This window comes from Citrobacter braakii (assembly GCF_002075345.1).
GTDB classification, from domain to species: domain Bacteria; phylum Pseudomonadota; class Gammaproteobacteria; order Enterobacterales; family Enterobacteriaceae; genus Citrobacter; species Citrobacter braakii.
In genome coordinates this window covers 345,538-403,208 of record NZ_NAEW01000003.1, presented here as the reverse complement: position 1 = coordinate 403,208, position 57,671 = coordinate 345,538, and the positions used below count along the sequence as shown (strand labels likewise).

At 52.4% G+C, this 57,671-nt stretch carries 53 protein-coding genes, 5 tRNA genes and 1 pseudogene (2 of these 59 only partly in view); 28 read left to right on the top strand and 31 right to left on the bottom strand.

Annotated elements, in window-relative coordinates; all coding sequences use genetic code 11:
- The 6 genes from modF to gpmA all read left to right on the top strand — a co-directional run.
- Positions 1-13 carry the 3' portion of a molybdate ABC transporter ATP-binding protein ModF gene (modF, locus tag BZK42_RS09125; RefSeq protein WP_080859025.1) on the top strand. Its footprint begins 1,460 nt before the window's first position, so only the last 13 of its 1,473 coding nucleotides appear in the window; its start codon lies beyond the left edge, outside the window; its stop codon occupies positions 11-13.
- Positions 14-230: 217 nt separating this feature from the next.
- Entirely contained in the window at positions 231-1,247 is a 1,017-nt protein-coding gene (gene galE, locus BZK42_RS09120) for a UDP-glucose 4-epimerase GalE (protein WP_016152323.1), read from the top strand.
- A 9-nt stretch (positions 1,248-1,256) separates the two neighbouring features.
- A complete protein-coding gene (gene galT / locus BZK42_RS09115) occupies positions 1,257-2,303 on the top strand; it encodes a galactose-1-phosphate uridylyltransferase (protein WP_080859024.1) in 1,047 nt (348 codons plus the stop codon).
- A gap of 3 nt (positions 2,304-2,306) precedes the next feature.
- Entirely contained in the window at positions 2,307-3,455 is a 1,149-nt protein-coding gene (gene galK / locus BZK42_RS09110; RefSeq protein WP_080859023.1) for a galactokinase, read from the top strand.
- Entirely contained in the window at positions 3,449-4,489 is a 1,041-nt protein-coding gene (galM, locus tag BZK42_RS09105; RefSeq protein WP_080859022.1) for a galactose-1-epimerase, read from the top strand. Before galK ends, galM begins: the two co-directional genes overlap by 7 nt.
- A 232-nt stretch (positions 4,490-4,721) precedes the next feature.
- Complete coding sequence (gpmA, locus tag BZK42_RS09095; protein WP_003022999.1) at positions 4,722-5,474, top strand: 2,3-diphosphoglycerate-dependent phosphoglycerate mutase; 753 nt, start codon at positions 4,722-4,724, stop codon at positions 5,472-5,474.
- A 154-nt stretch (positions 5,475-5,628) separates the two neighbouring features.
- On the opposite strand, the gene aroG is transcribed toward gpmA, so the two are convergent.
- Positions 5,629-6,681 carry a 3-deoxy-7-phosphoheptulonate synthase AroG gene (aroG, locus tag BZK42_RS09090; RefSeq protein WP_016152319.1) on the bottom strand — a complete coding sequence of 351 codons (1,053 nt, stop codon included), beginning with the start codon at positions 6,679-6,681 and terminating at the stop codon, positions 5,629-5,631.
- A 317-nt stretch (positions 6,682-6,998) separates the two neighbouring features.
- Here aroG and BZK42_RS09085 point away from each other — a divergent pair, with 317 nt between their 5' ends.
- Positions 6,999-7,373: a YbgS-like family protein gene (locus BZK42_RS09085; RefSeq protein WP_080859021.1), complete on the top strand. Its 375-nt coding sequence runs from the start codon at positions 6,999-7,001 to the stop codon at positions 7,371-7,373.
- Between the two features lie 113 nt (positions 7,374-7,486).
- The gene (zitB, locus tag BZK42_RS09080) at positions 7,487-8,428 is read left to right on the top strand and encodes a CDF family zinc transporter ZitB (protein WP_019076308.1); all 942 of its coding nucleotides are present in this window, start codon (positions 7,487-7,489) and stop codon (positions 8,426-8,428) included.
- Here the strand turns inward: zitB and pnuC are convergent.
- The 18 genes from pnuC to cydA all read right to left on the bottom strand — a co-directional run bounded on the left by pnuC (position 8,425) and on the right by cydA (position 20,230).
- Entirely contained in the window at positions 8,425-9,144 is a 720-nt protein-coding gene (gene pnuC / locus BZK42_RS09075) for a nicotinamide riboside transporter PnuC (RefSeq protein ID WP_016152316.1), read from the bottom strand. The two genes, zitB and pnuC, sit on opposite strands and share 4 nt — an antisense overlap.
- Before the next feature lie 27 nt (positions 9,145-9,171).
- Entirely contained in the window at positions 9,172-10,215 is a 1,044-nt protein-coding gene (nadA, locus tag BZK42_RS09070) for a quinolinate synthase NadA (RefSeq protein ID WP_080859020.1), read from the bottom strand.
- Positions 10,216-10,484: 269 nt separating this feature from the next.
- Positions 10,485-10,560, bottom strand: a tRNA-Lys gene (locus tag BZK42_RS09065).
- 32 nt (positions 10,561-10,592) lie between these two features.
- Positions 10,593-10,668 (bottom strand) — tRNA-Lys (locus BZK42_RS09060).
- Positions 10,669-10,715: 47 nt separating this feature from the next.
- Positions 10,716-10,791, bottom strand: a tRNA-Lys gene (locus BZK42_RS09055).
- 3 nt (positions 10,792-10,794) lie between these two features.
- Positions 10,795-10,870, bottom strand: a tRNA-Val gene (locus BZK42_RS09050).
- A 26-nt stretch (positions 10,871-10,896) separates the two neighbouring features.
- Positions 10,897-10,972 (bottom strand) — tRNA-Lys (locus tag BZK42_RS09045).
- A gap of 165 nt (positions 10,973-11,137) precedes the next feature.
- Positions 11,138-11,926, bottom strand: a complete 789-nt coding sequence (gene cpoB / locus BZK42_RS09040; protein WP_080859019.1) for a cell division protein CpoB — start codon at positions 11,924-11,926, stop codon at positions 11,138-11,140.
- A 9-nt stretch (positions 11,927-11,935) separates the two neighbouring features.
- Positions 11,936-12,454 carry a peptidoglycan-associated lipoprotein Pal gene (gene pal / locus BZK42_RS09035; protein ID WP_003022983.1) on the bottom strand — a complete coding sequence of 173 codons (519 nt, stop codon included), beginning with the start codon at positions 12,452-12,454 and terminating at the stop codon, positions 11,936-11,938.
- A 34-nt stretch (positions 12,455-12,488) separates the two neighbouring features.
- On the bottom strand, positions 12,489-13,781 hold the full coding sequence (tolB, locus tag BZK42_RS09030) for a Tol-Pal system beta propeller repeat protein TolB (protein WP_003022981.1): 1,293 nt from the start codon (positions 13,779-13,781) through the stop codon (positions 12,489-12,491).
- A 127-nt stretch (positions 13,782-13,908) separates the two neighbouring features.
- Complete coding sequence (tolA, locus tag BZK42_RS09025) at positions 13,909-15,165, bottom strand: cell envelope integrity protein TolA (protein WP_016152313.1); 1,257 nt, start codon at positions 15,163-15,165, stop codon at positions 13,909-13,911.
- A gap of 64 nt (positions 15,166-15,229) precedes the next feature.
- Positions 15,230-15,658: a colicin uptake protein TolR gene (gene tolR / locus BZK42_RS09020; protein WP_003022978.1), complete on the bottom strand. Its 429-nt coding sequence runs from the start codon at positions 15,656-15,658 to the stop codon at positions 15,230-15,232.
- 3 nt (positions 15,659-15,661) lie between these two features.
- Positions 15,662-16,354 (bottom strand): Tol-Pal system protein TolQ, encoded by a 693-nt coding sequence (gene tolQ, locus BZK42_RS09015; protein WP_016152312.1) that lies wholly within the window; start codon positions 16,352-16,354, stop codon positions 15,662-15,664.
- Positions 16,351-16,755, bottom strand: coding sequence for a tol-pal system-associated acyl-CoA thioesterase (ybgC, locus tag BZK42_RS09010; RefSeq protein WP_003831439.1), 405 nt, complete (start codon positions 16,753-16,755; stop codon positions 16,351-16,353). Before ybgC ends, tolQ begins: the two co-directional genes overlap by 4 nt.
- Before the next feature lie 330 nt (positions 16,756-17,085).
- Positions 17,086-17,379 carry a cyd operon protein YbgE gene (ybgE, locus tag BZK42_RS09005; protein ID WP_016152311.1) on the bottom strand — a complete coding sequence of 98 codons (294 nt, stop codon included), beginning with the start codon at positions 17,377-17,379 and terminating at the stop codon, positions 17,086-17,088.
- Positions 17,379-17,492 carry a cytochrome bd-I oxidase subunit CydX gene (gene cydX, locus BZK42_RS09000; protein ID WP_003022970.1) on the bottom strand — a complete coding sequence of 38 codons (114 nt, stop codon included), beginning with the start codon at positions 17,490-17,492 and terminating at the stop codon, positions 17,379-17,381. Before cydX ends, ybgE begins: the two co-directional genes overlap by 1 nt.
- A gap of 14 nt (positions 17,493-17,506) precedes the next feature.
- Positions 17,507-18,646 (bottom strand): cytochrome d ubiquinol oxidase subunit II, encoded by a 1,140-nt coding sequence (gene cydB / locus BZK42_RS08995; RefSeq protein ID WP_047359469.1) that lies wholly within the window; start codon positions 18,644-18,646, stop codon positions 17,507-17,509.
- Positions 18,647-18,661: 15 nt separating this feature from the next.
- A complete protein-coding gene (gene cydA / locus BZK42_RS08990) occupies positions 18,662-20,230 on the bottom strand; it encodes a cytochrome ubiquinol oxidase subunit I (protein ID WP_016152309.1) in 1,569 nt (522 codons plus the stop codon).
- 1,218 nt (positions 20,231-21,448) lie between these two features.
- Between cydA and glmS the strand changes: the two genes are divergently transcribed.
- The 10 genes and pseudogenes from glmS to cobO all read left to right on the top strand — a co-directional run bounded on the left by glmS (position 21,449) and on the right by cobO (position 32,602).
- Entirely contained in the window at positions 21,449-21,898 is a 450-nt protein-coding gene (gene glmS / locus BZK42_RS08985; protein WP_016152308.1) for a methylaspartate mutase subunit S, read from the top strand.
- Positions 21,898-23,286 (top strand): methylaspartate mutase accessory protein GlmL, encoded by a 1,389-nt coding sequence (gene glmL / locus BZK42_RS08980; protein ID WP_047497777.1) that lies wholly within the window; start codon positions 21,898-21,900, stop codon positions 23,284-23,286. Before glmS ends, glmL begins: the two co-directional genes overlap by 1 nt.
- A gap of 18 nt (positions 23,287-23,304) precedes the next feature.
- A complete protein-coding gene (locus BZK42_RS08975; protein WP_016156014.1) occupies positions 23,305-24,750 on the top strand; it encodes a methylaspartate mutase subunit E in 1,446 nt (481 codons plus the stop codon).
- Positions 24,750-25,991: a methylaspartate ammonia-lyase gene (locus BZK42_RS08970; protein WP_016152305.1), complete on the top strand. Its 1,242-nt coding sequence runs from the start codon at positions 24,750-24,752 to the stop codon at positions 25,989-25,991. Before BZK42_RS08975 ends, BZK42_RS08970 begins: the two co-directional genes overlap by 1 nt.
- Before the next feature lie 3 nt (positions 25,992-25,994).
- A complete protein-coding gene (locus BZK42_RS08965) occupies positions 25,995-27,365 on the top strand; it encodes an acyclic terpene utilization AtuA family protein (protein ID WP_016156013.1) in 1,371 nt (456 codons plus the stop codon).
- Positions 27,362-27,679, top strand: a complete 318-nt coding sequence (locus BZK42_RS08960) for a DUF4387 domain-containing protein (protein ID WP_016152303.1) — start codon at positions 27,362-27,364, stop codon at positions 27,677-27,679. Before BZK42_RS08965 ends, BZK42_RS08960 begins: the two co-directional genes overlap by 4 nt.
- A gap of 168 nt (positions 27,680-27,847) precedes the next feature.
- Positions 27,848-29,129, top strand: a pseudogene (locus BZK42_RS08955) (dicarboxylate/amino acid:cation symporter); the annotation flags it as partial.
- 148 nt (positions 29,130-29,277) lie between these two features.
- Positions 29,278-30,279 (top strand): glutaminase A, encoded by a 1,002-nt coding sequence (gene glsA / locus BZK42_RS08950; protein ID WP_016152301.1) that lies wholly within the window; start codon positions 29,278-29,280, stop codon positions 30,277-30,279.
- A gap of 58 nt (positions 30,280-30,337) precedes the next feature.
- Positions 30,338-31,990, top strand: coding sequence for a class I fumarate hydratase (locus tag BZK42_RS08945; RefSeq protein WP_080859018.1), 1,653 nt, complete (start codon positions 30,338-30,340; stop codon positions 31,988-31,990).
- 9 nt (positions 31,991-31,999) lie between these two features.
- Positions 32,000-32,602 (top strand): cob(I)yrinic acid a,c-diamide adenosyltransferase, encoded by a 603-nt coding sequence (gene cobO, locus BZK42_RS08940; protein WP_016156012.1) that lies wholly within the window; start codon positions 32,000-32,002, stop codon positions 32,600-32,602.
- A gap of 82 nt (positions 32,603-32,684) precedes the next feature.
- On the opposite strand, the gene BZK42_RS08935 is transcribed toward cobO, so the two are convergent.
- Positions 32,685-33,587, bottom strand: a complete 903-nt coding sequence (locus BZK42_RS08935; RefSeq protein ID WP_016152298.1) for a LysR substrate-binding domain-containing protein — start codon at positions 33,585-33,587, stop codon at positions 32,685-32,687.
- A gap of 405 nt (positions 33,588-33,992) precedes the next feature.
- Between BZK42_RS08935 and cobA the strand changes: the two genes are divergently transcribed.
- On the top strand, positions 33,993-34,781 hold the full coding sequence (gene cobA, locus BZK42_RS08930) for a uroporphyrinogen-III C-methyltransferase (protein ID WP_080859064.1): 789 nt from the start codon (positions 33,993-33,995) through the stop codon (positions 34,779-34,781).
- On the opposite strand, the gene BZK42_RS08925 is transcribed toward cobA, so the two are convergent.
- Positions 34,760-35,653, bottom strand: coding sequence for a PocR ligand-binding domain-containing protein (locus BZK42_RS08925; protein WP_080859065.1), 894 nt, complete (start codon positions 35,651-35,653; stop codon positions 34,760-34,762). The genes cobA and BZK42_RS08925 overlap by 22 nt on opposite strands.
- 372 nt (positions 35,654-36,025) lie before the next feature.
- On the opposite strand from BZK42_RS08925, the gene otnK reads away from it, so the two are divergent.
- From otnK to BZK42_RS08885, 8 genes are read left to right on the top strand one after another with little or no spacing between them, the layout of a single operon-like run.
- Complete coding sequence (gene otnK, locus BZK42_RS08920; protein WP_080859017.1) at positions 36,026-37,282, top strand: 3-oxo-tetronate kinase; 1,257 nt, start codon at positions 36,026-36,028, stop codon at positions 37,280-37,282.
- Positions 37,279-37,923 (top strand): 3-oxo-tetronate 4-phosphate decarboxylase, encoded by a 645-nt coding sequence (gene otnC / locus BZK42_RS08915; RefSeq protein ID WP_016152294.1) that lies wholly within the window; start codon positions 37,279-37,281, stop codon positions 37,921-37,923. The genes otnK and otnC overlap by 4 nt, the downstream gene beginning before the upstream one ends.
- A gap of 9 nt (positions 37,924-37,932) precedes the next feature.
- Complete coding sequence (locus tag BZK42_RS08910) at positions 37,933-38,739, top strand: DeoR/GlpR family DNA-binding transcription regulator (protein ID WP_046274719.1); 807 nt, start codon at positions 37,933-37,935, stop codon at positions 38,737-38,739.
- Positions 38,720-39,496 (top strand): hydroxypyruvate isomerase family protein, encoded by a 777-nt coding sequence (locus BZK42_RS08905; RefSeq protein ID WP_080859016.1) that lies wholly within the window; start codon positions 38,720-38,722, stop codon positions 39,494-39,496. Before BZK42_RS08910 ends, BZK42_RS08905 begins: the two co-directional genes overlap by 20 nt.
- 28 nt (positions 39,497-39,524) lie before the next feature.
- On the top strand, positions 39,525-40,337 hold the full coding sequence (locus BZK42_RS08900) for a beta-keto acid cleavage family enzyme (protein WP_080859015.1): 813 nt from the start codon (positions 39,525-39,527) through the stop codon (positions 40,335-40,337).
- 21 nt (positions 40,338-40,358) lie between these two features.
- Complete coding sequence (locus tag BZK42_RS08895; RefSeq protein ID WP_016156006.1) at positions 40,359-41,705, top strand: bile acid:sodium symporter family protein; 1,347 nt, start codon at positions 40,359-40,361, stop codon at positions 41,703-41,705.
- A 5-nt stretch (positions 41,706-41,710) separates the two neighbouring features.
- Positions 41,711-42,130, top strand: a complete 420-nt coding sequence (locus tag BZK42_RS08890) for a GlcG/HbpS family heme-binding protein (RefSeq protein WP_080859014.1) — start codon at positions 41,711-41,713, stop codon at positions 42,128-42,130.
- Entirely contained in the window at positions 42,127-42,780 is a 654-nt protein-coding gene (locus BZK42_RS08885) for an aspartate/glutamate racemase family protein (RefSeq protein WP_016152288.1), read from the top strand. The genes BZK42_RS08890 and BZK42_RS08885 overlap by 4 nt, the downstream gene beginning before the upstream one ends.
- Before the next feature lie 53 nt (positions 42,781-42,833).
- Here BZK42_RS08885 and mngB read toward each other — a convergent pair whose 3' ends face one another.
- Both mngB and mngA read right to left on the bottom strand, forming a co-directional pair.
- On the bottom strand, positions 42,834-45,467 hold the full coding sequence (gene mngB / locus BZK42_RS08880; protein ID WP_080859013.1) for a mannosylglycerate hydrolase: 2,634 nt from the start codon (positions 45,465-45,467) through the stop codon (positions 42,834-42,836).
- Positions 45,468-45,491: 24 nt separating this feature from the next.
- A complete protein-coding gene (gene mngA, locus BZK42_RS08875) occupies positions 45,492-47,408 on the bottom strand; it encodes a PTS 2-O-a-mannosyl-D-glycerate transporter subunit IIABC (protein WP_080859012.1) in 1,917 nt (638 codons plus the stop codon).
- Between the two features lie 184 nt (positions 47,409-47,592).
- Between mngA and BZK42_RS08870 the strand changes: the two genes are divergently transcribed.
- The gene (locus BZK42_RS08870) at positions 47,593-48,309 is read left to right on the top strand and encodes a GntR family transcriptional regulator (protein WP_019076293.1); all 717 of its coding nucleotides are present in this window, start codon (positions 47,593-47,595) and stop codon (positions 48,307-48,309) included.
- 80 nt (positions 48,310-48,389) lie between these two features.
- On the opposite strand, the gene sucD is transcribed toward BZK42_RS08870, so the two are convergent.
- The 8 genes from sucD to sdhC all read right to left on the bottom strand — a co-directional run.
- Entirely contained in the window at positions 48,390-49,259 is an 870-nt protein-coding gene (gene sucD, locus BZK42_RS08865) for a succinate--CoA ligase subunit alpha (RefSeq protein ID WP_003022929.1), read from the bottom strand.
- Positions 49,259-50,425, bottom strand: coding sequence for an ADP-forming succinate--CoA ligase subunit beta (gene sucC, locus BZK42_RS08860; RefSeq protein WP_003022927.1), 1,167 nt, complete (start codon positions 50,423-50,425; stop codon positions 49,259-49,261). The genes sucD and sucC overlap by 1 nt, the downstream gene beginning before the upstream one ends.
- Before the next feature lie 90 nt (positions 50,426-50,515).
- Entirely contained in the window at positions 50,516-51,739 is a 1,224-nt protein-coding gene (odhB, locus tag BZK42_RS08855) for a 2-oxoglutarate dehydrogenase complex dihydrolipoyllysine-residue succinyltransferase (RefSeq protein WP_080859011.1), read from the bottom strand.
- 14 nt (positions 51,740-51,753) lie between these two features.
- Complete coding sequence (sucA, locus tag BZK42_RS08850) at positions 51,754-54,555, bottom strand: 2-oxoglutarate dehydrogenase E1 component (protein WP_016152283.1); 2,802 nt, start codon at positions 54,553-54,555, stop codon at positions 51,754-51,756.
- Positions 54,556-54,790: 235 nt separating this feature from the next.
- Positions 54,791-55,507: a succinate dehydrogenase iron-sulfur subunit SdhB gene (sdhB, locus tag BZK42_RS08845; RefSeq protein WP_003022921.1), complete on the bottom strand. Its 717-nt coding sequence runs from the start codon at positions 55,505-55,507 to the stop codon at positions 54,791-54,793.
- A 15-nt stretch (positions 55,508-55,522) separates the two neighbouring features.
- Positions 55,523-57,289, bottom strand: a complete 1,767-nt coding sequence (gene sdhA, locus BZK42_RS08840) for a succinate dehydrogenase flavoprotein subunit (RefSeq protein ID WP_003022919.1) — start codon at positions 57,287-57,289, stop codon at positions 55,523-55,525.
- Entirely contained in the window at positions 57,289-57,636 is a 348-nt protein-coding gene (sdhD, locus tag BZK42_RS08835; protein WP_005122550.1) for a succinate dehydrogenase membrane anchor subunit, read from the bottom strand. The genes sdhA and sdhD overlap by 1 nt, the downstream gene beginning before the upstream one ends.
- Positions 57,630-57,671: the final stretch of a succinate dehydrogenase cytochrome b556 subunit gene (sdhC, locus tag BZK42_RS08830; protein ID WP_016152282.1), read on the bottom strand. 363 nt of this gene lie beyond the right edge of the window; only the last 42 of its 405 coding nucleotides appear in the window; its start codon lies off the right edge, out of view; its stop codon occupies positions 57,630-57,632. The genes sdhD and sdhC overlap by 7 nt, the downstream gene beginning before the upstream one ends.

Here is a 57,671-nt window from a genome sequence, read left to right as displayed (position 1 = left end):
GTCTCTGCGTTAGTTTTCATTGCAGGGCGTTTATCACGCCCTTTTTTTCTGCTTTTTTTCAGACAAACGCTGAAATAGCAACCTAACATAATGATTTAAAATAAAATAACCATTAAAAATGCGTGAAACTTATGGAGTGTAAACGATTCCACTAATTTATTCCATGTCACACTTTTCGTATCTTTGTTATGCTATGGTTATTGCATACCATAGGCTTAACGGAGCGAATTATGAGAGTATTGGTTACAGGTGGTAGCGGTTACATTGGAAGCCACACTTGCGTGCAGTTGTTGAAAAACGGTCACGAGGTGGTGATCCTGGACAATCTCTGCAACAGCAAACGCAGCGTTTTGCCCGTCATTGAGCGTTTAGGTGGCAAGCAGCCGACCTTCGTGGAAGGGGATATCCGTAACGAAGCGCTGATAACCGAAATTCTACACGATCATGCCATTGACACGGTCATTCATTTTGCGGGTTTAAAAGCCGTTGGAGAATCCGTTGCCAAGCCGTTGGAGTACTATGACAACAACGTCAATGGCACCCTGCGTCTGGTGAATGCAATGCGCGCCGCCAACGTGAAAAACTTCATTTTTAGTTCCTCCGCGACCGTCTATGGCGATCAGCCACAAATTCCTTACGTTGAAAGCTTCCCCACCGGCACGCCGCAAAGTCCGTACGGCAAAAGCAAGCTGATGGTAGAACAAATCCTGACCGACCTGCAAAAAGCACACCCCGACTGGAGTATCGCCTTACTGCGCTACTTTAACCCGGTTGGTGCTCATCCGTCGGGCGATATGGGGGAAGATCCGCAAGGTATTCCCAACAACCTGATGCCTTACATCGCACAAGTTGCCGTAGGCCGCCGCGAGTCCCTTGCCATATTTGGCAACGACTACCCAACTGAAGATGGCACCGGCGTTCGCGACTACATCCACGTGATGGATCTCGCCGACGGCCACGTCGTCGCAATGGAAAAACTGGCGGGCAAACAGGGTGTGCATATTTACAACCTCGGAGCAGGCATCGGCAGCAGCGTACTGGACGTGGTCAACGCCTTCAGCAAAGCCTGCGGTAAACCCATTAATTACCATTTCGCCCCGCGCCGTGATGGTGATCTTCCAGCTTACTGGGCAGATGCCAGCAAAGCCGATCGCGAGCTTAACTGGCGCGTGACCCGCACACTGGATGAAATGGCACAAGACACCTGGCACTGGCAGTCACGCCACCCGCAAGGATATTCGGATTAAGGACCAATCATGACGCAATTCAATCCTGTCGATCATCCACATCGCCGTTTTAACCCGCTCACCGGGCAGTGGATCCTCGTATCACCGCATCGCGCCAAACGCCCTTGGCAAGGCGCACAGGAAACCCCGTCTAAGCAGGTACTGCCTGCACATGACCCGGACTGTTTCCTGTGTGCTGGCAATACGCGCGTTACCGGTGATGTAAATCCGGATTACACCGGGACCTATGTTTTTACCAATGATTTTGCGGCGCTGATGTCCGATACCCCGGACGCGCCGGACAGTCACGATCCGTTGATGCGTTGCCAGAGCGCGCGCGGTACCAGCCGCGTAATTTGCTTCTCGCCCGATCACAGCAAAACGCTGCCAGAACTCAGCGTCCCTGCGCTGACAGAAATCGTAAAAACGTGGCAGGAGCAGACCGAAGACTTAGGGAAAACCTATCCCTGGGTGCAGGTATTTGAGAATAAAGGCGCGGCGATGGGGTGCTCGAACCCGCACCCGCACGGTCAAATTTGGGCCAACAGCTTTTTGCCCAACGAAGCTGAACGTGAAAATCGCCTACAGAAAGCATACTTCGCCGAACAGGGCGCGCCGATGCTCGTTGATTACGTCCAACGTGAACTGGCAGACGGCAGCCGTACGGTCGTTGAAACTGAGCACTGGCTGGCGGTTGTCCCTTACTGGGCCGCGTGGCCGTTCGAAACGCTGCTGCTGCCGAAAGCGCATGTGCTGCGTATTACCGATTTGACCAACGAGCAGCGTGCTGACCTGGCGCTGGCGTTGAAAAAACTGACCAGTCGTTACGACAACCTGTTCCAGCGCTCATTCCCCTACTCCATGGGCTGGCACGGCGCGCCGTTTAACGGTGAAGAAAACGAACACTGGCAGTTGCACGCGCACTTTTACCCGCCGCTGCTGCGTTCCGCGACCGTGCGTAAATTTATGGTCGGTTATGAAATGCTGGCAGAAACCCAGCGAGATCTGACTGCAGAACAAGCGGCTGAGCGACTGCGTGCGGTCAGCGACATCCATTTTCGCGAATCCGGAGTGTAAATAATGAGTCTGAAAGAAAAAACACAATCTCTGTTTACAGAAACGTTTGGCTACCCTGCCACCCATACTATTCAGGCACCGGGTCGTGTAAACCTGATCGGCGAACATACCGATTATAACGACGGCTTCGTTCTGCCCTGCGCCATCGACTATCAAACCGTCATCAGCTGCGCGGCACGCGACGATCGAAAAGTACGCGTCATCGCCGCTGATTACGACAATCAGGTTGATGAGTTCTCTCTCGATGCGCCGATTATCGCCCACGACAGCCAGCAGTGGTCAAACTACGTGCGTGGCGTGGTAAAGCATCTGCAAAAGCGCAATAACGCCTTTGGCGGCGCGGATCTGGTGATCAGCGGTAACGTCCCGCAGGGTGCGGGCTTAAGCTCTTCTGCCTCACTGGAAGTCGCTGTTGGTACGGTATTCCAGCAGCTCTATCATCTGCCGCTCGACGGCGCGCAGATTGCCCTGAATGGCCAGGAAGCTGAAAACCAGTTTGTCGGTTGTAACTGCGGCATCATGGATCAGCTGATCTCCGCTCTTGGCAAGAAAGATCATGCGCTGCTGATCGACTGCCGTACGCTGGGCACCAAAGCCGTTTCTATGCCTGAGGGCGTAGCGGTGGTGATCATCAACAGCAACTTTAAACGCACGCTGGTCGGCAGCGAATACAACACCCGTCGCGAACAGTGTGAAACTGGCGCGCGTTTCTTCCAGCAGCCAGCGCTGCGTGATGTCAGCCTCGAAGCGTTTAACGCTGTCGCCCACGAGCTGGATCCGATTGTTGCCAAACGCGTGCGCCACGTCATCACGGAAAATGCGCGTACCGTTGAAGCCGCGCAGGCACTGGAAAAAGGCGACCTGCTGCGCATGGGCCAGCTGATGGCGGAATCTCACGCCTCAATGCGCGATGACTTTGAAATCACGGTGCCGCAAATTGATACGCTGGTAGAGATTGTCAAAGCGACCATCGGTGATAAAGGCGGTGTGCGGATGACCGGCGGCGGCTTCGGCGGCTGCATCGTGGCGCTGATCCCGCAAGATTTGGTTCCTGCCGTACAGCAGGCTGTCGCCACACAGTACGAGGCAAAAACCGGTATTAAAGAAACATTCTACGTCTGCAAACCTTCACAAGGAGCCGGACAATGTTAAACGAAATCCCCGTGCAGGCTCCGGACGGTCAACCGTTTCGCCTGCTCACCCTGCGCAATGACGCAGGGATGGTAGTCACGCTCATGGACTGGGGCGCGACCCTGCTCTCTGCGCGTATTCCGCTTAGCGATGGTAGCGTGCGCGAAGCATTACTCGGCTGCGCCAGTCCGGAACAATACCCGGAACAGGCTGCATTTCTGGGGGCTTCGATTGGCCGCTACGCGAACCGTATCGCCAACAGCCGCTATACCTTTGCTGGCGAAACCGTTGAATTACTGCCGAGTCAGGGCAATAACCAACTGCACGGCGGGCCGGACGGTTTCGACAAACGTCGCTGGCAGATAGTCAATCAGAATGACCGTCAGGTGCTGTTCGCCTTAACGTCTGACGATGGCGATCAGGGCTTCCCAGGCCATCTTTGCGCCACCGCGCAGTATCGCCTGACTGATGATAATCGTATTTCGATAACTTATCGTGCCACGGTCGATAAACCCTGCCCGGTGAATCTGACAAATCACGTCTATTTTAACCTCGACGGCGATAAAACGGATGTGCGCCAGCATAAGCTGCAAATTCTGGCGGACGAGTACTTACCGGTTGACGAAATGGGTATCCCGCATGATGGACTGAAAACAGTCGCCGGTAGCACGTTCGATTTCCGCACCCCTAAAATCATCAGTAGTGAATTTCTGGCCGATGACGATCAGCGCAAGGTGAAAGGTTACGATCACGCCTTCCTGCTTCAGGCACAGGGCAATGCGCGTACGCCGGTCGCTCAGTTGTGGTCACAGGATGAAAAACTGCAGATGGTGGTCTACACCTCGGCCCCGGCATTGCAGTTTTACTCCGGTAATTTCCTCGGTGGTACGCCTTCCCGCGGGCCAGAGGCCTACGAAGACTGGCAAGGACTGGCGCTGGAAAGTGAATTTCTGCCGGACAGCCCGAACCACCCTGAGTGGCCACAGGCGGATTGCTTCCTGCGTCCGGGTGAAGAGTATGCCAGCGTGACGGAATATCAGTTTATTCCAGCTTGATCGTTTCCCCTCCCAGGCCCGATGACGTATCTTTTCGGGCCTGGTGCTTGTTAATCACAGTAGAACCGCTCAAATCCCCACCACTCAAAGACAAAATCGCAACCTTGAGTTCACAAGAACCTTACACTGTAGCGCTATTTTCGCTATGGTTATGCGTAAGCATTGCCGCTTACACATTACGGCAATATAATGAGAATTATTATCATTCGATATGATTTATAGGAGTGAATGTATGGCTGTAACTAAGCTGGTTCTGGTACGTCACGGTGAAAGTCAGTGGAACAACGAAAACCGTTTTACCGGTTGGTATGATGTTGATCTGTCCGAGAAAGGCGTGGGCGAAGCAAAAGCGGCAGGAAAACTGCTGAAAGAGGAAGGCTACAGCTTTGATTTTGCTTATACCTCCGTGCTGAAACGTGCTATCCACACCCTGTGGAACGTACTGGACGAACTGGATCAGGCCTGGCTGCCGGTTGAGAAATCCTGGAAACTGAACGAACGCCATTACGGTGCGCTGCAGGGTTTGAACAAAGCGGAAACCGCTGAAAAATACGGTGATGAGCAGGTTAAGCAGTGGCGTCGCGGCTTTGCGGTTACCCCGCCGGAACTGACCAAAGACGACGAGCGTTACCCGGGTCACGATCCGCGTTATGCGAAGCTGACCGACAAAGAGTTACCGGTTACCGAAAGTCTGGCGCTGACTATCGATCGCGTTATCCCGTACTGGAATGAAACCATTCTGCCGCGCATGAAAAGCGGTGAGCGCGTAATTATCGCCGCTCACGGTAACTCTCTGCGTGCGCTGGTTAAATACCTGGATAACATGGGCGAAGATGAGATCCTTGAACTGAACATCCCGACCGGCGTACCGCTGGTGTATGAGTTCGACGAAAACTTCAAGCCGATCAAACACTACTATCTGGGTAACGCTGACGAGATCGCAGCAAAAGCGGCGGCCGTTGCGAACCAGGGTAAAGCGAAGTAATTTTCGCGGTAAGTTAAAGAAAAAGCGTGGATTCCTCCACGCTTTTTTATTTCGGCACGACCAGAAAATGTAGGCCGGATAAGACATCGCCCCATCCGGCAGTCTGCAACGGAATGCCTGATGGCGCTACGCTTCTCAGGCCCAGGGGACTTGGTTAACCGCGACGCGCTTTTACCGCATCCGCCAGTTGACGCAACACCGCATCGGTATCTTCCCAACCAATGCAGGCGTCGGTGATGCTCTTACCGTAGGTCAGCGGCTCACCGCTATCCGGATTCTGATTACCTTCCACCAAATGGCTTTCGATCATCACGCCAATAATTGCTTTTTCGCCACCGGCGACTTGTCCGCAAACATCCTTAGCAACATCCATCTGCTTTTTGAACTGCTTGCTGGAGTTGGCATGGCTGAAGTCGATCATCACTTGCGCAGAGAGTCCTGCTTTGACCAAGCCTTCTTTCACGTCCGCAACGTGCTGAGCGCTGTAGTTCGGCTCTTTGCCACCGCGCAGAATGATATGGCAATCGCCATTACCACTGGTATTCACGATCGCTGAATGCCCCCATTTGGTGACAGACAGGAAGCAGTGCGGTGCCCCTGCAGCGTTGATTGCATCAATCGCCACTTTGATGGTGCCATCGGTACCGTTTTTAAAACCAACCGGGCAGGACAGACCCGATGCCAGCTCGCGGTGCACCTGAGATTCTGTTGTACGTGCCCCAATCGCGCCCCAGCTCATCAGATCGGCGAGATATTGTGGGGTGATCATATCGAGGAATTCCCCCGCAGTCGGCAATCCGCTGTCGTTGATATCCAGCAGCAGTTTACGCGCAATACGCAGCCCATCATTGATCTGGAAGCTGTTGTCCATGTGCGGGTCGTTGATAAGCCCTTTCCAGCCAACGGTGGTACGCGGTTTTTCAAAATAGACGCGCATGACGATTTCAAGCTCACCTTTTAACGCTTCGCGCAGCGCCAGCAGACGAGTGGCATACTCTTTGGCTGCTGCCGGATCATGAATAGAGCACGGCCCAATCACCACCAGAAGGCGATCGTCGCTCCCTTTCAGAATTTTATGAATCGCCTTACGGGCATGAGCCACCGTATTGGCGGCATTTTCAGTAGCGGGGAATTTTTCCAGCAGTGCGACTGGTGGTAATAACTCGTTGATCTCTTTAATGCGTAAATCGTCGTTCTGATAATTCATGATTATTCCAGCGTTGCCATACTTATATAAATGAATGCAATCCCTCCAATCTATATCTTCAGTCATAAAGTGTAAACGGGGTTTTACACTTTGGACGGATTAATCCTGGAATTGGCCAAAAAAACGCAATAAAGTAGCGAAAAACGAGATCCAAACTACAATTTCTAACTGTAACAGCTTTAATTTTCATAGATTTCAAGATTCTATGCTGGTTTTAATTTCCATAGCAAAACGATTAACCACATATTAATGATGTAATTGGCACATGCACTGTTGGAAGACGTTATCCGACATATCGACCTTAACAGGAGCATAATATGCATATGACAAAGCTGGCTTCACTCTTCCTTACCGCTACACTCAGCCTCGCCAGTGGCGCGGCACTAGCTGCTGAAAGCAACGCGCAGTCCAATAACGGTCAGGCAAATTCCTCGGCTGATGCAGGACAAGTCGCCCCAGACGCCCGCGAAAACGTGGCACCAAATAATGTCGACAACAGTAACGTGAATTCAGGTGGCACAATGCTGCACCCGGACGGTTCATCAATGAACCATGAAGGGATGACCAAAGATGAGATGCACAAAAACACGATTTGTAAGGACGGTCGCTGCCCTGATGTGAATAAGAAGGTTGAGACCGGAAACGGCATCAACAATGATGTTGACACAAAAACTGATGGCACCACGCAGTAACGCTGAAATTAAAGCTAATAACGGGAGAGCAATAGCTCTCCTTTTTAATTTTATCATCCCAAAAACGGTATGATGGCATACAGTAAAGATGAGAATAACAAAGGGATGGCATAATGGCGCACGCACATACTCATACTTCCTCTGAGCAACCCAAGGACAATAATGCCCGCCGACTGATGTTCGCATTCTGCATTACAGCCGGATTTATGTTGGTTGAAGTGGTGGGTGGAATACTTTCTGGTTCACTGGCCTTGCTGGCCGACGCCGGGCATATGCTCACGGATGCTGCGGCGCTGCTTTTCGCGCTGCTGGCCGTCCGGTTTTCCCGTCGCCCGCCCACAATACGACACACCTTCGGCTGGCTGAGGCTCACGACGCTGGCCGCATTTGTTAATGCCATCGCATTGGTCGTTATCACCATTTTAATCGTCTGGGAGGCGATTGAGCGCTTCCAGACACCTCGCCCCGTGGCTGGCGGCATGATGATGGTTATTGCTGTCGCGGGTCTACTGGCCAACGTGCTCGCTTTTTGGGTTTTACATCGCGGCAGTGAAGAGAAAAATCTGAACGTCCGCGCCGCGGCGCTGCATGTGATGGGCGATTTACTCGGCTCTGTCGGGGCAATCATCGCTGCGCTGATTATTATCTGGACGGGCTGGACACCCGCGGACCCAATTCTCTCGATTCTGGTTTCCGTGCTGGTGCTGCGTAGCGCCTGGCGATTGCTAAAAGATAGCGTTAATGAATTACTGGAAGGTGCCCCGCTGACGCTGGATATCGCCGCACTGCAGCGCCATCTCAGCCGGGATATCCCTGAAGTCCGCAACGTTCACCATGTCCATGTCTGGATGGTGGGCGAAAAACCGGTAATGACGCTGCATGTTCAGGTGATCCCGCCACACGATCACGATGCGTTGCTGGAGCGTATTCAACATTTCCTTATCCATCACTACCAGATTGAACACGCCACAATCCAGATGGAGTATCAGCCGTGCAATGGGCCGGACTGTCACCTGTATCAGGGCGTGTCCGGCCATTCACATCATCACCATTAATGAGAAAGCGCGTGGGAACCCCGCTCACGTGCACTGTTAATCCACATCCTGCTACCGTTCAGGGCGATAACCGTCAGGATCATATATTCCAGCGACATGGCATATACGCCTTGCAGGGCAAAGATCACAACGCTAATGACGTTAATGATCACCCACAGCAGCCAGTTTTCAACGTATTTGCGCGTCATCAGGATCATCGCTGCAATCGACAGCACCATCATGCAGGAGTCCCAGAACGGGAATGCATCGGGTTGTAGTTCAGGCACAACAACCTGTAATCCCAATGCCTGCATAATATTCACTGCAATGCCTGTCAGGAACGCAAAGACCGGATCGATATAGATCGACATCAGGCCGATCGCCACCACGCAAGCCGCCAGCCAGCCGATCGCTTTTGGAAGCGGTAGCCAGCGAATTTTCAGTTCCGCTTCATGCTGGTTGGTTTGCCGGGACCAGGCATACCAGCCGTAGATATTTGCGGCAAAGAAGAAAACTTGCAGCAACAAGCTGGCATAGAGCTGGATCTGAAAGAAGATAATTGCAAACAGCGTGACGTTTATCAGACCGAAGAAGTAATTGCTGATTTTCTCAAGGCTCGCCAAGCCAATACACAGCAACCCGGCGATCGTTCCCACGGCTTCGATCCACGACAAATCGTAACCACCCGCGCCAATCGGAATATGTACCAGAATGTTCTGCGTGCTAAAAAAGTCCATCTTTTCCCCCAGAGCAAAAATAAATAATTACGCTCGAAGTGTAGCCGCAAATTCCAACATACGGTTTAACGGCAACAGCGCCCCTTCTCTCAGCGAGTCCTCAACATGTATCTCATGAGCCGCGCCGCCATGTTCCAGGCCCTCAGCAATCGTTTTCAGGCCATTCATCGCCATCCACGGACAATGCGCACAGCTGCGACAGGTTGCCCCCTCGCCAGCCGTCGGAGCTTCAAGCAGCTCTTTATCCGGAACGGCCTGCTGCATTTTGTAAAAAATGCCCCGGTCAGTCGCCACAATCAACTGCTTATGCGGTAACGATTTAGCCGCGTTGATGAGCTGGCTGGTTGAGCCAACCGCATCTGCCATATCAACGATAGACTGAGGGGACTCCGGGTGCACCAGCACCGCGGCATCAGGGTAAAGCCCTTTCATGCGTGTTAAAGCCTGGGTTTTAAACTCGTCGTGGACGATACAGGCGCCCTGCCAACAGAGCACGTCTGCGCCGGTCTGTTTTTGCACGTAGTTGCCCAAATGTCTGTCCGGAGCCCAGATGATTTTTTCACCTAAACTATCAAGATGTTCAATAAGTTCAACCGCGATACTGGAAGTCACGACCCAGTCCGCACGTGCTTTAACGGCAGCAGAGGTATTGGCGTAAACCACCACGGTACGATCCGGATGCGCGTCGCAAAATGCGCTGAACGCGTCAATCGAACAGCCCAGATCTAATGAACATTCCGCCTGTAAGGTCGGCATCAGGATGGTCTTTTCCGGGCTGAGAATTTTGGCAGTTTCTCCCATAAACCTCACGCCCGCAACCAGCAGCGTAGAGGCAGTATGCTTTGCACCGAACCGCGCCATCTCCAGAGAATCAGAAATACAGCCCCCGGTCTCTTCCGCTAACTGCTGAATTTCAGGATCGGTGTAATAATGCGCGACCATAACGGCATCACGCTCTTTCAGCAGGCGCTTGATTTTTTCACGATAAAATTGCTTTTCATCCACACTTAGCGGTACTGGCTTCGGCGGAAACGGATAAATTGCTGCTTCTGGATCAAACATCACGCTCATCTTGCTTTCTCGTTTCACTGGCTTAACGAAATAACCGATTAAAAGCGTGACGCACGCCATATTCGGTTTGATTTGTTTTGTATGCTAAACAAGATAGCGGATTGGCGCAGAAAAGTCACAATAATTGCGTGTGATGAATGCCAGATGGCGTCTGACGTCTTATCCGGCCTACACGAGTAGTGTCGTCTGTAGGCTGATAAGCAAAGGACATCAGGAAATCTTATAAATCGCAGATAGCAAAAAGGCGCCTTTAGGGCGCCTTTTTACACTGGTGGGGCGTGCAGGATTCGAACCTGCGACCAATTGATTAAAAGTCAACTGCTCTACCAACTGAGCTAACGCCCCCGTATGGGGTTTACTGCTTCAATTATTCAGGATGGTGGGTCGTGCAGGATTCGAACCTGCGACCAATTGATTAAAAGTCAACTGCTCTACCAACTGAGCTAACGACCCGCTCGGATGTCACCTGAAAATTCTTTACTCGACACCAATATAAGAATTGGTGGGGCGTGCAGGATTCGAACCTGCGACCAATTGATTAAAAGTCAACTGCTCTACCAACTGAGCTAACGCCCCGAGTGGTGGGTGATGACGGGATCGAACCGCCGACCCCCTCCTTGTAAGGGAGGTGCTCTCCCAGCTGAGCTAATCACCCGATACTACGCTGGATACTGCATTAAGTGGTGGGGCGTGCAGGATTCGAACCTGCGACCAATTGATTAAAAGTCAACTGCTCTACCAACTGAGCTAACGCCCCACTTTTTTCGCCGCTTTCGGGCTGTTTGATATCCCTTGGCAACGGCGGCATATATTACTGATTTCAGATTTTAGCGCAACAAAAATTTCGATGTAAATAACTCAACTGCTTAGGAATCACACGACACGACCAGAAATAACACGATTTCTGGTCGCATGGTGGTCATTACATCGCGCCAAGGCGTTTTTGCGCTTGTTTCGCGCCATCAGTGCCAGGATATTTAGTGATAACCTGCTGATAAACCGCTTTAGCTTTTGCTGTGTCACCTTTGTCCTGCATGATGACGCCGACTTTATACATCGCGTCTGCAGCCTTAGGTGATTTTGGGAAGTTTTTAACTACCGAAGCAAAATAGAACGCAGCATCATCTTTTTTACCCTTGTTGTAATTCAACTGACCCAGCCAGTAATTCGCATTGGGCAGGTAAGTAGACTCCGGGTACTTTTTGATGAAGTTCTGGAATGCTTCAATCGCATCATCCTGGCGGGATTTATCCTGCACCAGAGCAATCGCTGCATTGTAATCGGTATTCGCATCGCCAGTTTGCACGGGAGCCCCTGACGTTGCTGCAGCTCCCGCATCAGGTGCAGGGGTTGCCGCCCCACTCTGATCGCCACCTGTAGACTGTGCCGCAGGCGCACTACCGCTGCCAAGATTATTCATCTGCAGCAATATCTGCTTCTGTCGCTCAACAACCTGATTCAGTTGATATTGATTTTCCTGAATTTGACCACGCAGGGAATCGATATCGGACTGATTATCGGAGAGTTGTTGCTGGAGTTGGGTTAAAAGCTGACTGTGAGCGTTAGAAATACGCTCGAGTTGAGTGACACGGTCTTCGACCGAGCCTGAGCCGACACTACTGATTGGCGCCTGTGCAAAAGCGGCCCAGGGGGCCGCTATGCCAACCAGTAACGACAGACTCAACAGGTGATGTCTGAAGTTACTGCTCATGCAATTCTCTTAGTAAACCAGTACGGCGCGACGGTTTTTGGCGTAAGCCGCTTCGTCATGACCCAGTACTGCAGGTTTTTCTTTACCGTAAGAAACGATGGAGATCTGGTCAGCAGAAACGCCTTTACCCTGCAGGTACATCTTAACGGCGTTCGCACGACGCTCACCCAGGGAGATGTTGTACTCAGGAGTACCACGTTCGTCCGCATGACCTTCTACGGTGACTTTGTAAGACGGGTTGCTACGCAGGAAGTTAGCGTGAGCATCCAGCATTGCAGCGAAGTCAGAACGGATATCGTACTTGTCCAGATCGAAGTAAACGATGTTGTTCTGCTGCAGCTGTTGCATCTGAAGACGCGCTTGCTCTTCAGAAGACATGTTGCCGCTGCCGTTTGCATCCATACCAGTGCCGGCACCCAGCATGCCTTCGCTGCCGTCATTGCTGGCGTTCTTGTTAGAAGAACACGCTGCAATAGCCATAACAGGCAGAGCAATCATCAGCCCTTTCAGCACTTTGTTCAGTTGCATTTCAATGATTCCTTTATTAATCAATTATTTATTATCACAGATACGGCGACCAGGCAGGGAATTTAACCTGACCATCAGTTGCCGGAAGACGCGCTTTGAAACGCCCATCTGTAGAAACCAAATTCAGCACGGATCCCATCCCCTGAGAAGAGCTGTAGATTACCATAGTGCCGTTAGGTGCCAGACTTGGCGTTTCATCCAGGAACGTTGACGACAGGACTTGTACGCCACCCGCTACCAGATCTTGTTTGGCAATGTGCTGCTGACCATTGGCTGAGCTTACCATTACCATAAACTTACCGTCGCTGCTCACATCCGCATCCTGGTTTTGCGAACCTTCCCAGGTAATACGCTGCGGAGCACCGCCGTTGACGTTAACTTTATATACCTGCGGACGACCGGCCTGGTCAGAGGTAAAGGCCAGGTTTTGGCTGTCCGGGAACCAGGTAGGTTCCGTGTTGTTGCTGCGACCATCCGTCACCTGACGGATCTGACCGGAACCAATGTCCATGACATACAGGTTCAGACTACCGGTTTTAGACAGGGCAAACGCCAGTTTGCTGCCATCCGGAGAAAACGCAGGTGCACCGTTGTGACGTGGGAACGACGCTACCTGACGAACCGCGCCATTAGACAACGTCTGAATAACCAGCGCAGAACGACCGCTTTCGAAAGTGACGTATGCCAGCTTTGAACCGTCCGGAGACCATGCCGGAGACATCAGCGGCTGCGGAGAACGGTGTACCACGAACTGGTTGTAGCCATCGTAGTCGGATACACGTAATTCGTACGGGAACTGGCCGCCGTTCGTCTGAACAACATAAGCGATACGGGTACGGAATGCACCTTTAATACCGGTCAGTTTTTCAAACACTTCGTCACTTGCAGTATGGCCCGCGTAACGCAACCACTGCTTGTTCACTTTATAGGTGTTCTGTGCCAGTACGGTACCCGGTGCGCCACCGGTATCTACCAGTTGATATGCAACGCTGTAGGAACCATCCGGATTAGGCGTAACCTGACCTACTACCACGGCATCAATACCCAGCGCAGACCATGCGGCAGGTTGAACTTCCTGTGCGGTACCCGGCTGCTGCGGCAGGCGAGAACGGTCTAACGGATTAAATTTACCGCTGTTACGCAGGTCAGCGCCTACGATACCACCGATATCTTCAGGTGCAGCACCCGGCCCTGCCCACTGGAATGGGACAACACCAATCGGGCGTGCCGAGTCCACCCCCTGGGTGATCTCGATACGTACTTCTGCGTGCAGCACCGCTGCCCACAGCATCAGAAAACCAAATGCTACTCGTAATGCCTGCTTCATCATATCTCCCTTATCTGGACGGAAAGCCCACGATAATTTAGCAGAATGTTAACAAACTCAAATACACAAAACTACCAGAACGCTGTCTCAACCTTAGACCGTTTCCCCTGAATTCTCAGGGACGTTATTACAGTTTGAAGTCCAGCTTGGCATCTTTTACTTTTTCATAAACAGCCTGGCTAGGCGGTTTAGGAATTCTGGCTGTTTTCGCAGCCGTCAGCGCAGCCTGGCACAATGCCGGATCTCCGCCCTCTTCGGTCACATCCAGTAACAGACCATCGGGTGCTAACTTGATATGTAATACGCAAGATTTACCCGCATACAAATCGGCACCATACAGACGGCTCTGGATCGCATTACGAATTTGAGATGCGTAAGCACTGATATCAGCGCCAGATGCACCGCCATTTGCACCACTTGTACCACTATCTTTCGCCGGTTGACCGTTTCCTTTCGCTCCACCACCCGATTTCGGTGCATTCTTACCGGAGCTTAAGTCGCCCAACAAGTCGTCAACGCCAGAGGCTGCAGCTGCTTTTTCGGCCGCAGCCTTTTTCGCAGCCGCCGCTTTATCCGCCGCAGCTTTCTTATCGGCAGCGGCTTTCTCGGCTGCAGCTTTTTTGTCTGCTGCTGCTTTTTCCGCTGCGGCTTTCTTATCAGCCGCAGCCTTTTCAGCAGCGGCAGCTTTCGCGGCAGCGGCTTTTTCTGCTTTCTCCGCAGCAGCTTTCTCGGCTGCTGCTTGCTTAGCGGCTTCAGCCTGAGCTTTCTTCGCGGCGTCTGCGGCAGCCTTAGCAGCTTGTGCTTCGGCAATTTTCTTCGCATCAGCGGCGGCTTTAGCGGCTTCAGCCTCTGCTTTTTTCTGTGCGTCCGCAGCGGCCTTCTTCGCGGCATCTGCCGCTTGTTTCGCCTGAGCATCAGCTTTGGCCTTCGCGTCTGCAGCAGCCTTCGCCGCAGCTTCTTCAGCCTGTTTCTGTTGCTCTTGCGCTTTCGCGGCGGCGGCTTCGGCCTGTTTCTGCTGTTCCGCCTGTTCGCGCACTTTTTCCTGCGCGGCTAAACGTTCTTTTTCAAGTTGCTTCAGTCGCTCTTGCTCGGCCGCCTGCTTCTCGCGAAGTTCCTCAGCTTGCTGCTGCGCCTGTTTTTCACGCTGCTCTTCTGCACGTTTAGCACTTGCCTGCTGTTGCTGCTGCCTGTCGTACTGTTGCACAACGGCGCCAGGATCGACCATAACGGCGTCGATGGACGAACCGCCACCGCCGCCGGCTGAAGCATCAATGTGCTCATCGAACGAACTCCAGATCAGCGCTGCAAATAAAATGACATGCAGCACCGCTGAAATAATTATCGCCCTTTTGAGCTTGTCGTTTTGTTCGGTTGCCTTTGACACTCTCGGTTCCCAAAAAACTGTTCGCCTGTTACGCGCTATCTTTCAAGCCAGCAAAACGCAGTCATCAGATTGGCTGCGTCATCAAGCCAACCGATTTTACGCCTGCACTGTGTAACAAGTTCAGCGCTTTAATTATTTCATCATAAGGCACGTCTTTCGCACCACCGATTAAAAAGACCGTTTTCGGATTGGTCTGCAGGCGACTTTTCGCTTCCGCGATAACCTGCTCCGGCGGCAGTTGATCCATACGATCTTTCTCAACGACCACGCTGTATTGCCCTATCCCGGAAACTTCAATAATGACCGGCGGTTCGTCGTTACTGCTGACAGCTTGCGATTCGGTCGCATCCGGCAGGTCGACTTCCACACTCTGCGTAATAATCGGCGCGGTTGCCATAAAGATCAGCAACAGCACCAGTAGTACGTCGAGCAGCGGCACAATATTGATTTCGGACTTGAGTTCGCGACGACCTCGTCCACGCGTTCTGGCCATGGCTTACCCCTTGTTGCTCTCGCTAACGGTAAACGCCTGGCGGTGCAGAATCGCGGTGAACTCTTCCATAAAGTTGTCGTAATTCAGTTCCAGCTTGTTCACGCGCTGATTCAGTCGGTTGTAAGCCATAACCGCCGGGATTGCCGCAAACAGACCGATAGCCGTTGCAATCAACGCCTCCGCGATACCCGGTGCGACCATTTGCAGCGTTGCCTGTTTTACCGCGCCTAACGCGATAAATGCGTGCATGATCCCCCAAACGGTACCGAACAGACCGATATACGGGCTGATGGAGCCGACGGTGCCGAGGAATGGAATATGCGTTTCCAGCGTTTCCAGTTCACGGTTCATCGAGATACGCATCGCACGGGATGCCCCCTCAACGACCGCTTCCGGCGCATGACTATTCGCCCGATGCAGACGCGCAAACTCTTTGAATCCGCTGTAGAAAATTTGTTCCGAGCCCACCAGATTATCACGACGCCCCTGGCTTTCCTGATACAGGCGCGACAATTCAATGCCGGACCAGAACTTGTCTTCAAATGCTTCGGCTTCACGTGAAGCCGCATTAAGAATACGGGTCCGCTGGATAATAATGGCCCAGGATGCGATTGAGAAACCAATCAAAATCAACATGATAAGTTTAACCAGAAGGCTTGCCTTCAGGAACAAATCAAGGATATTCATGTCAGTCACTGCTTAAACTCCGCGACAATAGACTTGGGAAGCGCACGAGGCTTCATTTTGAGTGGATCAACGCAAACAATCAGAACTTCGGCTTCATTCAGCACGGTGTTCTCTGCGTTGACAATGCGTTGCGTGAAAACCAATGAGGTGCCACGCATTGACGTAATTTCGGTTTGGACTTCGAGCATATCGTCGAGTCGGGCAGGCGCAAAATACTCCAGCGTCATCTTGCGCACCACAAAGGCTACACGTTCGGCCAACAGGACCTGCTGACTGAAGTGATGATGACGCAGCATTTCTGTGCGTGCTCTTTCGTAAAAAGCGACGTAGCTGGCGTGGTAAACCACTCCACCGGCATCGGTGTCTTCATAGTAGACACGAACCGGCCATCGAAACATATACTTGTTCATTCTTACTGCCTCTTTGTTGGCTTCGCCCACTCACACCGGTCGCTTAACTTTGTAAGCGCCTGGTGACTCGCGTTCTTGCCGCCGCGATGCTTCAAGAATGTCGTTGTATATCGCGCTGTATTCACTTTACATCCCGGTAATGCAATTAAGTTGCGTCCTGATGGTCCAGTGTCGCCACCGCACACAACTCCAGGGCACAACCTTAGGTTAATGCTTTCAAACTTCGCTACTATACGCGCGGGAATGGTGGTTTGGAATGGGGGAAAGTAAACGGAGAGTAAAAATTTATGGGCTTATGCAAGCCCATAAATATTTAAGGATGTTTCTTATTCAAAAGAAGAAGAAAATCAGACCAACAACCAGGACGATATCTGCGATTAGCGGGCAGAAAATGCCCTGCCAGTGTACGGCGCGAGGACGAAAACCAACGCCGTGAATGATGCCTGCGCAGACCGCCCACATCAGCAGGAGACCATGCCAGATTTCCAGCTCACTGGTTTTGGCCGCGAAACGTGACGGATCCCAGAATATGCAGCCAGCCAACACGATTGCCAGCACAAAGGAAAGCGCCCGCAAGGGGCGCTTGTCCATCGCGTTATACTGCATCGCGATAATGTTGGTCATCAGCTATCTTCTTGTCCGGCTTTGCCTGATTCAACGTGCTCAAGCGCCAGCGCTGTGATTATCCCAAATGCACAGGCAAGAAGCGTTCCCAAAATCCATGCGAAATACCACATTTTAAGCTCCTTACTTAGTACAGAGAGTGGGTGTTGCTTTCAATATCTTCTTTGGTGATGCGACCGAACATCTTCCAGTAACACCAGCCGGTGTACAGCAGAATGATCGGAACGAACACACAAGCTACATACGTCATCAGATTCAGCGTCAGCTGGCTGGACGTTGCATCCCACATGGTCAGACTTGCGTTCATCATGGTGCTGGATGGCATCACAAACGGGAACATTGCGATACCAGCCGTCAGGATGATGCAGGCTAACGTCAGTGAAGAGAAGACGAACGCCCATGCCCCTTTCTCCATACGAGAAGTCAGGATGGTCAACAGCGGCAGAACCACGCCCAGTGCAGGAACCAGCCACAGGATAGGTGCATTGTTAAAGTTCACCATCCATGCGCCAGCCACGCGAGCCACTTCTTTGGTCAGCGGGTTAGAGGCGGCATGATGATCCAGTGCTGAGGTCACAACATAACCGTCAATACCGTAAATCACCCACACACCAGCCAGCGCGAAGCAGACCATAGTGACCAGTGCCGCAACCTGCGACGTTGTACGCGCACGCAGATGCAGTTCACCTACCGTACGCATCTGCAGATAGGTCGCGCCCTGGGTGATGATCATCCCAACACTCACGACACCCGCCAGCAGACCAAACGGATTCAGCAACTGGAAGAAGTTACCGGTGTAGTACAAACGCATGTAGTCGTCTACGTGGAACGGAACCCCTTGCAGCAGGTTGCCGAACGCCACGCCAATAACCAGCGGTGGAACGAAGCTACCAATGAAGATGCCCCAGTCCCACATGTTGCGCCAGCGCATGTCTTCAATCTTGGAGCGGTAATCAAAACCGACCGGACGGAAGAACAAAGACGCCAGTACCAGGATCATCGCCACATAGAAACCGGAGAACGCAGCGGCATACACCATCGGCCAGGCAGCGAACAGTGCGCCACCCGCGGTGATGAGCCAAACCTGGTTACCGTCCCAGTGCGGGGCGATGGAGTTAATCATAATTCGACGCTCGGTATCATTACGACCGAGGAAACGGGTGAGCATGCCCACCCCCATGTCGAAGCCATCAGTGACCGCGAAACCAATCAGCAGAATGCCAACCAGCAGCCACCAGATAAAACGCAATACTTCATAATCGATCATTTGACGACTCCTGTCTTAGCGTGCCGGCTGAGAAGTCACAGTGGACTGCTCGTAGTGATAACGACCGGTTTTCAGGCTACTCGGCCCAAGGCGTGCGAACTTGAACATCAGATACAGTTCAGCCACCAGGAACAGGGTATACAGGCCGCAAATCAACAGCATCGAGAAGATGAGGTCGCCAGCGGTCAGCGAAGAGTTCGCTACGGCTGTTGGTAACACTTCACCAATCGCCCACGGTTGGCGGCCGTACTCTGCAACAAACCAACCGGATTCAATGGCAATCCACGGTAGAGGAATCGCATACAGCGCGGTGCGCAGCAGCCATTTTTTCTCACCGATACGGTTACGAATCACGGTCCAGAAGGACACTGCGATGATTGCCAGCATCAGAATGCCGCACGCCACCATAATACGGAAAGCGAAGTAGAGCGGCGCAACGCGAGGAATAGAATCTTTCGTTGCCTGCTGAATTTGCGCTTCGGTCGCGTCGGTGACGTTATCCGTATAGCGTTTCAGCAGCAGACCATAACCCAGGTCTTTCTTCATGCTGTTGAACTGGTCGCGAACGGCCTGATCGGTAGTACCCGCACGCAGTTCTTCCAGCAGTTGATACGCTTTCATCCCGTTACGGATGCGCTCTTCGTGCTGCACCATCAGGTCTTTCAGACCAATGACCGGTGTATCAACAGAGCGGGTGGCAATGATGCCCAGCGCATAAGGAATTTGAATCGCAAAATGGTTTTCCTGCGCATCCTGGTCCGGAATACCGAACAGGGTAAAGGAAGCCGGTGCAGGCTGCGTTTCCCATTCTGCTTCAATAGCAGCGAGTTTGGTTTTCTGCACGTCGCCCATTTCGTAACCGGATTCATCACCCAGAACGATAACAGACAGAATAGCAGCCATACCAAAGCTGGCGGCGATTGCAAAAGAACGTTTAGCAAACGCGAAGTCACGACCGCGCAGCATATAGTAGGAGCTGATCCCCAGAACGAACATCGCGCCACAAACATAACCAGATGCCACAGTGTGAACAAATTTCACCTGTGCTACCGGGTTGAGCACCAGTTCAGAGAAGCTCAGCATCTCCATGCGCATGGTTTCAAAGTTGAAATCCGCGGCGATTGGGTTTTGCATCCAGCCGTTCGCAACCAGAATCCACAGTGCGGACAGGTTAGAACCCAGGGCCACCAGCCAGGTGACGCACATATGCTGGACTTTACCCAAACGGTCCCAGCCGAAGAAGAACAGACCTACAAAGGTGGATTCGAGGAAGAAGGCCATCAAACCTTCGATCGCCAGCGGCGCACCGAAAATATCCCCTACATAGTGGGAGTAGTAAGACCAGTTAGTCCCGAACTGGAACTCCATGGTCAGACCGGTTGCCACACCCAGAGCGAAGTTGATACCAAACAACTTGCCCCAGAACTTGGTCATATCTTTATAAATCTGTTTGCCGGAAAGGACGTAGACCGTTTCCATGATGGCCAGCAAGAACGCCATACCTAGCGTCAGTGGCACAAACAGGAAGTGGTACATCGCGGTCAAGGCAAACTGTAAGCGCGACAGTTCGACTATATCTAACATCATGACTCCTTGCTCATCGCATGAAGACTCCGAGAGTGAACCCCGTTAGAAAGGGTCACACGCATGCCCCAATACAAATTTATCTGCTTCCCTCCGCCGCTGCTCTTTCTTCTCAATTGAAGAAAGGACAATGATGAAAGGTTACAAACATGTTAATAAAACACTCAAATTGATCCCGCAATTATATTACGCCGTAAAATCCTTACAATAAACAGGTTTTTATCGAGGTAAATTTGCATTTTTCGATAGTGATCAATTTATAGCTAATTTATCACTTTCAGACCAATTTGATCTGCAGCAATTTAACCTCTTTTGAGGCTGTTTACCAAGTTTTAAACATTGATTTAAATCAATTTTCAAATTTAATGTTAATAGTGTTTAACAGTCAGGCGACTAGTGAACGCCATGTTAACGGTATGTTTTTCAATGAGTAATTGCCGTTACTACAAATGATAGGATATTTATTTAAATCTACACGATCTTTTAACCCGCCCGACTGACAAAATTGCCAGCAGATAAAGAGTCACTATTGCTGGGTAGCTCACAGTTTTTTGTTTAGCAAGTCATGGAATTGTTATTTCACACAAATTATTCATTTAAATTTTACTTATAATTAACACCAAGATGTAACTATCTCAAATGGAAGCGAAAGCGTCCCTCATTGACAGACGCATTGGGTTTGACGTTCCTCAGCACAGCGCAGGCGTTTCGCTTAAAGCATCACTGAAAGTTATCACTCACTTCTCTTTTTCTCTTATGTGGCAACGTTTAAATATGCCACAAACAATTCATTATCATTTTTATCTTAAATTTAACAAAATATAATTATGTCATATAAGATTAAACAATAAAAAACCGTTATCCCGCTCACAAGTTATTTAGTAAAGGTAATTTTTTAAATTATAAAAAATGACGCATAAATGAGGCGCACAACAAAATAAGATTTCGATCACAAACATGGCAAGTCATTTATTCTTCATTTTCCTGGTAAATTAAAAAAACCCGCAAAAACAACATTCAACTACCTGATAAACAAGGATTTTTATTAATAAAAAATATAACAATCATTTTGCGCAGGATATTTTGAAAATAGATCAATTGCTTCCTTTTCCGCTTACACAGAAACTCCGACCCTATTAAGAGGTTGTCACAAACCATGTTCTAAATATTAGAAAATAATTTTCACTTATTGACCATCAGCCCTACAGAGGATTACCCATGAAGAAATCTACACTTGTTATTGGCGTCATCGGTGCTGACTGCCATGCAGTAGGTAATAAAGTTCTGGATCGCGTTTTTACTGCTCATGATTTTCACGTAATCAACCTCGGGGTGATGGTGAGCCAGGATGAATATATTGATGCCGCGATTGAAACAGGCGCCGATGCCATCGTGGTGTCCTCTATCTACGGTCATGGCGACATTGACTGCCTCGGGTTACGTGAGCGCTGCATCGAACGCGGCCTCGGCGACATTCTGCTGTACGTCGGTGGCAACCTGGTAGTTGGTAAACATGACTTCGGCGATGTGGAAGTGAAGTTTAAGGAGATGGGTTTTAACCGCGTCTTCGCACCGAGCCACGACCTGGAAGATGTCTGCGCGCTTATCACCAATGATATTCGCCAACACAATGGCCTCGAGCAGCGTTGCCTGGAAGAGGCTATCTGATGCAAACAGTTTCTGTCGATATCGGCTCGACATGGACCAAGGCTGCCCTCTTCGCCCATGAAGGCGAGGAATTAACCCTGGTAAACCATGTCCTGACCCCAACCACCACACATCATCTGGCAGACGGTTTTTTTGCCAGCCTGAATCAGGTGCTGAACGTTGCCGATGCTCGCCCGTTACTGAAAAGTGGTGAAGTGCAGTTGAAATACTCCTCCTCGGCCAAGGGTGGGCTCGCTGTTGCAGCAATGGGGCTGGTGCCTTCCATTACGCTGGAATCAGCAAAAGTTACCGCCCATTCGGCAGGAGCGAAAATCGCGCAATATTATTCGTACAAACTGAACCGGCATGACATCCAGGAACTGGAATCATCACCGCCAGATATTCTGTTGTTTACCGGCGGTACAGACGGTGGCGAAGAAAGCTACGGCCTGGCGAATGCGCATGCGCTGGCAGGCTCAACGCTTGATTGCGCCATTATCTACGCCGGAAACCGGGACATTCAGGACGAAATACAAACGATTCTGGGACATAAAGATCTGACCACGGTAGACAACATTCTGCCTGACCTCGATCACCCGAATCCGTTTGCCGCGCGCCAGGCGATTTGCGATGTGTTCTTGTCACGCATTGTCAAAGGTAAAGGTCTGGACGTCATCGTCGGCGAAACCGGCGAAGAGCCAATGCCGACGCCATGGACGGTATATGAGTTAGTCAAAGCCATTAGCGATTACGACAGCGCATGGAAGGAATTCATGCTGATTGATATGGGCGGAGCCACCACGGATGTCTATTCGGCCAGCGCGAATACCCTCTCCCCCGATACCGTCCTGCATGGTGTTCCTGAACCGTTCGTCAAACGTACCGTTGAAGGCGACCTGGGAATGCGCGTTTCCGCCGTCGTGGTGGGAGAAAGTACGCAGGATATGGTGAAAGTCATCTTCGCCCAACAACCGCAGCGCGAGGAAGCGTTTTACCGCTACCTGCGTCATCTGGTTGGGCAACCGGATTACCTGCCGCTCAGCGAGGAGGAGAAATATTTCGACACCCTGCTGGCAGGTTTGTGCGTGGGCTATGCCGCTGAGCGCCACGCGGGCACTAAAAAGCAGGTTTGCACCTGCGTGGGTAACGTGGATTTACAGATGGGTCGCGATCTCACCACCGTACGCAAAGTCGTCGGTTCAGGGGGATGGCTCTCTCGCGCCAGCCAGTTCGATATCCATAGCTGGCTCAAATACCGGGAGCTGGACGACCAGGGTAAAAGAATTTTGTTACCGAATCAGTTTGAGTATTACCGCGATTCAAATGGCCTGCTCCCGCTACTGGCAAACGTCGCCAGGCTGTACCCGCAAGCCGCTGCTCGCACCAGCATTCAGTGTTTAACCCTATAAAACTTAAGGCAGCTACGAATGGAACTTCGAAATAAAAAATTGACCCATGACGAATTCATGACCGAAAGGCATCAGGTATTACAAACCTGGGAAACCGGCAAAGACGTTGAGAACTTCGAAGATGGCGTGAAGTACCAGCAATCAATTCCGGATAAAAAGCGCTTCTCCCTTGCTCTGCTGAAGGCCGATCAGGAAGGGAAAACCCTGAGCCAGCCGCGCGCAGGCGTAGCATTAATGGATGAGCATATTGCACTGCTCAAAACATTGCAGGAAGAGTGCGACCTCCTGCCGAGTACTATCGATGCCTATACCCGTCTGAACCGCTATGAAGAAGCCGCTGTCGGGATCCAGAAATCTATCGAAGCAGGTACTTCCAAGCTGAATGGTTTACCGGTCGTCAATCACGGGGTTGCTGCCTGCCGTCGTATGACTGAAGCACTGGAAAAACCGATCCAGGTTCGTCACGGCACGCCGGATGCGCGCCTGCTGGCAGAAATCGCCATGGCCAGTGGCTTTACCAGCTACGAAGGCGGCGGCATCTCCTACAACATTCCTTACGCTAAACGTGTCACTCTGGAAAAATCCATCCGCGACTGGCAGTACTGCGACCGCCTGATGGGCCTGTACGAAGAGAACGGTATTCGTATCAACCGTGAACCGTTTGGCCCACTGACCGGCACCCTGATCCCGCCGTTTATGTCCCACTCGGTGGCGATTATCGAAGGTCTGTTGGCTCTGGAACAAGGCGTCAAGTCAATTACCGTTGGCTACGGCCAGGTCGGTAGCCTAACGCAGGATATTGCAGCGATTCAGGCGCTGCGCGAACTTTCCCACGAATATTTCCATAACCACGGCTTTGACGATTACGAACTGAGTACCGTTTTCCACCAGTGGATGGGCGGATTCCCGGAAGATGAAGCAAAAGCCTTCTCCGTTATCGCCTGGGGCGCAGCGGTTGCCGGTATGTCAGGTGCCACCAAAGTGATCACCAAAAGCCCGCACGAAGCGTTCGGTATCCCAACGGCGGCAGCGAACGCCCAGGGTCTGAAAGCTTCACGCCAGATGCTCAACATGGTCAGCGACCAGAAATTCCCGCAGTGCGCTGCCGTGGAGCAGGAAGTTGATCTGATTAAGAGCGAAGTCCGCGCGGTGCTGAAGAAAGTCTTCGAACTGGGCAATGGCGACATTGCGCGCGGTACGGTGCTGGCCTTTGAAGCAGGCGTACTGGATGTACCTTTCGCGCCTGCCGCCTGTAACGCCGGTAAGATCCTGCCTGTTCGCGATAACACAGGCGCAATCCGTATTCTCGAAGCCGGTGCCGTTCCGCTGCCGAAAGACATTCTTGCCCTGCACCACGACTACGTCGCAGAGCGCGCGCATTTCGAAGGCCGCAAGCCTTCTTTCCAGATGGTCATTGATGACATCAACGCCGTATCCCACAGTAAATTAATAGGAAGACCATAATGAAAATTAAACAGGCCCTTTTCACAGCTGGCTACTCCTCATTTTATTTTGACGATCAGCAGGCCATCAAAAACGGCGCCGGTCATGACGGGTTTATCTATACCGGCGCTCCGGTAACGCCTGGATTTACATCTGTTCGTCAGGCGGGTGAATGCGTATCCGTACAGCTGATTCTGGAAAACGGCGCGGTAGCGGTGGGCGATTGTGCAGCGGTGCAATATTCAGGTGCAGGTGGACGCGATCCGCTGTTCCTGGCTGAAAACTTCATTCCGTTCCTTAACGATCACATCAAACCGCTGCTGGAAGGCCGCGACGTTGATTCGTTCCTGACCAACGCCCGTTTCTTTGACGAACTGCGTATTGACGGCCATCTGCTGCATACCGCCGTACGTTATGGTCTGTCTCAGGCGCTGCTCGACGCGGCGGCACTGGCTACCGGTCGTCTGAAAGCAGAAGTGGTTTGTGATGAATGGCAACTGCCGTGCGTCCCGGAAGCCATTCCATTATTTGGCCAGAGCGGCGACGACCGTTATATCGCCGTCGACAAGATGATCCTCAAAGGTGTGGACGTCCTGCCGCATGCGCTGATCAATAACGTAGAAGAGAAGCTGGGCTTCAAAGGCGAAAAACTGCGTGAGTACGTCCGCTGGTTGTCTAACCGCATCCTGAGCCTGCGCACCAACGAAACCTATCACCCGACGCTGCATATTGATGTCTACGGCACCATCGGTCTGATCTTCGATATGGATCCGGTGCGTTGCGCCGAATACATCGCCAGCCTGGAAGCCGAAGCTCAAGGCCTGCCGCTGTACATTGAAGGCCCGGTAGATGCCGGTAACAAGCCGGATCAGATCCGCATGCTCACCGAGATCACTCAGGAGCTCACCCGTCTGGGTTCCGGCGTGAAAATTGTTGCGGATGAATGGTGTAACACCTATCAGGATATCGTGGACTTCACCGACGCGGGCAGTTGCCACATGGTGCAGATCAAGACCCCGGATCTGGGCGGTATTCACAACATCGTCGATGCGGTGCTGTATTGCAACAAACACGGAATGGAAGCCTATCAGGGCGGTACCTGTAACGAAACGGAAATCAGTGCGCGTACCTGCGTACACGTCGCGCTGGCTGCGCGTCCAATGCGCATGCTGATCAAGCCGGGTATGGGTTTCGATGAAGGTCTCAACATCGTGTTTAACGAAATGAACCGCACCATCGCGCTGTTGCAAACTAAGGATTAAGAGATGGCACGCACATTTAAGATCTTATCGCCTACGGCTATCCTGGGTTATGGCTTCCCGGAAGAAAGTTTTCGTAAAGCCATGGAAGAGTCACCGGATCTTATTGCTGTTGACGCAGGTTCCTCCGATCCAGGCCCCCACTATCTGGGGGCGGGTAAACCCTTTACCGACCGGGCCGGTGTGAAACGCGATCTGCGCTATATGATCGTGGCAGGCGTGAAGAACAACATCCCGGTAGTGATCGGCACGGCCGGTGGTTCTGGCGCAGCTCCGCATCTGGAGTGGTGTCGCCAGATAATCCATGAGATCGCACAGGAAGAAAAACTGTCCTTCTCAATGGCGTTAATCCCGTCTGATGTCGACAAAGAAATCGTTCATCAGGCGCTGGATAACGGCAAAATCACCGCGCTCGATTTTGTGCCTGAACTGACTCACGATGCAATTGAAGAGAGCACCTACATTGTCGCGCAGATGGGCGTCGAGCCTTTTCAGCGTGCACTCGAAGCTGGCGCGCAGGTGGTTCTGGGCGGACGTGCCTACGATCCGGCCTGCTTCGCCGCGCTGCCAATAATGCAGGGCTTTGATGAAGGTCTGGCACTTCATTGCGGGAAGATCCTTGAGTGTGCTGCCATTGCCGCCACCCCTGGCTCCGGCTCAGATTGTGCGATGGGGATCATTGATGACAACGGCTTTACGCTGAAGGCGTTCAATCCCAAGCGTAAGTTCACTGAAACTTCCGCTGCGGCGCACACCCTGTATGAGAAGTCCGATCCGTACTTCCTGCCAGGACCAGGCGGCGTGCTGAACCTGAAAGCGTGCACCTTTACCCAGGTTAACGAGGGCGAAGTGTATGTCAGTGGTTCACGTCATGAAGAAACACCGTATGCGTTGAAACTGGAAGGCGCGCGTCAGGTTGGCTTCCGTTGCCTGACCATCGCCGGAACGCGCGACCCAATTATGATTGCCGGGATTGACACCATTCTCGAAGAGGTACAAGCAAGTGTGGCGCGTAACCTCTCACTGAATGACGACAGTATCCGCATGACGTTCCACCTGTATGGTAAGAACGGTGTGATGGGCAACCATGAACCGATGAAAACCGCCGGTCATGAGCTGGGGATTTTACTGGATGTCGTTGCGCCGACGCAGGATATCGCCAACAGCGTTTGCTCGCTGGTACGCTCTACCCTGCTGCACTACGGCTATGAAAATCGCATTGCGACTGCGGGCAACCTCGCCTTCCCGTTCTCGCCATCTGATATTCAAAGTGGACCGGTGTATGAGTTCTCGATCTATCACCTGATTGAAGCGAGCGATGCGCTGCGATTTGATTTCCACATTGAACAGGTGACGCCAGAAGGAGTTCAGGCATGAAACACTCAATTTGTTCACTGGCGCAGGTTATTCGCTCCAAAAACGCCGGACCGTACGAACTGGTTTTAGATATTTTATTTAAAACCAGGGAAGACTATCAGCGGGTAAAAGCCTGCGAGCAATTAACGCCGCAGCTCATTGCCAGTTTATATAATGTTGAACCTGACTTCATTCACAATATCGTGTGGTTCGATCCGGCGAATGCCGTAAAAATCGTCATGCCGCGCGATATTATTTCCGGCAACGTCGGTGATAATGATGTTTATGGTGCTCAGCAACACGCTCCATTATTAAGTATTGAGTTCGACTTGTAACAAAAAACACAATAACAACCATTGGAGCACAGAATTCAGCGGTATCACAGTGCTTCGAATTATTCATGCGGTTGGTCACAACAGGCGTGCGTCTGAGCTGCTGTCCAGGCTCAGGCGCACGCCACCCTACACAATTCCAATTACCAGCCTTTATCCGATGGAGTACACATGAAGAAAATAAGTTTAACGAAGATGATCATATTAGGCCTGATACTCGGCATGATTGCTGGGGTGGCCATAAATAATATGGCCGCGGCTGAAACCGCAAAATCCTATGCAGCAGATATTTCTATTTTTACCACTATATTCTTACGCATGGTAAAAATGATTATCGCGCCATTGGTTATTTCAACTCTGGTTGTTGGTATTGCCAAAATGGGCGATGCCAAAACGCTGGGACGTATATTTTCGAAAACCTTCTTCCTGTTTATTTGCGCCTCTCTGGTGTCAATTGCACTGGGTCTGGTTATCGTTAACATCTTCCAGCCAGGCGCGGGGATCAACTTCGTGCCACATGACGTCGGGGCTGTTGCCGCCGTTAAGTCAGAGCCATTCACGCTGAAAGTGTTTATCTCGCACGCGGTACCGACCAGTATTGTCGATGCGATGGCGCGTAACGAAATTCTGCAGATCGTGGTGTTCTCAATTTTCCTCGGTTGCAGCCTGGCCGCGATTGGTGAAAAAGCCGAGCCTATCGTGAAGGTTCTGGATTCACTGGTACACGTGATGCTGAAGCTGACGGGCTACGTCATGCTGTTTGCACCACTGACCGTTTTTGCCGCTATTTCTGGTCTGATTGCCGAACGTGGTCTGGGTGTGATGGTCAGCGCCGGGATCTTCATGGGTGAATTCTATCTGACCCTGGGTATGCTGTGGGCAATCCTGATTGGCCTGTCAACCATGATAGTCGGGCCTTGCATCGCGCGTTTGACCAAATCAATCCTCGAGCCTGCACTGCTGGCCTTTACTACCTCCAGCTCAGAAGCCGCCTTCCCGGGCACCCTGGACAAGCTGGAAAAATTCGGCGTTTCTTCAAAAATCGCCAGCTTCGTTCTGCCTATCGGTTACTCCTTTAACCTGGTCGGCTCCATGGCGTACTGCTCATTTGCCACCGTCTTTATTGCTCAGGCGTGCAACATTGAGCTGAGCATGGGCGAGCAAATTACCATGCTGTTAATCCTGATGCTGACCTCTAAAGGGATGGCGGGCGTACCGCGTGCATCAATGGTGGTTATCGCCGCAACCCTGAACCAGTTCAACATTCCTGAAGCCGGTCTGATCCTGTTGATGGGCGTCGATCCGTTCCTCGATATGGGTCGTTCTGCTACCAACGTCATGAGTAACGCAATGGGTGCTGCCATTGTAGGTCGCTGGGAAGGTGAACACTTCGGCCAGGGTTGTCGTGGCACTGCACCAGTGAAGACCCCGGAACAAGAACGTCCGGTTACCGAAACAGAAGTCGCGTTGTCCTGATACCACGTTATTGCCGGATGACGCTTGCGCTTATCCGGCCTGCATAACGTTTAACTATCCGTTGGCCGGATAAGGCGGTAAGCCGCCATCCGGCACCATGATGAGCACACCAACAGGATTGCACCATGACTAAAACTCTTCTCGGCGTGAGTATTTTTTCCTTCAGCGTTTTGTTTAGCGCAACGACTCTCGCGCAAACCACGCCGGATTACGCAAAGCTTATCGACCAGGCACATCAAAAATATAAAAGTAACCACGATGGAAAAGTCGCCGACTACATCCCTGCCCTGGCGACCTACAGCCCGAATAACTTTGCCATCACCATTGCCACGGTGGACGGCAAGATCTACCAGGTTGGCGATGTTAACAAACCCTTCCCCATGGAATCCCTGAGCAAAGTCTTCACCATGGCGCTCGCCATGGAACAGCACGGCCCTCAGGTGGTGCTGGACAAACTCGGGGCCAATGCCACTGGCATGCCCTTCAACTCCGGTTTAGCGGTTGAGCTGACCAAAGGCGCGCCTGAGAACCCGCTGGTAAACGCCGGGGCGATGAGCACCGTTAGCCTGATTGAAGCCAAAGACAAAACCGATCGCTGGAACAAAATCCTCGACAACCTGAACGTCTGGGCCGACGCCACGCTCACGGTTAATGAGCCGGTCTTTAAATCCGAGATGGAAACCAACCAGCACAATCAGGCGCTGGCGAAGCTGATGGAATCCTATAACAGCTTCTATGGCAATACCGACGAAGCTGTCGAAATTTATACCCGTCAGTGCTCGGTGGATATCACCGTTGAGCAACTGGCCAAAATGGGGGCGGTACTGGCGAACAAAGGCAAATCTCCATTCAACGGCAAGCAGTTGCTGAATGAAAAATATGTTCCGCAGGTGCTGGCAGAAATGGCGATTGCCGGACTATACGACGGCAGCGGTAAATGGCTCTACACCGTGGGCATCCCGGCAAAAAGCGGCGTCGGCGGCGGCATGGTCGCCGTTGTCCCGGGCGAATATGCGATTGCCGTCTATTCTCCGCCGCTGGATGAAGCCGGTAACAGCGTTCGCGCCCAGAAAACGATCGAATATGTCGCCGAAGCGACAAAAGCCAATGTCTTTTTAGCGCATTAAGCAATTACGGATGGCGTGAGCGCCATCCGACATATTAACTAAAAGGTGAGATGTAAACATGTCTAAACCATTTGTCTGGCAGGAACTCTTTGTTCAGAGTAAAGATAATACCGAATATGAATTACTGAGTAACCAGCACGTTGCGGTAACGGAGTTAGACGGAGAGGAAGTGATTAAGGTTGCGCCAGAAGCGCTAACCTTATTAGCCCAGCAGGCATTTTATGAGGCTTCATTTTTCCTGCGCGCCGGACATTTAAAACAGATAGCCAGCATTCTGCACGATCCGCAGGCCAGCAGTAACGATAAGTACGTCGCATTGCAACTGCTACGCAATGCTGAGGTTTCGGCCAAAGGCGTCCTGCCCAACTGCCAGGATACCGGGACGGCAACCATTGTGGCCTGCAAAGGACAGCATGTCTGGACCGGCGGCGATGACGCAGAAGCATTAAGCAAAGGCGTGTACACCACCTTCACCGAAAACAACCTGCGTTACTCGCAAAATGCCCCGCTGGACATGTATACCGAGGTCAATACCCAGACTAACCTGCCGGCGCAAATCGACATCAGCGCCACGCCGGGTAACGAATACCGTTTCCTGTTTGTCAACAAAGGCGGCGGCTCTGCTAACAAAGCGGCGCTGTTCCAGGAAACCAAATCTATTCTGCAGCCGGAAAAGCTCACCGCGTTTCTGATCGAAAAAATGAAATCACTGGGTACAGCCGCCTGCCCGCCGTATCACATCGCTTTCGTCGTTGGAGGCTTGTCCGCCGACCAGACGCTGAAAGTTGCTAAACTGGCTTCAACTAAATATTACGATAACCTGCCCACCAGCGGGAACGAACTGGGTCAGGCATTCCGCGATACGGCGCTGGAAGCCGAGCTGCTCAACGCCAGCCGCGAGTTTGGCATCGGCGCGCAGTTTGGCGGCAAATACTTTGCCCACGATATCCGGGTGATCCGCCTGCCACGCCACGGCGGCTCCTGCCCTATCGCCATGGCTCTCTCCTGCTCAGCCGACCGCAACATCAAGGCCAAAATCAACAAACACGGAATCTGGCTGGAAAAACTCGAGCATAATCCGGGCAAATTTATTCCCGATTCACAGCGGGTGGAAAATGGCGCCCAGACCGTACAACTGGATCTGAATCGTCCGCTGCGCGAGATCCTGCTGGATCTCACCACTCTGCCAATTGGGACGCGTTTATCGTTAAACGGCCCGATTGTTGTGGCTCGCGATATCGCGCATGCCAAAATCAAAGAGCGCCTGGATAACGGCGAACCGATGCCAGATTACATGAAAAACCATATCGTCTATTACGCGGGCCCGGCTAAAACCCCCAGTAATCTGGCCTGCGGTTCGCTAGGTCCCACAACCGGCGGGCGCATGGACGGTTACGTCGATGCTTTCCAGGCTGCGGGCGGCAGTCTGATCATGTTGTCGAAAGGCAACCGCAGCGCGCAAGTCACGGATGCGTGTCGCAAACATGGTGGTTTTAACCTTGGCAGCATTGGCGGCGCCGCAGCCTTGTTGGCGCAGCAGTACGTGAAGAGCCTGCACTGCCTTGAATATCCCGAGCTGGGAATGGAAGCGGTGTGGATGATGGAAGTTAAAAATATGCCGGCCTTCGTATTAGTGGATGACAAAGGCAATAACTTCTTTAGCCAGTTTGAGCAGCAGCACCGCTGCGCAACCTGTCCGGCAGGACATTAAGGAGTCACCATGGAAGCGCGAGCCAATAATGACAGACACCGCCAGCGTCAGCAGAAACTGAAAGAACAGGTTGATACCCGCGTGGCGGCGGCAACGGAGAAGAAAGGGATCCTGATTGTCTTCACCGGCAACGGTAAAGGAAAATCCACCGCAGCCTTTGGTACGGCAACGCGCGCGGTTGGTCACGGAAAAACCGTTGGCATCGCGCAGTTTATTAAAGGTCAGTGGGATAATGGCGAGTACAACACGCTGCAACCGCTCGGTGTCGAATTTCATATTATGGGCACCGGATTTACCTGGGAAACCCAAAATCGGCAAGCGGATATCGAGGCGGCAACGGTAGTCTGGCAGGAAAGTAAGCGCATGCTGGCTGATCCGCAGTACGATCTGGTGGTGTTGGATGAGCTCACCTACATGCTGGCTTACCACTATCTGGACACCCAGGAGGTTATCAGCGCCATCGAAAATCGCCCTGCGGAGCAAAGCGTCATCGTGACCGGGCGCGGATGCCATGCGCTGCTACTGGAACTGGCCGATACGGTCAGTGAAATTCGCCCGGTCAAGCACGCGTTTGACCGCGGGATTCAGGCACAGATTGGAATCGACTGGTAGCCGTTCTTTTGCCGGATAACGATGCTAACGCGTCTTATCCGGCCTACCAATCTTTGTAGGCCTGATAAAGCGCAAACCACCATCAGGTAGCCGACACCACGGACTTACTGAGCAACCAGTTACGAAATGTCTGTAAATGCGCAGACTCCGATTTCTCTTCACGCCACGTCATAATGAAACGGTTCCCGGTGCGCATCGGAACATCGCAAGGAATGACCATATCTCCATTGTCCAGATCGTGCTGAATGGCAAAACGAGGAAGCAGCGCAACCCCCAGATTAGAACGAACCGCCGCAATCAACATCGACAACAGATCAAATCTCGGGCCTTTATTTACCAGCGGACTGCTGACGTTGGACAGCGCAAACCATTCCTGCCAGCCTTTGATTCGCGTACTCTGGTGCAACAGCGGGTATTCGTTCAGCAGTTCGTGGACTGACAGTTTCCGTTCCGGTTCGGCCAGCAGACAGCGGCTGCAAACTGGCAGAATTTCCTCTTCAAACAGGTACTCAACCTCTGACCACGGTGAGTAGAAATCTTCGCGCATAATTGCCGCATCATACTCACGATTAAGAAAATCACCGATATTCGCCAGCGAATGGATGTTCACAATAATATCAGGATTGAGTTTGTTAAACTCGCGCAGGTTGGGGATCAACCAATGCGTACTGAACGTCGGATTTACCGCCAGCTCAATAACCTGTACGGTCGGTTGCCAGGTCATTATTGTGGTCGTATCGCGCTCGAGTTTATTTAACGTTTCTTTAACGATACTTAAATAATGTTTGCCGGCCGCATTTAAAAAAATACGTTTTTTGGCATGATTAAATAGCGCGGTATTAAGAAAATCCTCCAGTGCATTCACCTGGCGGAAAACAGCACTTTGTGTTAACGCCAACTCTTCAGCTGCCCGGGTATAACTTTCGTGACGCGCAACCACTTCAAAAGTTACCAGCAACTCCGTCTTGGGTATTTTTCCTCTCATAACCTCTTCCATATGCAGCGTACAAAAATAGTTTAATTTATAAAAAATAATTCAAGGCACCCAGATAAGCACCGAGAGTTATATTTTATTTTCTCCATTGATGTCATTGATCCAATCCATGATTTGCTCACACTGATGGCGGATAAATATTAACCAATAATACTCAAGCACAACAATAAACACAATTTAAATAAGGTTAAACCTAAGTAAATAGTGCCAATAAGTTCTTAATAATTTTTCAAGTCTTCTTGTTTATTGCAGAAAAAACTTTGCGAGATTAATCAATATTATCCATGCGCTAATCCTGGATAATTTCACGTTATAACTTACGGGCAAACGACTGCTTTTAATCATTTATTGATGTCGTTTGTGCCATTTTTTGACAGACGTGATAAAGGACACATTGTGAAAACTTTCGGAAAGGTCTGGCTCGTTGGAGCAGGTCCTGGTGATATTTCATTACTGACCCTCAAAGCAATGATGTGCATTAAACAGGCCGACGTCATTATTTACGATCGGCTGGTCAATCCTAAAATTTTGGAATGGGCATTACCTGACTGCCTGCTTATCAATGTCGGCAAAAATCCAGGCTTCCATTGCGTTCCCCAAGGTGAAATCAACGCACTGCTGGTCCAGTATGCCCAAACACACCACAACATTGTGCGCCTCAAAGGTGGCGATCCGTATGTATTTGGCCGTGGGGCTGAAGAAGTTGAGGATCTGGTTGAAATGGGCATCCCTTTTGAAGTTGTACCGGGTATTAGTTCTACGATTGGCGGCCTGACCTATGCCGGTATCCCGGTGACACATCGCGATTTTGCCTCCGCCTTTCACGTGGTGACTGGCCACACGCGGGAAGGCAATCAGCAGCAGGACTGGCGTCAACTGGCGAAACTTAACGGCACGTTGGTCATCGTCATGGGTATCGCCAATCTGGCGTTTATCTGTGAAGAGCTGTTGATGGGCGGGAAATCAGCAGACACGCCCGCCGCGCTAATTATGTCCGCGACCCGAGAAAATCAACGTCGCCTGACCTGCACGCTCGGTTCATTATTGAGCAAGGCGCAGGAAGCTAATATTGTTCCACCGGCGTTGATTGTAATCGGAGATGTGGTGACCCTGAGCGATCGGCTCTCTTTTATACCTGAAGCCATCACGCTGCCAGACAATCTTTACTGCGAAAGTCTGGCGTGACGAAAAGACTGGGGCGACGTTTGATGCGCCGCCCGGAAAACGCGGCAAAAGTAACTGGTTTGCGCGTATTGCAATTTCCTGGCAATACTGTCTATGGAATGAAGCGGATCGTGTAATAACTCCCCTGCTTTTTGCATTTTTTTCTGACTCACCCAGGTTTTAAAATTAACACCCTGGCGTTTCTTGAAAAACCGGCTGAAATAGTTCGCGCTTAAGCACACATGAGCCGCGACAGATTCCAAAGACAATTCACCATACAAATTCTCGTCAATATAACGCAGCGCCGCCATAAGTTTTTTCTCGTGACGTGAAGGCTCAGTGAAATAATGATGAGCGTATCGGGTTGCCGGAACCACAATCTTCTCAGAGATCAATTGTTCTTTCTCAAAATTATCAACAATAAAACTTAACAAATTTGCTGACGCCACCAGTACATTATTATCCACCATCGCAGACTGGCCCCACTCAGCTTTAATTTCGGGGTTATTAATCCATGAGTTTTTGTTATCAATAGCGATAGTTTCATATTCCTGATATTTTACCCGCACCTGCCCGCAGATAATAAAACCGTAAAGATGTCCCTCATGAATTAATGGCATCGAGAACAGACTTAGCCCTGCATGACAGGTGAGTATTCTGGGTTTAAGCTGTTTTAATGCCTCAAAAGCACAGTACTTGTCGCACTTTTGGCAACCTGCTCGATAGCGCTCATCCGCACGCATTAATGTGCAAAACGAATTAAAATTATGACATTCAGACAACGCTATACCGTTAATATCAACGACGACTGTGGCTAACCCAGTGGCTCGGGAGAAGAGTTCTGCGATAGAGAAAAAACGGTGTAAATAGTCATCCTGGATTTTCAGCGGCACGTTATCCTCCGGCATTAACAATATTAAGGCCGCTAATATGCAAAAATTAGCCTCAGGAAAGAATGATGCTCACCGCAAAAAATAATCTCATTTGTGCAGATGATTATGATCAATTGGCAAGAAAATTATAGCGACCACGATAATACTCTGCAGCACACCGCCGACTCCGCTTTCTCAAAGATTAACGAATCTTCACACTCTCTTGTGAGACTCTTTTCGCAACACTCAACACCTAACCTCATTATTTTCAATAAATTACCCGTTTTTAATCTGAATCGATGATGTGCTTATTTGTGATAATCATCATGTGAATGTGAAAGGCCCTCCTGAATAATATGTTCAATTAGCAAACAATCTGAACGGAGTTGATCCATGGCCGTCACCACAGGCGTTATCGCCGACGATTTTACCGGCGCAACGGACATTGCAAGCTTTATGGCGCAGCAGGGGTGGCGCGTCGCGCTTCTGCCCGGTATGCCCGATACCGCGCAATGCTGGAATGAAGAGGTTGACGCTATCGTCATCTCGCTGAAAAGCCGCTCATTACCCGCAGAACAGGCCGTCGCCCAATCCCTGTCCTGTGCCCGCTGGCTGAAACAAAATGCAGGTGTCCGCCAGATTTATTTTAAATATTGTTCGACGTTTGACTCCACGCCAACAGGCAATATTGGCCCGGTCAGCGATGCATTGATGAACGACCTGCAGGTTCCGCTGATCGTCCACTGCCCCGCTCTGCCGCAAAACGGACGCACGGTGGTGCATGGTCATCTTTTTGTACACGGTGTACTGCTTAACGAATCCGGGATGGAAAAGCATCCGCTCAATCCAATGAACGATGCCAGCCTGCCGCGCCTGCTGAGCGCGCAAACGCCAGGCGCGGTTGGTTGCATCAACCTCACGACCCTGCGTCAAGGTGTGGAAGCGGTCACTTACGCCCTGGCCCAACTTCAGGCTGAAGGTACGCGTCACGTTATCGTCGATACGCTGGATGAAGCAGATCTCAACACGCTGGCGCAAGCTCTCCATGCCAGCCCTCTGTTAGCCGGGGGCTCAGGGCTCGGCGGCGCGATGGCCGCCTGCAGCGGAGGCCAGCAATCCATGCCGCCGGACTCTTTTCCACTGCCTGCCAAAACGGTGGTGTTCTCCGGTAGCTGTTCGGCAATGAGCAATCGTCAGGTTAATCGCTATAAGGCCGCGGCAGCGTCTCGTTTGCTTGATGTGTCCCGCTGCCTGTCTGATGCCGAACGCTACACCGATGAACTGAGCGCCTGGGCGATGACGCATATCAGCGACCCATTAGCGCCACTGATATACGCCACTCAGCCGCCAGACGTACTCAAACGTATTCAACAGGAGCACGGCGAACAGGCCGCCAGCCAGGCAATCGAACACGCTTTTGCCCGGCTGAGTTCAAAGCTACGAACTGCGGGTGTAAACACCTTTATCGTCGCGGGCGGAGAAACCTCCGGCACCGTTGTGGAAGCCTTGCAGGTGAAGCGTCTGTCCGTCGGCAAAGCCATTGCGCCAGGCGTACCGTGGGTATTTTCCTCCGGTCTGGCGCTGGCGCTGAAGTCAGGCAACTTTGGTGACGACGATTTCTTTTTTACTGCCCAGGAGTACGCATTATGAATTCGGTGAGTGAACACCAACTGCGCGAACTACTCGTCCACTATGGCCGTTCCCTGTTTATGCGCGGTTACAGCAGCGGCGGTTCCGGCAATCTTAGCGTCAAAATGCCGGATGGCGGCTATCTGGTGACCCCGACCAACTCTTGTCTGGGCGAGCTTGATCCTGCCACGCTAAGTCGGCTGGATGCCAACGGCGTTCATCTTAGCGGTGACAAACCCTCAAAAGAGGTGCCCATGCATCTGGCGTGGTATCGACATCGGCCATCCTGCGGCGCGGTCGTGCACCTGCATTCTCCATGGCTGACCGCGCTCTCCTGCCTGCCGTGCACCACGCCGAAAAACTGCCTGCCGCCGTTAACGCCGTACTATGTGATGCGCGTCGGGCAGTTACCGCTGCTGCCCTATTTCAAGCCTGGCCATGAAGGCATTGCCAGCGCACTGAGTGAAATCGCGGCAGACCATACGGCCGCGCTGCTGGCCAATCACGGGCCGGTAGTAAGCGGTCGCTCGCTGCGTGAGGCGGTGTTTAACGCTGAAGAACTGGAAGACAGCGCCCGCATCTGGCTGACGTTAAAACCGCTTGGCTATGTTCCGCTCTCAGAAGAAGCGGTGGCCGAACTTGAACATTCCCGGCAAGCGTGAGGTGACATAATGATCCCCGAGCAACGACGTGATTTTATCTACCGCTACGTGCACGAAAAAAATGCCGCCTCATTTAATGAACTGGCAGATTTGATGAGCGTGTCGCATATGACCGTGCGTCGCGACATCCAGTTGCTGGAAGAAGAAGGCAAAGTTATCGCCATTAACGGCGGAGTGAAGCTCAATAACCTGCTGAAATCCGAGCTGCCATGGCGGGAAAAAGCCGAGTTGAATCATGACGTGAAACGTAAAATGGGCCAGCTCGCCGCCATGCTCATTGAGCCCGGACAAACGCTGTATCTGGATGCCGGTACGTCGTTGTTTGAAGTGGCGAAAGCGGTCGCCGCCAGCCACTGTTTCAATCTGACGGTAGTAACCAACGATTTTTCCATCAGCCACTATCTGATGGATATGCCGCACATCACGCTCTATCACACCGGTGGTCTGGTGGATCAGCGTAACCGCTCATGCCTTGGAAAAAGCGCCGCCAGTTTTCTGCGCACCATTAATATTGACGTGGCGTTTCTGAGCTCCTCATCGTGGGATACCGAACGCGGCATGTCGACGCCGAGCGAAGGGAAAGCTTCGGTTAAAGAAGCGGTACTCACCGTTTCCCGGCGTCGGGTGCTGGTCTGCGACAGCAGTAAGTTTGGCAAATACGGCATGTTCCATATCTGTGGGCTGGAACAGTTAACCGACATTATTTCTGATAACCGGTTACCGGAAAACGCCCAGCAAACTCTTGCCAGCCAGGGCGTTAAGCTGCATCTGGTTGATAACCGGGAGGGTGCGCGCCATGCTGAAGTTAGCGGCTAACCTCGACTGGTTGTTTACAGATTTACCGATAGCGGCGCGATTTGCGGCGGCGCAGGCGGCTGGTTTTCGCGGCGTTGAAGGGCTATTTCTCTGGCAGCACCCGCTGGCGCATATGCACGCTGCACAGCGGGAAACGTCCCTGCCGGTGGTGCTGATGAACGCACCGGCGGGTAACTGGGCACAAGGTGAGCGGGGACTGGCCGCGCAGCCCGGTCGAGACCAGGAATTTCACCATAGCCTCAACGTGGCGCGTGATTACGCCACGGCGCTGGGCTGTCGTCGGGTTCACGTTATGGCCGGTTCGCGCTGCGACGATCTGACGCTTCACGCTCAGCGCACTCTCCTGACCAACCGGCTGCGTATCGCCTGCGATATGATGGCTGAAGCGGAAATCGATGTGCTGATTGAACCGTTAAATTCGCAGGATATGCCCGGTTATTTTATTGACAGCTTTCCGTTGGCCGAATCTATTATTCAAGAGGTTGGCAAGAAAAATATCGGTTTACAGTTTGATATTTACCACTGTCAGAAAATTCATGGCAATGTGGCAAAAAATATTGAACGCTACTTCACCTTAATTAAACATTTTCAAATTGCGTCTGTCCCCTATCGCCATGAACCGGGAACAGGTGAATTAAATGAAACATGGCTATTCGATTTTATTAGAAAAATGAATTACCAGGGCTGGATTGGCTGTGAATATCAACCATCAACATCAGGGCCCGACTCATTAAACTGGATAAAGCCTTACCTATAATTTAAATATCTCTGTACCGGAGGAAAATATGTCGGATACTGTTATTATTTCGCTGGCACCCGTTGCCGCGGATTGCCCCAGAGTTATACCCGCAGAACTGGCGCAGGAAATACTCGCCAGCGTAGAGCATGGCGCGTCCATCGTGCATTTACACGTTCGCGATAAACAGGGTCGCCTGACGCCGGATACCACCGATTTTCAGGCGACCATTGATAACGTCATGCGCCATTCAGACCTGATTATTCAGGCATCTACCGGCGGCGTCTCTTCAATGTCCATCGCCGAACGCTGCGCGCCACTCTCCTGCCCCGGCGTAGAGATGGCTTCGCTGAACGTCGGTTCCGTCAACCTCGGAGATGCGGTGTACTTTAATCCCGGTCCGGACGTGGAATATTGCTCCCGGCAAATAGTCGAGCGCAATATCATTCCCGAGTTTGAAGTTTTTGAAATTGGCATGATTAATAACATCCTGAACCTTGAAGATAAAATAAAATTCCAAAAACCCATGCTCTTTAATATCGTCCTCGGCCATCGCGGCAGTACGCCAGCAACCATTGACGCTTTAATTGCTCTGCGTAGCATGATCCCGCGCGATGCCTTATGGGGTATTACTCATTTTGGCAGAAAGAACTTCGATATTATTGCCGCCGCCGTCGGCATGGGGGCCAGTGAAGTGCGAATCGGCTTTGAGGATAGCTATTATTTAAGCGCTGAAGAAAAAGCACAGCATAATTACCAGCAGGTTGCCAAACTCGCCACGCTCATTCGCAGCATGGATAAAAAAGTCGCCACGCCAGAAATGGCGCGGCACATGTTATCTATTCCATCCCGGCAGCAATAACAACAGCAAGGACATTTCAACATGACTATGACCACTGTTATTCACAAAACCGGACTCGGCGTCAGCGTTGCGGGTGCGGCGCTGGCGATTATCGGTGCGCTAATCCAGTCCGCGGCGCTCTGGCAGCCCGGGCTGGTGATGTTCACCGCCGGATTCGCCGCCGGTGCAGGCTACTGGCCAGGTCTACGCAGCTATCAGTTTACGCTATGGATCATCGCCGGGTTTGTCGCCGCCATGACCTGGTCTACGGATCTGATCGTCTGGGGCGGTTTCAATATCACCCATAAATGGATCGTGTTCCTCGTCATTCAGGCCACCATGTTTAGCATGGGTACTAAGCTAACGATCCAGGATTTTATTGACGTCGCCAAAATGCCGTGGGCGGTGTTTATTGGCACCTTCTGCCACTTCGTTATCATGCCTCTGCTCGGCCTGAGCATTACGCTTATCTTTAACTTTCCGCCTGAGGTAGCGGTCGGGATTCTGCTGATTGGCGCCTGCCCAAGCGGACTCTCCTCTACCGTCATGGTCTATATCGCGAACGCCAACCTGGCGCTGGCGGTCTCGATCGCCGCAGTCTCAACGCTGGCGGCGACGGTGATGACGCCGCTGTGGGTTAATCTGCTGGCGGGGTCGATGATCGATATCCAGCTCACCGCAATGGTAATGGATGTGGTGAAAATCGTATTGATCCCCATCGGCGCGGCAATTCTGCATGACTATCTGAAAACCTATGCGGGCGTGCGCGGACGCCGTGTCGTCCAGATGCTGGCCGGGATCGGCGCTCTTTGGCTGCTGTATATGATTGCTGGCGGCTGGGACGCGCTGTTTGGTCACGCCAGCGCCGACGCGCAAATGTACGCGGTGGTGCTTAACTTCGTGGCAGGCGGTCTCGTCTGGGCATTGTTCTACAACTGGCTGTATGGCCGCGTGGCGGGCGTGAAGAAAATCATGCCGACCATCTCAATGATGGGGATCATTTTCTTTACGACCACCGCAGCCGCAGCCGGGCGCGAGAACCTGGTGCAGGTCGGCTTCCTGCTCTGCTTCGCCATGTTGATGCATAACCTCGGCGGCTTCCTGATTGGCTATCTGATGAGCCGCTGGATCTTCCGCATGGACGTACAGTCTGCCCGCACCGTAGCCTTTGAAGTCGGCCTGCAAAACGGCGGCATGGCGTCCGGGCTTGCCGCAGCGATGGGCAAACTGGCAACGGTTGGCCTGGCCTCGGCGGTGATGACTCCGCTTGGCAACGTCAGCGGCTCGCTGCTCGCGAACTACTGGCGCAAGAAAGACGCCAGACAGGCGCAGGCCGCCGCAGCCAAAGATCCCGTTCAACCCGCTTGCGAAAATCTGTCAAAAGGATAATCACGATGACAACTCTCACTCTGGGGCATGCCCTGCGCGCCGTGACCTCTGCGCTCGACCTCGCCGAAACATGTTACGCAAAACGCCCGTTAAGCGTAGCCGTATGCGACGCCAATGGCGAACTACTCAGCTTTGCGCGGATGGATAACGCCAAACTATTAACCATCGAGTTAACCCAGCGTAAAGCACGCACCAGTAGCCGCCTGGGCTGTACCACGCAGGCATTTTTACAGCGCCTGCAGAAAGAGCAACTGGATATTGGTTATTTTGCCGACCCGCTGTTTACGGCGCTGCCGGGCGGGATCCCGATTCTGCACCAAGGAAAATGCCTTGGGGCCGTCGCGGTAGGCGGTTTATCCGCGCAGGAAGATCATGATGCGGCGCTGGCCGTCGCGGAAACGTTACTTAAGGAGATTGCCCAATGAAAAAGGTCGCCATGCTGCATACCAGTGCCGCCACGCTTACGATGATGCAACAGCTGATTGCCGACATCATGCCGGATGTTGAAGTCATGCACCTGGTGGAAGAATCCATGATCAAGCAGGTAATGAAGGCCCAGGGCGTGACGCCCAATATTGCCGCCCGCATCGCCGATTATGTACATATTGCCGAAAAGGCGGACTGCGATATCTTTATTACCGCCTGCTCCTCAATTGGTACTGCGGTGGAGCAATGCCAGTTTATGACCCCACTTCAGCTCGCACGCATTGATTGCGCAATGGTGGAAGAGGCGATTGAAAAAGGTGAGCGGATCGCCGTACTGGCGACCGTGGCAACCACGCTGAAGCCAACGCTGGATTACGTACAGCGCAAAGTGCAGCAGAGCGGTAAATCGCGAACCATCACGCCTATATTAATGGAGGAGGCATTCCACGCGCTGCTGGCGGGAGACATGGATACTCATGACCGTATCGTCAGTGAAGGGTTACAGAGCGCCTTTACCCAGGCAGATGTTGTGATGCTGGCGCAGGCCTCGATGGCGCGCGTTTTACAGCAGCTCCCTTCCCCGCCGGTGCCGGTAATGACCTCGCCGGAAAGCGGAATTCGCTGGTTGAAAACACTGGCATCATCCTGATAGCGGCCGGTCAGCGCCAGCATAAGATTGCTGGCGCTGACTCATCACTTCTTTCAGGCCAGTTTCAGACTAAACGTCCGCGACTGCCCTGGCCGAAACACGCCGTTAATTCCCTTCGTATCGCTCTGCTCGCCAGCGGGTATTTCATCCATCCCGGTTTCGCGGCAATGCATTACGCTTTGGCTAAACGACACGGCGGCATCGCAGCTGACGCTGTCAGAGGGATTAAATAAACGCAGGATGATTTCATCTCTGTCCTCTGCTTTTTTTAGCGCGCTAAGCTGACAGCCAACCGGTGACATACTCAACAGGCTGTAGCTATCGGGAACAGTAAACGCTGCTTTGTTGAGCTTCATCGCATCCCACGGGATTTTGTTATAACACTGCACGGGCGTCAGCCAGGCACGCGCCTGCTGAGCCAGGCCAACGTTAAGCGGCGTCCCGCTATAACTAAACAGGCAAAAGCGCCCGTGCAGCACGCCGCGCATCTGGGAATCCGGTACCGCCATTTTTATGCCTGACGGCCTGCCGGGACGTAATAAGAGATCCTCTTTTCCGAGTAAGCCGACGCCACGGAGCAGCGTCAGAGCAAACGTTTTTTTCTCCTCACCCACTACCTCAAATTCACGCAATCCTTCGCTAAACACCGCGAGTCCATGACGCCCCTCCTGCAGCGCGGCGTAGTTGAGCAGATTCCAGACCGGCACCGGCGCTTCTTTCCATCCCTCAGCCTGCCAGTTGGCCATCGCTTCATCGTGAACAGGCCTTAGCAGCGAGCCAAACTGGGTATCAGCCAACACGTCATTAGTGTGAAATGGCGTGGGGATAAGCACCCGAACTCGGTGATCGTCAGCCTGATTGTCAATGCGAATATCAACCTCAATCCGCCGGCTGTTATGGCTTAGCGTAACACCTATTTCGATGCTAACTTCACCATTGCGCTGACGTGACGCGCGCGCCTCCAGATCCGCCGGAACCGCCATCCGATAGCGAATGATTGCCCGGTCTTGCCATCCCTCGCGGATAATTTCATGCTCAAACGCAACGCCCGCAGACGTGAGGCGCCAATCCTCGCGCGAGGGGGAGTAATCGTACTCATCCCCGTCGTCGGCGCTTTCTTCAATCTCCAGTACGCGTTGATAAACAATCCCTGAATCCTTATCGCGTAGCTGTAGCGTTCCATCGTCATTGAGATCGATCAGCCAGAACGCGTTCTCCAACAGTGCCTGGGTCGCCGGAGCGGGTATCGCCTGACGGCCAGCAACATGCGGTTCGATATACAGCGTGCAGTACCCCATCGAAGGTAGAATCTGGTTGAGCTGAATATCAAACTCCATAAACGGCTCGTAGTTGCCGTAATGGACGATTTGCCGGTCGATAAGACCAGGATCAAGCTCGCGCACGCCACGAATAAAATAAGGGATTTCATTTCCTCTGCTATCAAGCAGGCGGAACTGGCTGGCGCGAAGACGTACGGTCGTATTGATCACCGCCTCACGCGGCCAGGGCATCAGGTTGAACATCACCAGCTTGTCTTCTTCACTGTGCGCCATGTTGTCAGTGATTTTACGCAGGTAAAAACGAATCAAATTGTCGGCCATATCTTCGGCCAGCACGAAGCGTGAAACGATTTCACGATGCACTTTATCGCTACAGCAACAGCCGATGCTGTCGTGGGCATGATTCTTTAAAATCTCTTTCCACATTTTCTCCAGCAGACCGTGGTGATAGTCAAAACCTAAACTCCAGGCCAGCGTGGCGAGCGGTTCCAGCAGGTTAACGATTTTATTCTCAATACGCGCATGGATAATTTTGATATCCATTCGTGTGGATCCAATCGTACGATGCACGCGCATATATTTACCGTCGATAAACTCGCCGTGCAGGGTAGCCAACGTCTCCCGATGCGCTTCGATATGAGCAAAAATCTCCTCGAAGCGGCTCATGACAAATTTTCGCTGCGGGTAGATTTCACGCAGTTTATCCATCACCGCAAAGATGTTTTGCTGTAACGGCATCTGGTCATGCCCGTTGGGTAATAGGATTTCTTTAGTCACCGAGGCGTTCTCCAGCACCTCGAAGTAGCCGTCAAGTCGCTTACGCAGCCCGGCCTCATCCTCGGGTAAGTACTTACCAATCGCATAGCCCAGCGGCAACACCTGTGTCGTGACCTGGCTACCGTCAGCGCTTTGCCATAAAAATTCGGTTTTATCGGTGCCATGACGTTCAGAGCACCCACGCCAGAACAGAGCCCGGTTGATACCAAAACCATTATAAATATGCGGCATCTGCCCGGACATCCCAAATGAATCAGGTAGATAACCTATCTTCATCGGTTCGCCAAAGGCCATACAATCGCGGATGCCGTACATCAGATTGCGGACAATTGACTCACCGGAAACGAGGGTCGTATCCGTTTGCGTGTACCAGGGGCCGATAATAAGCTTCCCGGCCTGCACCAGCGCTTTAACCCGCTGCCGGTTTTCAGGTTTCACCGCAAAATAGTCTTCCAGCACCGCCGTTTGACCATCCAGCACGTAATATTTGTACTCTGCATCCTGCTCAAGGCGAGTCAGGATCTCTTCCATATTGTTAACCAGCAAAATACGCGACTCTTCGGTGGTGAAGTACCACTCACGGTCCCAGTGCATATGCGGCGTAATGTGAACGCGAGATACTGCTTTCATCGTCATTTCCTGTTGAGTAAGTGCTTACGGCATCACGCTATCGGTGACGTATTTCCCCTGTTTAACCGCTTGACGCCGCCAGAGCAGTAAAATCGCCGTGGAGATAATCGTCCCAATCAGTGCGGCGCCAAACCAGCCCGCGGCGGCCATCACCGCGCTTAGGTCTGCGGGGATAAGTAAAAAGAGCGAGAAAATCCCGGCACCTGGGGTCGAAAGCCCAATCCCCATGGCCCCAACGATGGCTCCGGTCGCCATCGACCCCATCACTAAAGAGCCAATCACCCGAATCGGGTCCTCAATCGCCAGCGGAATCGCGCCTTCGGTAATCCCGGCAAGGCCGAGCAGCCAGGTGGATTTACCGGTCTCAATCTCAAACTGTTTGAACAGGCGTGGCGCCAGCATGGTTGAAGCGGTGACGGTGAAAGCAGAAACCATTTTTACCGAAGCGAAAATGGCGTAGGGACCGAATACGCCGTTGGCCATCGCGCCCAGACAAAATGCATATGCCGCTTTATTGACCGGACCGCCAAGATCAAACGAACACATAAAGCCCAGGATCATACCGAGCAGTAGCGCGTTGGTGCCTGATAACCCATTTAGCCAGGCCGTCAGCGAGGTATTGATCCAGGCGACAGGCTCGCCAATCACAAACAACATCAGGCTACCCGCGCCCAACGTGCCAATCACCGGATAGAGGTAGAACGTTAAAAAGCCATTGAATTTGCTGCTTAAACGCAGATGCTGTTTCACCCAACGCATGAGATAACCGGCAATCAGGCCACCGGCAACACCGCCAAGAAAACCCGAGCCGATTAAGTTCGCCGCCAGACCCGCCGCAAAGCCTGGAGCCAGCGCTGGTTTATCCGCCAGCGAATAAGCGGTATAGGCCGACAGTACCGGAACCATCAGCGTGCCCAGCATCCCGCCGCCGAGTTGGCGATACATCCACAGCCAGGATTTCTCTAAGCTGTACACATCCTGTAGGCCGAAAATCTGTGCAATCAATACCGCCACCGCCAGTACCGTCCCTCCGGCGACGATTAACGGCACGGCAAACGAAATTCCGCTCAGCAGTGCTTGTTTCAGGTCAGTTTTCAGCCCCTTTTTCACCTCTGTCTGTGGCTGAGAAACACGCTGGCTTTGCAGAGGCTCCAGCGCTAACGCCTGTTCAATCAGCGCTTTTGCGTGGCGCAACGGTTCGGCAACCGGAACGGAGATCGCCGGGATACCGTTGAAACGTTCACTTTCTTTAATAGCGACCTCTGCGGCGAAAATGCAGGCGCGCGCATCATTCAGTTGTTGAGCCGTTAAGCGGTCTTCAATGCCATTGGCACCCTGTTTTTCCACCACCACGTTAACGCCCATTTGCCGACCGGCTTTCTCCAGATACTCAGCCGCCATATAGGTATGCGCAATGCCCGCCGGACATGCGGTAACGCAAACAATCGTTGGCGCATCCGCCGTCGCCACTGCGGCCTGCGGCGCTGTTTCGACCACTAACGCCACCAGCACCGCTTCGGCGCTGGTCGCCGCCATGACGCGAGCACGCAGATCCTCATCCGCAAGGCAGGTGGTCAGTTCGGTCAGGATTTGGATATGGGTCGAACCGGCTTCATCTGGCGGGATCGCCAGTAAAAAAATAAGTTCAACAGACTCCGGGCCATCAATACCTTCCCAGTCCATCGGTTCACTCAGCGTCGCCACCGCGAAAGCCGCCTCTTTCACGGCCGACGATTTACCGTGCGGTACCGCCACCCCTTCGCCAAGCGCCGTAGGCCCCAGCGATTCGCGGTGAAAAACTTCCGCCAGATAAGCGTCGGCATCGGTGATTTTGCCTAATTCGGTCAGCCGCTGCGTAAGTTGGCGAATGGCATCGTCACGATCGGTAAATCTCGCCTGCACACAGACTGCGCGAGGGTGGGACAGTATTGTCAAATTCATCATGGTCCTCAGAGGATTGTCATTATTATGTGCCGCGATTGTCGCAGACAAAACAATACCTTTACGTGATCAATTTCACTAACGAGACAATATTTGTATTTAATTTGTATTATTTACTATTGATAAAATGTACGCATAATTTGTCTTGAATATCTGACTTTATTGCCGACAAAAGCGAAAAGAGATGAGCAAAAAACCGATGTACCGCCAGATAGCCGACGTTCTGCGCGAACAAGTTGCAAAAGGTGAATTAAAACCAGGTGATGCACTTCCCACAGAATCTACGCTACAGAGCCGTTTCGAGGTCAGCCGCGTGACCATCAGGCAAGCACTCAAGCTGCTAACGGAACAGAATATTATCGAGAGCATTCAGGGCAGCGGTTGGTATGTGAAAGAGGAGCGCGTTAATTACGACATTTATCAGCTCACCAGTTTTTATGAGAAGCTTGCCGACCGTCAGGTTGAAACGCACAGCGAAGTGAAGGTCTTTGAGGTCATTCCAGCAGGAGAGATGCTGGCCGAATGGCTACAGCTGGCGGCTGAAGATAAAGTCTGGCATGTAAAACGGGTTCGTTTTATTAAGCAGAAAGCCGTTACCCTCGAAGAGACATGGATGCCGCTCGCCCTCTTTCCCGATCTCACCTGGGAGGTGATGGAAAATTCTAAATATCACTATATAGAACAGATCAAAAAGATGGTTATCGATCGCAGCGAGCAGGAACTGATCCCGGTTATTCCGGATGAGGATACTGTAGAAATGCTGGGCATGCCGCAGGGGAAACCGGTGCTGGAGAAAATCTCTCGCGGGTTTCTGCTCGATGGACGCGTTTTTGAATACAGCCGCAACACCTTCAAAAGCGACGATTATAAATTTACGCTGGTGGCAAAACGACGCCATTAAAAAAGGCCATCATCAGATGGCCAACCATGTCGAAACGGGACCAGCCCTTGACTATGCAGAGAGTCAGGGCTGTTTTTTTCTTACTTAATCACTGTTTTCAGCGCTTCGCCGATATCGGCCAGGCTACGAACGGTTTTCACGCCAGCGGCTTCCAGCGCAGCGAATTTCTCATCCGCCGTACCTTTACCACCTGCGATGATCGCACCAGCATGACCCATACGTTTACCTTTCGGCGCCGTCACACCCGCGATGTAACCCACAACCGGCTTGGTCACATGATCTTTAATGTACGCCGCTGCTTCTTCTTCCGCGCTACCGCCGATCTCACCGATCATGACGATCGCTTCAGTCTGCGGATCTTCCTGGAACAGCTTCAGGATATCGATGAAGTTAGAGCCAGGGATCGGGTCGCCGCCGATACCCACACAGGTAGACTGACCAAAACCATAGTCGGTGGTCTGCTTAACCGCTTCATAGGTCAGCGTACCGGAACGAGAAACGATACCGACTTTACCAGGCTTGTGAATATGGCCCGGCATGATGCCGATTTTACATTCACCAGGGGTGATAACACCTGGGCAGTTCGGGCCAATCATGCGCACGCCAGCTTCATCCAGCTTCACTTTCACAGTCAGCATATCCAGCGTTGGGATACCTTCGGTGATGGTGATGATAAGCTTGATGCCTGCATCAATAGCTTCCAGGATGGAGTCTTTGCAGAACGGAGCCGGAACGTAGATAACGGTGGCGGTTGCGCCGGTCGCTTCTACCGCTTCACGTACGGTGTTGAACACCGGCAGACCCAGATGCGTGGTGCCGCCTTTGCCCGGCGTAACACCGCCGACCATTTGCGTACCGTAAGCAATCGCTTGTTCAGAGTGGAATGTCCCCTGGCTACCGGTGAAGCCCTGGCAGATAACCTTGGTATCTTTATTAATTAAAACTGACATTATTTCCCCTCCACTGCGGCAACAACCTGCTGAGCTGCATCCGTCAGACTTTTCGCTGCAATAATATTCAGGCCGCTATCAGCCAATTTTTTCGCGCCGAGTTCAGCGTTGTTACCTTCAAGACGTACCACGACCGGAACGTTAACGCCCACTTCTGCTACCGCGCCGATGATACCGTCCGCGATCAGGTCGCAGCGTACGATACCGCCGAAGATGTTAACCAGTACGGCTTTAACATTGTCGTCAGAGAGGATAATTTTGAACGCTTCGGTTACACGCTCTTTGGTCGCACCGCCGCCAACGTCGAGGAAGTTAGCCGGTTCGCCGCCGTGCAGTTTAACGATGTCCATGGTGCCCATTGCCAGGCCCGCGCCGTTAACCATACAACCGATGTTGCCGTCCAGAGCGACGTAGTTCAGTTCCCACTGTGCAGCCTGTGCTTCACGCGGATCTTCCTGAGACTGATCGCGCATTTCACGCAGGTCAGCCTGGCGGAACAGCGCGTTGCCGTCAGCGCCCAGTTTGCCGTCGAGGCAGATCAGATCACCCTGCTTGGTCACCACCAGCGGGTTGATTTCGATCAGCGCCAGATCGCGCTCAAGGAAGATAGTCGCCAGACCCATGAAGATCTTGGTGAACTGCTGAACCTGTTTACCTTCCAGACCCAGTTTGAACGCCAGTTCACGACCCTGATAAGGCATCGGACCGGCCAGCGGATCGAGCGCTACTTTGTGGATCAGGTGCGGCGTTTCTTCAGCCACTTTTTCAATTTCCACGCCGCCTTCGGTAGAGGCCATGAAGACCACGCGACGGGAACTACGGTCAACAACTGCGCCGAGGTAAAGTTCTTTACCAATGTCGGTCGCTGCTTCAACCAGAATCTGATTTACCGGTTGACCATGGGCGTCTGTCTGGTAAGTGACCAGACGTTTACCCAGCCAGTGTTCAGCAAAAGCGCGAATGTCTTCTTTGCTGTTCACAACCTTCACACCGCCCGCTTTACCACGGCCACCAGCGTGAACCTGACATTTCACTACCCACGGGCCTGCGCCGATTTTAGATGCAGCTTCTTCAGCTTCACGCGGAGTAGTACAGGCATAACCCACCGGTGCCGGTAAGCCATAGCGGGCAAAAAGTTGTTTTGCCTGATATTCATGTAAGTTCATGTGTTCTGTCCATCCTTCAGGTAATCGTTATCTTTTACCCGTAGGCCTGATAAGCCTCCAGACCTACGGGGCAGGTGATACTCTTATTTACTACACGTCCAGCAGCAGACGCGTCGGATCTTCCAGCAACTCTTTAATGGTTACCAGGAAGCCTACTGACTCACGACCATCGATCAAACGGTGGTCATAAGACAGCGCCAGATACATCATCGGCAGGATTTCAACCTTGCCGTCTACGGCCATCGGACGATCTTTGATGGCATGCATACCCAGGATGGCGCTCTGCGGTGGGTTGATGATCGGGGTAGACATCAGGGAACCGAACACGCCACCGTTAGTGATGGTGAAGTTACCGCCCGTCAGATCGTCGACCGTCAGCTTGCCGTCGCGACCTTTAACTGCCAGCTCTTTAATATTTTTCTCGATGTCAGCCATACCCAGCAGATCCACATCACGCAGGACCGGCGTGACCAGGCCACGCGGCGTGGAGACCGCCATGCTGACATCAAAGTAGTTGTGGTACACCACGTCATCGCCGTCGATGGACGCGTTCACTTCCGGATAGCGTTTCAGCGCTTCAACAACCGCTTTCACGTAGAAAGACATAAAGCCCAGACGGATACCGTGACGTTTCTCGAACGCGTCACCGTACTGCTTACGCAGATCCATGATTGGCTTCATGTTGACTTCGTTGAACGTGGTCAGCATGGCGGTGGAGTTTTTCGCTTCCAGCAGACGCTCAGCTACGCGTTTGCGCAGACGGGTCATCGGAACACGTTTTTCGCCACGAGCGCCCAGTTGAGCCTGTGGTGCAGGCGCGGCGGCCGGCGCTTTGGCTTCTGCTTTCGCAGCCGGTGCTTCGGCCAGATGCTTTTCAACATCTTCACGCGTGATACGACCACCGACGCCGGTGCCATTGATGGCGCTGGCTTCGAGATTATGCTCACCCAGCAGGCGACGGATCGCCGGGCTCAGGGCATCGTTGTTCTGTTCAGCAAGAGACGCCTGCTGGCGTTGTGCCGGAGTAGAATCTTTCTCTTCAGACTTGGCGCTGGTCTCTTTGCCAGAGCTGTTGCCTTCACGCAGGCGACCGAGGATCTGGCGAGAAGTGACGGTTGTCCCTTCATCTTCCAGAACCGCATCAAGAATACCGTCCGCTGATGCCGGTACTTCCAGTACCACTTTGTCAGTTTCGATTTCTACCAGTACTTCATCACGACGTACTGCATCGCCCGGTTTTTTGTGCCAGGTTGCAACCGTTGCATCCGCTACGGATTCAGGCAGGTCGGGAACAAGAATATCTACGCTACTCATTATTTATCCTTTATTTAATCGACGTTCAGCGCGTCATTAACCAGATCTTGTTGCTGCTTCTGGTGAACGGACATATATCCTACTGCCGGAGAGGCAGAGGCCGGGCGACCTGCATAACGCAGAGCTGACCCAAATGGAATTACTTCACGGAAATGATGCTGGCTGCAGTACCATGCGCCCTGGTTGAGCGGCTCTTCCTGGCACCAGACAAAATCATGTACATGAGCAAACGGTTTCAGCGCTTCCTGCACCGCTTTATGCGGGAACGGATAGAGCTGTTCGATACGCACAATGGCGACATCTTTTTGGTCGTTCTTGCGGCGTTGCTCCAGCAGGTCGTAATAAACCTTACCAGAACACATCACGACACGCTTCACGCCTTTAGGATCAAGTTCATCTACTTCGCCAATGGCTGGCAGGAAGGTGCCATTTGCCAGTTCGTCCAGCGTGGACACCGCCAGCGGATGACGCAGCAGCGACTTCGGTGACATCACTACCAGCGGACGACGCATTCCGCGCAGCGCCTGACGACGCAGCATGTGGTAAACCTGCGCCGGGGTAGACGGGACGCAAACCTGCATGTTTTGCTCAGCGCAAAGTTGCAGATAACGTTCCAGACGCGCGGAAGAGTGCTCCGGACCCTGACCTTCATAGCCGTGTGGCAGCAGCATAACCAGACCGCACATACGGCCCCATTTCTGCTCGCCGGAAGAGATGAACTGGTCGATAACCACCTGCGCACCGTTGGCGAAGTCACCGAACTGCGCTTCCCAGATAGTCAGGGTGCGCGGTTCTGCCGTGGCATAACCGTACTCGAATGCCAGCACCGCTTCTTCAGACAGCACGGAGTCCCATACGCGGAACGTGCCCTGCCCGTTATGCACATGCTGCAGCGGAGTGTACGTTGAACCATTCGCCTGGTTATGAATAACCGCATGACGGTGGAAGAAGGTTCCACGGCCAGAGTCTTCACCCGACAGACGTACCGGAATACCTTCATCAACCAGCGTGGCGTAAGCCAAATTCTCTGCGCCACCCCAGTCGAACAGCTTCTCGCCTGCGGCCATGGCCTGACGGTCGCCGTAAATTTTGGCAACACGCGACTGCATTTCCACCGCTTCAGGCACGGTGCTGATGCGTTTTGCCAGCTCCTGCAGACGCTTCATCTCAACTTTGTTCGGGTAGTTTTCATCCCATTCGTGGTTGAGGTACGGAGACCAGGTGAAGGAGTGCATATTCATTGGACGCCACTCTTTCACCACGCATTCACCTGCGTCCAGCGCGTCACGATACAGATTGACCATTTCGGTCGCATCTTCCAGCGTAGCGACGTTGTCCGCTTCCAGCTTGTCAGCGTAGATTTTGCGCGGGGTCGGATGCTTTTTGATTTTCTGATACATCAGCGGCTGGGTTGCGCTTGGCTCGTCGGCTTCGTTGTGGCCGTGACGGCGGTAGCACACCAGATCGATAAAGACATCGCGTTTAAAGGTATTACGGAAATCCAGTGCCAGACGCGTTACGAAAGCGACCGCTTCCGGGTCATCCGCGTTCACGTGGAAAATCGGCGCCTGAACCATCTTACCGATGTCGGTGCAGTACGGTGTAGAACGTGCATCTAGCGGGTTAGAGGTGGTGAAGCCCACCTGGTTGTTGATAACGATGCGAACGGTACCGCCCACTTCGTAACCACGCGCTTTCGACATGTTCAGGGTTTCCTGAACCACGCCTTGACCGGTTACTGCCGCATCACCATGAATAGTGATTGGCAGCACTTTATTGCTGCTCGGCTCGTCCAGACGATCCAAGCGTGCACGTACGGAACCGATAACCACCGGGCTAACGATTTCCAGGTGCGACGGGTTAAACGCCAGCGCCAGATGCACCAGACCGCCTTCGGTTTCGATATCCGATGAGAAGCCCATGTGGTACTTCACGTCACCGGTGCCGAGGTGTTCTTTATGTTTGCCCGCAAATTCGTCGAATAGATCCTGCGGCTTTTTACCCAGCACGTTAACCAGGACGTTCAGACGACCACGGTGCGCCATACCCAGTACCACTTCACGGGTACCGCTATTACCGGCGTGGCGGATCATCTCTTTGAGCATTGGGATTAACGCATCACCGCCTTCCAGCGAGAAGCGTTTCGCGCCCGGGAATTTCGCGCCCAGGTAGCGTTCCAGACCTTCCGCTGCGGTCAGTTCGCTGAGGAAGCGTTTCTTCTCTTCACTACTGAACGCAGTACGACCAGACTCGATACGCTGCTGAAGCCAGCGTTTTTCTTCGGTGCTGGTGATGTGCATATACTCGGCGCCAATCGGGCCGCAGTAGGTTTGTTTCAGCGCGACAACCAGGTCGCTCAGCTTCATCGTGTCTTTGCCACCGGCAAAAGAACCCACGTTAAAGCTTTCCTGGAAATCCGCATCGGTCAGATCGTGGAAGGAGGGATCCAGATCGGCCACATTTTCTTGCTGCCACAGTCCCAGCGGATCGAGATTCGCATGCTGATGACCGCGGAAACGATAGGCGTTAATGAGCTGCAGGACTTTAACCTGCTTCACATTGGCATCAGGGTCGGAAATAGAAGAAGAGTAACGTGGGGTAATCAACGCCTGTCGACGGAAATAATCACGTGTTTTTGAGTGGAGTTGATCCGGTTTGACTCCGGTACCAGGTAACTGCTGGAACGTCGAACGCCAGTTAGCATCTACCGAGTCAGGGTCGGTTAAGAAGTCTTCATAGAGCTGTTCTATCCAGCTCTGGTTAGAACCAGAGAGGTAAGAAGAGTCCAACCAGGCTTTCAAAGCGCTGTTCTGCATCGTGATCCCTTAAGCATTTGTATGCTTATTTCGCCGTGGATACTACCACGCACACCGATGTGCGTGCCGGGGTTCACTTGTTGCGGACTGTCGTGTCATCTGCGTCCGCTAAGGAACCTTTAAAAACTGTCTAATAATCGTCGTCGTTCAGGCTGCGATTATTGCTATCAATGTGGCAGTTTTTAGAGGTTTCCCTGCACGGCCGGGGAATTTCTTCCCCGGCAACTACAACTACTTATGCACTACGTTTGAGCAGCATCGACTTAATATGACCGATGGCGCGCGTCGGGTTCAGCCCTTTAGGACATACGCTGACGCAGTTCATGATGCTATGACAGCGGAATACGCTGAAAGCGTCACTTAAACCTTCCAGACGGCTGTCGGTCTCGGTATCGCGGCTATCAATTAAGAAGCGATACGCGGCCAACAGGCCTGCCGGGCCAATAAACTTGTCCGGGTTCCACCAGAATGATGGGCAGGACGTTGAGCAGCATGCACACAAAATACATTCATACAGCCCATCGAGCTTCTCACGCTGCTCTGGCATTTGTAAATGCTCACGAGCCGGAGGATTTTTCCCATTATTCAACAAGTAAGGCTTAATCTTCTCATACTGTGCGTAGAATTGCCCCATGTCTACCACCAAATCGCGCACAACCGGTAAACCTGGCAGCGGGCGAATGACAATTTTCTTGCCCGGCTGATTCAGCGCAGAAATAGGTGTGATACAGGCCAGTCCATTTTTGCCGTTCATGTTCAGACCGTCGGAGCCGCAGACCCCTTCACGGCATGAGCGACGAAACGACAGCGACGGATCTTTTTCTTTCAGCTGCATCAACGCATCCAGCAGCATCATGTCGCGCCCTTCTTCCGCCTCCAGGGTGTAATCCTGCATGCGCGGAGCGTCGTCAACATCCGGGTTATAGCGATAAACTGAAAACTCGAGTTTCATTGTCCTGTCTCCGCATTAATAAGTACGAATCTTCGGCGGGAATGCCGGGCGCAGCTTCGGTTCCATATTGACTTGACGTCGCGTCATGGATTCCGACTCTGGCAGGTACAGGGAATGGCACAGCCAGTTTTCGTCATCACGTTCCGGGAAGTCGAAGCGGCTATGCGCGCCACGGCTTTCGGTACGGAAGTTTGCAGATACTGCAGTGGCGTACGCGGTCTCCATCAGGTTATCCAGCTCCAGACACTCAACGCGCTGGGTGTTGAACTCGCTGGAGGTATCGTCCAGACGGGCATTTTTCAAGCGTTCGCGAATCGCTTTCAGCTCTTCCAGGCCCTTCGCCATCGCATCGCCTTCGCGGAATACCGAGAAGTTATGCTGCATACATTCTTGCAGCGCTTTACGAATTGCCACCGGATCTTCACCGTTACGGTTACCGTTCCAGCGATTCAGACGCGCCAGAGAAGCGTCGATTTCATCTTCGGTTGCATCCAGCAGGTCACCCTGCTCTGCGATAGATTCCTGCAGATGCAGACCCACGGCACGACCAAATACCACCAGGTCAAGCAGAGAGTTGCCGCCCAAACGGTTAGCACCGTGAACCGATACACAGGCGATTTCACCGACGGCAAACAGCCCTGGGATCACCACATCTTCGCCCTGCTCATTCACGGTCAGCGCCTGGCCGGTGACTTTGGTCGGAATACCGCCCATCATATAGTGGCAGGTTGGGATAACCGGGATCGGCTCTTTCACCGGGTCAACGTGAGCAAAGGTACGGGACAGTTCGAGAATACCCGGCAGACGGGACTCCAGCACTTCTTTACCCAGGTGGTCGAGTTTCAGTTTGGCGTGCGGCCCCCACGGACCGTCGCAGCCGCGACCTTCGCGGATTTCGATCATGATGGAACGCGCCACCACGTCACGACCCGCCAGGTCTTTCGCATTCGGGGCATAACGCTCCATGAAGCGCTCACCGTGTTTGTTCAGCAGGTAGCCACCTTCACCACGACAGCCTTCTGTTACCAGAACACCCGCGCCAGCGATACCGGTTGGGTGGAACTGCCACATCTCCATATCCTGCACCGGCACGCCAGCGCGGATAGCCATACCGACGCCGTCACCGGTGTTGATGTGGGCGTTGGTGGTGGACTGATAAATACGGCCAGCACCGCCGGTCGCCAGCACGGTTGCGCGGGCTTTGAAGTAAACCACTTCACCGGTTTCAATACACAGCGCGGTACAACCAACAATCGCACCATCGGCATTTTTCACCAGATCCAGCGCATACCATTCGGAGAAGATGGTGGTATGGTTTTTCAGGTTCTGCTGATACAGCGTGTGCAACAGCGCATGGCCGGTACGGTCTGCCGCTGCCGCGGTACGTGCCGCCTGCTCGCCACCGAAATTCTTCGACTGGCCGCCAAACGGACGTTGATAAATTGTGCCATTATCGAGGCGAGAGAACGGCAGCCCCATGTGGTCCAGCTCCAGAATCGCTTCCGGACCGGTTTTACACATATATTCAATAGCGTCCTGGTCACCAATGTAGTCCGACCCTTTCACGGTGTCGTACATGTGCCATTCCCAGTTATCTTCATGGGTATTACCGAGCGCAACGGTGATGCCACCTTGCGCAGATACGGTATGGGAACGGGTTGGGAACACTTTGGAGAGCAGCGCACAGGTCTGACCGCTCTGGGAAATTTGCAGCGCCGCGCGCATACCTGCGCCGCCGGCACCAATCACAACAGCATCAAATTCTCTGACTGGCAGTTTCATTACACACCCCACACCACAACAAATCCATAAATGACGTAAACCACCAGCGCAACGACGATAGCCAGTTGCAGAATCAGGCGCACGGCCAGCGGTTTAACGTAGTCGGTCAACACCTGCCACATGCCGATCCAGGCATGAATCAGAATGGAGAAAAGAGCCAGCAGGGTGAAGACTTTGGTGAATGCCGATGAGAAGAAACCGGTCCAGACTTCAAACGTCAGTTCGCCGCTGGTGGCGAAGAAGCCGACCATATAGATGATGTATAACGTCAGAACGATAGCGGTAGCACGGACCAGAATGAAGTCATGTACGCCGTTGCGTCCTAATGCGGAGGCGTTGCTTACCATACGAGGACTCCTGCGAGAAGTGAAAGCACGACAAT

Bases quoted from the DNA above. Each gene is read 5' to 3' on its own strand.
- galE (WP_016152323.1), top strand. From the start codon at position 231: ATGAGAGTATTGGTTACAGGTGGTAGCGGTTACATTGGAAGCCACACT.
- galT (WP_080859024.1), top strand. From the start codon at position 1,257: ATGACGCAATTCAATCCTGTCGATCATCCACATCGCCGTTTTAACCCG.
- galK (WP_080859023.1), top strand. From the start codon at position 2,307: ATGAGTCTGAAAGAAAAAACACAATCTCTGTTTACAGAAACGTTTGGC.
- galM (WP_080859022.1), top strand. From the start codon at position 3,449: ATGTTAAACGAAATCCCCGTGCAGGCTCCGGACGGTCAACCGTTTCGC.
- gpmA (WP_003022999.1), top strand. From the start codon at position 4,722: ATGGCTGTAACTAAGCTGGTTCTGGTACGTCACGGTGAAAGTCAGTGG.
- aroG (WP_016152319.1), bottom strand. From the start codon at position 6,681: ATGAATTATCAGAACGACGATTTACGCATTAAAGAGATCAACGAGTTA.
- BZK42_RS09085 (WP_080859021.1), top strand. From the start codon at position 6,999: ATGCATATGACAAAGCTGGCTTCACTCTTCCTTACCGCTACACTCAGC.
- zitB (WP_019076308.1), top strand. From the start codon at position 7,487: ATGGCGCACGCACATACTCATACTTCCTCTGAGCAACCCAAGGACAAT.
- pnuC (WP_016152316.1), bottom strand. From the start codon at position 9,144: ATGGACTTTTTTAGCACGCAGAACATTCTGGTACATATTCCGATTGGC.
- nadA (WP_080859020.1), bottom strand. From the start codon at position 10,215: ATGAGCGTGATGTTTGATCCAGAAGCAGCAATTTATCCGTTTCCGCCG.
- cpoB (WP_080859019.1), bottom strand. From the start codon at position 11,926: ATGAGCAGTAACTTCAGACATCACCTGTTGAGTCTGTCGTTACTGGTT.
- pal (WP_003022983.1), bottom strand. From the start codon at position 12,454: ATGCAACTGAACAAAGTGCTGAAAGGGCTGATGATTGCTCTGCCTGTT.
- tolB (WP_003022981.1), bottom strand. From the start codon at position 13,781: ATGAAGCAGGCATTACGAGTAGCATTTGGTTTTCTGATGCTGTGGGCA.
- tolR (WP_003022978.1), bottom strand. From the start codon at position 15,658: ATGGCCAGAACGCGTGGACGAGGTCGTCGCGAACTCAAGTCCGAAATC.
- ybgC (WP_003831439.1), bottom strand. From the start codon at position 16,755: ATGAACAAGTATATGTTTCGATGGCCGGTTCGTGTCTACTATGAAGAC.
- ybgE (WP_016152311.1), bottom strand. From the start codon at position 17,379: ATGACCAACATTATCGCGATGCAGTATAACGCGATGGACAAGCGCCCC.
- cydX (WP_003022970.1), bottom strand. From the start codon at position 17,492: ATGTGGTATTTCGCATGGATTTTGGGAACGCTTCTTGCCTGTGCATTT.
- cydB (WP_047359469.1), bottom strand. From the start codon at position 18,646: ATGATCGATTATGAAGTATTGCGTTTTATCTGGTGGCTGCTGGTTGGC.
- cydA (WP_016152309.1), bottom strand. From the start codon at position 20,230: ATGTTAGATATAGTCGAACTGTCGCGCTTACAGTTTGCCTTGACCGCG.
- glmS (WP_016152308.1), top strand. From the start codon at position 21,449: ATGAAGAAATCTACACTTGTTATTGGCGTCATCGGTGCTGACTGCCAT.
- glmL (WP_047497777.1), top strand. From the start codon at position 21,898: ATGCAAACAGTTTCTGTCGATATCGGCTCGACATGGACCAAGGCTGCC.
- BZK42_RS08975 (WP_016156014.1), top strand. From the start codon at position 23,305: ATGGAACTTCGAAATAAAAAATTGACCCATGACGAATTCATGACCGAA.
- BZK42_RS08970 (WP_016152305.1), top strand. From the start codon at position 24,750: ATGAAAATTAAACAGGCCCTTTTCACAGCTGGCTACTCCTCATTTTAT.
- BZK42_RS08965 (WP_016156013.1), top strand. From the start codon at position 25,995: ATGGCACGCACATTTAAGATCTTATCGCCTACGGCTATCCTGGGTTAT.
- BZK42_RS08960 (WP_016152303.1), top strand. From the start codon at position 27,362: ATGAAACACTCAATTTGTTCACTGGCGCAGGTTATTCGCTCCAAAAAC.
- glsA (WP_016152301.1), top strand. From the start codon at position 29,278: ATGACTAAAACTCTTCTCGGCGTGAGTATTTTTTCCTTCAGCGTTTTG.
- BZK42_RS08945 (WP_080859018.1), top strand. From the start codon at position 30,338: ATGTCTAAACCATTTGTCTGGCAGGAACTCTTTGTTCAGAGTAAAGAT.
- cobO (WP_016156012.1), top strand. From the start codon at position 32,000: ATGGAAGCGCGAGCCAATAATGACAGACACCGCCAGCGTCAGCAGAAA.
- BZK42_RS08935 (WP_016152298.1), bottom strand. From the start codon at position 33,587: ATGAGAGGAAAAATACCCAAGACGGAGTTGCTGGTAACTTTTGAAGTG.
- otnK (WP_080859017.1), top strand. From the start codon at position 36,026: ATGGCCGTCACCACAGGCGTTATCGCCGACGATTTTACCGGCGCAACG.
- otnC (WP_016152294.1), top strand. From the start codon at position 37,279: ATGAATTCGGTGAGTGAACACCAACTGCGCGAACTACTCGTCCACTAT.
- BZK42_RS08910 (WP_046274719.1), top strand. From the start codon at position 37,933: ATGATCCCCGAGCAACGACGTGATTTTATCTACCGCTACGTGCACGAA.
- BZK42_RS08905 (WP_080859016.1), top strand. From the start codon at position 38,720: ATGCTGAAGTTAGCGGCTAACCTCGACTGGTTGTTTACAGATTTACCG.
- BZK42_RS08900 (WP_080859015.1), top strand. From the start codon at position 39,525: ATGTCGGATACTGTTATTATTTCGCTGGCACCCGTTGCCGCGGATTGC.
- BZK42_RS08895 (WP_016156006.1), top strand. From the start codon at position 40,359: ATGACTATGACCACTGTTATTCACAAAACCGGACTCGGCGTCAGCGTT.
- BZK42_RS08890 (WP_080859014.1), top strand. From the start codon at position 41,711: ATGACAACTCTCACTCTGGGGCATGCCCTGCGCGCCGTGACCTCTGCG.
- BZK42_RS08885 (WP_016152288.1), top strand. From the start codon at position 42,127: ATGAAAAAGGTCGCCATGCTGCATACCAGTGCCGCCACGCTTACGATG.
- mngB (WP_080859013.1), bottom strand. From the start codon at position 45,467: ATGAAAGCAGTATCTCGCGTTCACATTACGCCGCATATGCACTGGGAC.
- mngA (WP_080859012.1), bottom strand. From the start codon at position 47,408: ATGAATTTGACAATACTGTCCCACCCTCGCGCAGTCTGTGTGCAGGCG.
- BZK42_RS08870 (WP_019076293.1), top strand. From the start codon at position 47,593: ATGAGCAAAAAACCGATGTACCGCCAGATAGCCGACGTTCTGCGCGAA.
- sucD (WP_003022929.1), bottom strand. From the start codon at position 49,259: ATGTCAGTTTTAATTAATAAAGATACCAAGGTTATCTGCCAGGGCTTC.
- sucC (WP_003022927.1), bottom strand. From the start codon at position 50,425: ATGAACTTACATGAATATCAGGCAAAACAACTTTTTGCCCGCTATGGC.
- odhB (WP_080859011.1), bottom strand. From the start codon at position 51,739: ATGAGTAGCGTAGATATTCTTGTTCCCGACCTGCCTGAATCCGTAGCG.
- sucA (WP_016152283.1), bottom strand. From the start codon at position 54,555: ATGCAGAACAGCGCTTTGAAAGCCTGGTTGGACTCTTCTTACCTCTCT.
- sdhB (WP_003022921.1), bottom strand. From the start codon at position 55,507: ATGAAACTCGAGTTTTCAGTTTATCGCTATAACCCGGATGTTGACGAC.
- sdhA (WP_003022919.1), bottom strand. From the start codon at position 57,289: ATGAAACTGCCAGTCAGAGAATTTGATGCTGTTGTGATTGGTGCCGGC.
- sdhD (WP_005122550.1), bottom strand. From the start codon at position 57,636: ATGGTAAGCAACGCCTCCGCATTAGGACGCAACGGCGTACATGACTTC.